This window comes from Streptomyces sp. H27-H5 (genome assembly GCF_026627505.1).
Lineage (GTDB): Bacteria > Actinomycetota > Actinomycetes > Streptomycetales > Streptomycetaceae > Streptomyces.
Map to the genome: position 1 here is coordinate 1 of NZ_JAPNLK010000037.1, position 56,415 is coordinate 56,415.

Genomic DNA, 56,415 nt, shown 5'->3' on the forward strand with positions numbered 1-56,415 from the left:
CGACCTGGAAGACCTTGGAGAACCCGCCACCGGCAGCGGCCAGCCGGAAACCCACCCTGCCCAAAACCGGAAACCCGCCCCGAAAACAATCACACCGCGTGACCAGAGATCACGCGGTGGATCGAGGCTGAGAACTCGAGCTTGGTGCGCGCCTGTTCGATTCCGTCCGTCGCGATCCTGCGGTGGTCGAAGGCCAGTTCCAATTCGCCGGAAAGGATGGCTTCCGCGGGAACCCATGCGGCGTCGGTGGCATCCGTTCCTGCGACCGGATCGGGGAGCCCCGGCGCGATCGCCAGGTGGGCCACGGAAACCACCCGGCCCCGTGGGTCGCGGCCTGAGTCTCCGTAGGTGGCCAGTTGCTCAAGGTGCACACGGTTGGCGGCCAAGGCGGTCTCCTCGCTCAGCTCGCGGTGGGCGGCGTCCAGGATCTCCTCGCCGTCGTGATTCAGGAATCCGCCGGGCAGGGCGGGCATGCCCCGAAAAGGATCTTCGCCCCGCTCCACGAGGAGAACGCACAGTCGCCCCTCGCGCAGCGTCAGGATCACGAGGTCGACGGTCAGCAGCACGGATGTTGGTGACCATGCGTCAGCTTGCATGTCCTGTAGGGTACTTCAGTTACTGTCATTTGCACAAGAAGGGGTGGAGGTAGCCTCTGTTGCTGCATCAACGTGTCGTTCGCTCTGCAACCGACATGGCTAGCTCGTGATCTGCTGCTCAATGTCGACCCGGAGTGGGACACCTGCGGCGCTGTGCGGGGCCTGTTGCCGGGCTGGTCCGGCCGGAATGAGGCAGACCGCGCGGGTCTTGCCGGAACCGGTCCGCCCGCAGGCGCGTCGTGTACGCCTGGACCGTCGTGCCGCATCCAGGGCCCGGGGCACTCGTGCGCAAGGATGGGCCCATGTCGAACCGCCTCGCGAACGAGACCTCGCCGTATCTGCTCCAGCACGCCGACAACCCCGTCGACTGGTGGCCCTGGTCGCCGGAGGCGTTCGCGGAGGCGCGCGAGCGCGGTGTGCCGGTGCTGCTCAGCGTGGGGTATTCGAGCTGTCACTGGTGTCACGTCATGGCGCATGAGTCCTTCGAGGACGAACTGACCGCCGCCTACATGAACGAGCACTTCGTGAACGTCAAGGTGGACCGCGAGGAGCGGCCCGACGTCGACGCCGTCTACATGGAGGCCGTGCAGGCCGCGACCGGGCAGGGCGGCTGGCCCATGACGGTGTTCCTCAACGACGAGGCCGAGCCGTTCTACTTCGGCACCTACTTCCCGCCCGAGCCCCGGCACGGCATGCCCTCCTTCACCCAGGTGCTCGAAGGCGTGCGCACCGCGTGGGTCGGCCGGCCGGAGGAGGTCGCCGAGGTCGCGCGGCGCATCACGCGGGACCTGTCCGAGCGGCAGTTGGACTACGGCAAGGCCGAGGCCCCCGGCCCCGAGGAGGCGGCGCGGGCCCTGCTCGCGCTGACGCGGGAGTACGACGCCACCCGCGGCGGCTTCGGCGGCGCGCCGAAGTTCCCGCCGTCCATGGTGCTGGAGTTCCTGCTGCGCCACCACGCCCGCACCGGGGCCGAGGGGGCCCTGCAGATGGCCGCCGACACCTGTGAGGCGATGGCACGCGGCGGCATCTACGACCAGCTGGGCGGCGGGTTCGCCCGGTACTCGGTCGACCGCGAGTGGGTCGTGCCGCACTTCGAGAAGATGCTCTATGACAACGCGCTGCTGTGCCGGGTCTACGCCCACCTCTGGCGCTCCACGGGGTCGGAGCTCGCCCGCCGCGTGGCGTTGGAGACCGCGGACTTCATGGTCCGGGAGCTGCGCACCCGCGAGGGCGGTTTCGCCTCCGCCCTCGACGCCGACAGCGAGGACCCGCTGACCGGCAAGCACGTGGAGGGCGCGTACTACGCCTGGACGCCCGCGCAGTTGCGCGAGGTGCTCGGCGAGGAGGACGGGGACGCGGCCGCCCTCTGCTTCGGGGTGACCGAGGAGGGGACCTTCGAGCACGGCACGTCCGTGCTGCAACTCCCGCAGGACGGGCCGACCCTGGACGCGGCGAAGGTCGCCGACATCAAGGCCCGGCTGCTCGCGGCGCGCTCGGGGCGGCCCGCGCCCGGTCGGGACGACAAGGTGGTGGCCGCCTGGAACGGGCTGGCGATCGCCGCGCTCGCCGAGTGCGGGGCGTACTTCGAGCGGCCCGACCTCGTCGAGCGCGCCACCGAGGCGGCCGACCTGCTGGTGCGGGTCCACTTCGACGCGACGGCCGCGCCCCGCCTGGCCCGCACCAGCAAGGACGGGAACGTCGGCCCCAACTCCGGGGTCCTGGAGGACTACGGCGATGTCGCCGAGGGCTTCCTGGCGCTGGCCTCGGTGACCGGCGAGGGGGTCTGGCTGGAGTTCGCGGGCTTCCTCGTGGACCTGGTGCTGGACCGGTTCACCGCCGAGGACGGTTCCTTGTACGACACCGCGCACGACGCCGAGAAGCTGATCCGGCGTCCGCAGGATCCCACGGACACGGCGGCGCCCTCGGGTTGGACCGCGGCCGCCGGCGCGCTGCTCTCGTACGCCGCGCAGTCGGGTTCCCAGGCGCACCGTACGGCCGCCGAGCGGGCGCTCGGGGTGGTCCAGGCGCTCGGGCCGCGGGTGCCGCGTTTCATTGGGCACGGGTTGGCGGTCGCGGAGGCGCTGATGGACGGGCCGCGCGAGGTGGCCGTGGTGGGCCATCCCGAGGATCCGGCGACGGCGGTGCTGCACCGGACGGCGCTGCTGGGGACGGCTCCCGGCGCGGTGGTGGCGGTCGGACTGCCCCGGGCGGCGGACGGCGGCGCGGCGGAGTTTCCCCTGCTGGCCGACCGCGCGTTGAAGGACGACCTCCCGACGGCGTACGTCTGCCGGCATTTCGTCTGCGCCCGTCCCACGACCGAACCGGCCGAACTGGCCGAGCAGGTGGCCGGCGCGCGCCCCTGAGCCTGCGGCCCGGCGACGTCAGTGCTGGTAGGCGGCCAGGGAGATGCCCACGTAGTGGGCGACGAAGGCCGCGAGCGTCAGCGAGTGGAACACCTCGTGGAACCCGAAGAAGCGGGGGGAGGGGTTGGGGCGCTTCATGCCGTAGATGACCCCTCCCACGCTGTAGAGCAGCCCGCCGACGATCACCAGCACGAGGACGGCGATGCCGCCGGTCCGCATGAAGTCGGGGAGGAAGAAGACGGCCGCCCACCCCATCGCGATGTAGCAGGGCGTGTAGAGCCAGCGCGGGGCGCCGACCCAGAACACGCGGAAGGCGATGCCGGCGCCGGCGGCGATCCACACCGCCCACAGCAGGGTCCGCCCCGTGGAGGGCGGGAGCAGCAGGACGGTCAACGGGGTGTAGGTGCCCGCGATGATCAGGAAGATGTTGGCGTGGTCGAGTCGCCGCAGGATCGCCTCGCCGCGGGGGCCCCACGTACCGCGGTGGTAGACCGCGCTGACGCCGAACAGCAGGCAGGCCGTGAGGATGTAGACCCCGCAGGCGACGCGCGCCTCGGTCGAGTCGGTGAAGGCCATCAGCGCCAGGCCGGCGACGATCACGGCGGGGAACATTCCCAGGTGGAGCCAGCCGCGCAGCAGCGGCTTGTGTTCCAGGGCGGACTCGACGGCCTCGACGGCCTCGACGATCGGGTGGGCCGGATCGGCCGGTGCGGCCTCGGAAGCCGGAGCGGCGGCGGCGTCAGAAGTCATGGCCCACATGTTACCTACGGGTCCGTAGGTTTCCGTCAGTGCTCTTTACGGAAGATTGACGCGAGTGGGAATGCTCACGTGAGAAGCCCTCTGGACATATGCGCACATGCACCGGATGATCAGATGAGTGCGGTCGGCACCGGATGAGCGGAGCGCGAAGCGTCCGGGTCGCAGCCCCCACGGGGCAAACACCAACAAACCCCTCAACAAGGAGCGATCGTGGCGCGCGACAACGCGGCTCCCACTTCCAACCCGACGCAGCACAAGGCGTTGATCTCCTGGGTCGACGAGATCGCCGCCCTCACCGAGCCGGACCGGATCGTCTGGTGTGACGGATCCGAGGCCGAGTACGAGCGCCTGTGCGAGGAGCTCGTCGCCCAGGGCACGTTCAGGAAGCTCGACCCGGCGAAGCGCCCGAACTCGTACTACGCCGCCTCCGACCCCTCCGACGTCGCGCGCGTCGAGGACCGGACCTTCATCTGCTCCGAGAAGGAGGAGGACGCGGGCCCGACCAACCACTGGAAGGCCCCGGCCGAGATGAAGGCGCTCTTCACCGGCACGGACGGTGGGCAGGGCATCTTCCGCGGCTCGATGAAGGGTCGGACGATGTACGTCGTCCCCTTCTGCATGGGTCCGCTCGGCTCCGAGCTCTCCGCGATCGGCGTCGAGATCACCGACTCCGCCTACGTCGCGGTCGCCATGCGCACCATGACCCGCATGGGACAGCCCGTCCTCGACGAGCTCGGCACCGACGGGTTCTTCGTCAAGGCCGTCCACACCCTCGGTGCTCCGCTCGCCGAGGGTCAGGCCGACGTGCCGTGGCCGTGCAACACCACCAAGTACATCTCGCACTTCCCGGAGACCCGCGAGATCTGGTCCTACGGTTCGGGCTACGGCGGCAACGCCCTGCTCGGCAAGAAGTGCTACGCCCTGCGCATCGCGTCCGTGATGGCCCGTGACGAGGGCTGGCTGGCCGAGCACATGCTGATCCTCAAGCTCACCCCGCCGCAGGGCGAGGCCAAGTACATCGCCGCCGCCTTCCCGTCCGCCTGCGGCAAGACGAACCTGGCCATGCTGGAGCCCACGATCCCCGGCTGGACCGTCGAGACCGTCGGCGACGACATCGCCTGGATGCGCTTCGGCGAGGACGGTCGCCTGTACGCGATCAACCCCGAGGCCGGCTTCTTCGGCGTCGCGCCCGGCACGGGCGAGCACACCAACGCCAACGCCATGAAGACGATGTACGCCAACACCGTCTTCACCAACGTCGCGCTCACCGACGACGGCGACGTCTGGTGGGAGGGCATGACCGAGACGTCGCCCGCCCACCTGATCGACTGGAAGGGCAACGACTGGACTCCGGACTCGCAGACGCCGGCGGCGCACCCCAACGCCCGGTTCGCCGTTCCAGCCTCCCAGTGCCCGACGATCGCCCCCGAGTGGGAGGACCCCAAGGGCGTCCCGATCTCCGCGATCCTCTTCGGTGGCCGCCGCGCCTCCGCGGTGCCGCTGGTCACCGAGTCCTTCGACTGGAACCACGGCGTCTTCATCGGTTCGAACATCGCCTCCGAGAAGACCGCCGCCGCCGAGGGCAAGGTCGGCGAACTGCGCCGCGACCCCTTCGCCATGCTGCCGTTCTGCGGCTACAACATGGGCGACTACATGGGCCACTGGGTCGACGTGGCCAAGGGCAAGGACCAGGCGAAGCTCCCGAAGATCTACTACGTGAACTGGTTCCGCAAGAACGACGCGGGCAAGTTCGTGTGGCCGGGCTTCGGCGAGAACAGCCGCGTCCTGAAGTGGATCGTCGAGCGCCTCGACGGCACCGCCGAGGGCGTCGAGACCCCGATCGGCGTCCTGCCGACCGTGGCCTCCCTCGACACCGACGGCCTGGACCTGCCGGCCGCCGACCTGGACTTCCTCCTGACGGTCGACAAGGAGATCTGGCGCGACGAGGCCGCGCTGGTCCCCGAGCACCTGAACACCTACGGCGACCACACGCCGAAGGAACTGTGGGACCAGTACCACGCGCTCGTCGAGCGCCTGGGCTGACCCGCCCGCCCCGACCGGGGCCCGAGAACGTGGGAGCCCCCGACCAAGCGGTTCCCACCGCAGCACGTGACCATCGTCAGGAGCGTTCGCGCTCCCCAAGGTATGTCGTGTGCGTCTGCTGACGGCGGACCTCCGTTTCACGGAGGTCCGCCGTCACGCGTTTCGCCTCGTCGCGCCACGCCCACGACTGCCGAGCCGGCGGGCCGTGTTCGAACGGGCGACGGTGACGGGGTCCCGCTTCGAAATGCTGTGTGGGCCCGTGGGTGCTGGTGGGAGGGGCGGGCTGCCGGGAGGATCGTGCCATGGGCGTGAGCGCGTTGAAGTGGCAGGGCTGGCTGGTCGGTCTGGTGGTGCTGGCCGGGCTGCTGGTGTTCGCTCCGCTGGGCCTGTACGTGTGGGCCAGCGGCGAGGGGCCGGGCGAGCCGGCGGAGGTCCCGCCGGGGGCGGCGGTGGACGACGTGCGGGTCACCTCGTGCCGCGTCGATCCGGTCGGCCGCCGGGTGGTGGCCGGGGTGGACGTGACGGGCCGGGTCCCGGGCGCGAGCGCGTACCTGGTCACGGTGGAGTTCCGCGAGAGCGCCGAGCCGGAGCCGGGCGGGCGCGCGGCCCAGGCGCTGGCCCGGATCCCCGGGGTGGCGCGCGGGGCGACGGAACACGCGGAGGTGGTGGGTCCGGTGTGGCCGGCCGCGAAGGTGCCGTGGTGCGGGGTGGCGGGGGCGGAGTTCAGCCCCACGCCCTCGGCGAGCACGCCCTGAGCGGTCCGCCGCCTGCCCCGGTGCTCTGATCGCGGGGGTGCATGGCGCCCGGTCCGGAGCCTCCGCGGCCCCGGACCGGGGCCGTCAGTGGGCGCCGGCCAGGTCCGCGTCGGCGGAGCGCAGGGCGGCGGCGTGCGCGTCCATCCGCTCGGCGGCGAGGATCGCGGCGGTGGTGTCGGCGCGGGACGCGGCGACGAGCAGGGCGCGGGCGGCGTGGTCGTGCGCCCGCTGGTGGAGCGCGGCGGTGTTCTCCGCCCGCGGCCCGCGCAGTCGGTCGGGTCGGGCGCCGCGCAGCCGGGTGATCTGTTCGGCGATCCGGTCGCCGGCCTCGTCGAGTCCGAGGTCGTCGGTGACGGCGAGCAGCGCCGAGAGGTGCCCGGCGAGCTGGATGTCCAGCGCCTCGCCGCGGCTGCTGTGCGGGTAGTCGGTGCGGCCGCCGTCCATGCGGTGGACGACCGACTTGCTGCGGATCGGCTCGTACATGCGGAGGCCTCCTGCGTGGGTCAGGAAGCCATCCTACATTGGATTCGTTCTAAAGTTGTGCTCGATCCGGTCGATCGGTGTGATCCGGCCGGCCGTCCCGCTCCTATGGCTGGCTGTAGCCGTCGAGGAAGGTGCCGATCCGCGTCACCGCGTCCGCCAGGTCCTTGGCGTTCGGCAGCGTCACGATGCGGAAGTGGTCGGGCTCCGGCCAGTTGAAGCCCGTACCGTGCACGACCATGATCTTCTCGGATCGCAGCAGGTCGAGGACCATCTGCCGGTCGTCCTTGATCTTGTAGACGGACGGGTCCAGTCGCGGGAAGAGGTACAGGGCGCCCTTCGGCTTCACGCAGGTGATGCCGGGGATCTGCGTCAGCAGGTCATACGCGGTGTCGCGCTGCTCCAGCAGCCGTCCGCCGGGCAGGACCAGATCCACGATCGACTGCCGGCCGCCGAGGGCCGTGGCGACGGCGTGCTGCGAGGGCATGTTGGCGCACAGCCGCATGTTCGCCAGGATCGTCAGGCCCTCGATGTACGACGAGGCGTGCTGCTTGGGCCCGCAGACCGCCATCCAGCCGGCCCGGAAGCCGGCGACGCGGTAGTTCTTGGAGAGCCCGTTGAACGTCAGGGTCAGCAGGTCCGGCGCGATCGCGGCCGTGTTCGTGTGGGTGGCGCCGTCGAACAGGATCCGGTCGTAGATCTCGTCCGAACAGACGACGAGGTTGTGGCGCCGCGCGATGTCCGTGAGTCCGCGCAGCATCTCGTCGTCGTAGACGGCGCCGGTCGGATTGTTCGGGTTGATGATCACGAGCGCGCGGGTGCGGTCGGTGATCTTCCGCTCGATGTCCGCGAGGTCCGGCATCCAGTCGGCCTGCTCGTCGCAGCGGTAGTGGACGGCGGTGCCGCCGGCCAGGCTGACCGAGGCGGTCCAGAGCGGGTAGTCCGGCGCGGGGACCAGTACCTCGTCACCGTCGTCGAGCAGGGCCTGCATCGACATCTGGATCAGTTCGGAGACGCCGTTGCCGAGGTAGATGTCCTCGACGTCCAGCTCGATGCCCTTGGTCTGGTAGTGCTGCACCACCGCGCGCCGCGCGGAGAGCAGCCCCTTCGCGTCCCCGTAACCGTGGGCGTTGCCCAGGTTGCGGAGCATGTCCTCAAGGATCTCCGGCGGGCAGTCGAAGCCGAAGGCTGCGGGGTTGCCGGTGTTGAGCTTGAGGATGCGATGACCTGCTGCTTCGAGCCGCATGGCCTCTTCGAGCACGGGCCCGCGGATCTCGTAGCAGACATTGGCGAGTTTCGTTGACTGGATCACCTGCATGACGGGAGCTTACGGGGCCCGCCGCGGACCCGCTTCGAATTGCGCACCACGAAGAGGGGGAGGATTTGCCCCATTTCGCGCGATCGGTGGGTGGCGGTGCGGTCCGTCCTTGGAAACGCGGGTCCGGCGCCCGTCCCGCCCTGCGGAACGGGTGTGTGCGTACGAGGGTGACGATCGTGTTGCGCTCGTCACCTCGGGGGACGGGCGGGGGCGGCGGCCCCGCCCGCGCGGGGTGCGTACCGTACCGCCCGCTGGCGCAGCTCCGCGACGTCGCGCACGCCGTACTCGGACAGGGCGAGCAGGAGCCCGCGCTTCGATCCGAAGCGCGGGGTGGGGGCGGGGACGCGGTGGTCCCCGACGTCGCATGACGCGGGCGCCGCCCGACGCGTCGCGAACGTGTCGGGCGGCGCCCGGTCGGGAGGCGCGCGCTACGGGAGGTAGCGTTCCAGCGCCGCCGGACCCTCCTTTTCGATCATCTGACGCGCTTTTTCGAGCCGCTCCGGAGTCGGCTCCTGGCCGCGCGCCATCACAAGGTCCTCAGGGTCGAACGGACGCTCCGCCCCGGTGTAGAGGTGGGCCGGTCGGCTGGGCCGCTGGTCCGATTCACTGTCCATCGCGTACCTCCTCCAGTGCCCCCTGGCCCCCATCCTCCGGCGCCATCCCCATGAACGCACGTCGGCCCGGCCGGGGCCCCGAAACCGGCCGCCCCGCCCTCGTCTCCCGACTAGCCGGCCAGCAGCGTCAGCAGCGCCCCGAAGGCGAAGAGCGTGCCGCAGACCGTCAGGTTGACGCCCTTGTGCTCCACGAACACGGCGACGAACTCGCGGATCGTGGCGCTCGGCCAGAAGTACGCGGCCGTCGGGGAACCCAGCACCTGGCCGTTGACCCCGACCTTGCGGGCCATCATGGCCGCGCGGAAGGCGTGGAAGTTGTTGGTGACCACCACGCAGCGGTAGTCCGCCTTCCCCTCTTCCATGATGGTCCTGCTGAAGGTGAGGTTCTCCTCCGTCGTGCGGGAGCGGTCCTCCAGCACGACGTGGTCCGCCGGCACGCCCTCCGCGATCAGCCAGTCGGCCATCGCCCGGGCCTCCGCGACCTCCTCGTTCGACCCCTTGCCCCCCGAGGGCAGCAGCAGCGGGGCGGTGCCGCCGCGGGCGCACTGGGCCACGTAGATCCGCAGGCCCTTGCGCAGCCGGGAGGCCAGCAGCGGGGGCACCCGGTCCCCGCAGACGAGGCCGGAGCCGAGCATCACCACGTAGTCGACGTCGCCGCGCACCCGGATCCGCCCGTAGAGGTAGGCGTAGGCGAGGAAACAGACGAAGAGGAACGAGACGTACACCGCGATCATGATGACCATGGCGGTCATCCCGGCCACCTTGGTCGAGCCGCTCGCCATCGCGACGGCCGCCAGCGCGAGCACCGCGAAGATCGCCAGACCGGCCAGCAAGGACAGCAGGTTGCCCGGGCTGCGGCCTTCCTTGCGCACCATCGTCACCCCGTTGGCGACGAGGAAACAGGCGAGGGCGACGACCCCGACGACCGGCACCAGGAACACCGCGACCGCGACGATCTTCGCGAGCGTGTCGGGGAGGTGCGTGAGTTGGAACAGCAGGGCCATCGCCAGGCTGATGAAGGTGAGCCCGAGGAGGACCGCGTTGCGAAATCGCCGCCGGTCCTCCCGCACACTCGCACAGAAGAAGACAAACAAGAGGGCTGCGGGGGCGAAGGCGAGCATGCCGCTCATCGTAAGCGGCTCAATTGAACCGTCAGCGGCCGGAATGCGGCGTCCGTCGTACCGAACGCCCGGCCAGGACGTCGGTCCTGCGACCGTCCCGCATCACGAAACGCCCGTCGATCAGGACGTGCGGGATCCCGGTCGGCAGCACCCGCGGACGTGCGTACGTGGACCCGGCCGCGACCGTGTCCGGATCGAAGAGGACCAGGTCCGCCCGGTACCCGACCCGCACCAGCCCCCGGTCGGGCAGGCGCAGCCGGGCCGCCGGCCGGCCCGCGAGGTGCGCCACGCACTCCTCCAGGGTGAGCACCCCCAGCTCGCGCACGTAGCGCCCCAGGTAGTGGGGGAAGGTGCCGTACGCCCGGGGGTGCGGCTTCGCGCCGCGCAGGATGCCGTCCGAGCCGCCGGTGTGGGCGGGGTGCCGCATGATCGCGCGGACGTTCTCCTCGTGCCCCACGTGCTGGAGGATCGTCGGCCGCAGCCGGTCTCCCCGCAACAGCCGCCGGGCGGCGTCCCAACCGGTGACGCGCGTGCCGACGTACGCGTCGAAGGCGGGATCGCCGACACCCGAGATCTCGATCGTCGCCCAGTCCACGGGAACCCCGTGGCAGCCGTCCGCGCCCTCCACCTCCAGCGCGTACCGGATTCGCTCGGCCTCGGCGTCGTCCGCGAGCCGGGCGAGGACCGCCTCGGGCCCGCCCGCGTTCGCCCAACTCGGGAGCAGGGCGACGAGGGTCGTACAGCCGGCGGTGTACGGATAGGTGTCGAGGGTGATGTCGCAGCCGTCGGCCAGCGCCGCGTCGAGGAGGTCCAGCAGCTCCCCGGCCCGGCCCTCGTTCTCGTCGAAGTTCATGGTGGCGTGCGCGAGGTGCAGGGCGCAGCCGGCCCCGCGGGCCAGCTCGACCATCTCGGCGTAGGCGGCGAGCGCCCCGTGCCCGTACGAGCGGTGGTGCGGGCAGTAGTAGCCGCCGTACGAGGCCACCACCGCGCACAGCTCGGCCAGTTCGGCGCCGGACGCGTACATGCCGGGGGTGTAGGTCAGCCCGGAGGACATCCCCACGGCGCCCTGCGCGAGGCCCTCGGCGACGAGCGCGCGCATCCGGTCGAGCTCGGCCGGGGTCGCGGGACGGTCGTCCCAGCCGAGCACCGTCGCGCGCACGGTGCCCTGGGGCACGAGGTAGGCGGCGTTGACCGCGATGCCCCGGTCGAGGCGGTCGAGGTAGCCGCCGACGTCGCGCCAGTCGAAGTCGACGTCGTCGCCCGGGCCGTTCCACCCGGCGATCGCGGCCCGCACCTCGCCGCGGGTGCGGTCGTCGACGGGTGCGTAGGACAGGCCGTCCTGGCCGAGCACCTCCAGGGTCACGCCCTGGGCGACCTTCGCGCCGTGGTCCGGGTCGCGGAGCAGCGCGAGGTCGCTGTGCGCGTGCATGTCGACGAACCCGGGGGCGAGGGCCAGGCCGTGCGCGTCGAGGGTCTCGCGGCCGGTGCCGAGCTTCCCGATCGCGGCGACGCGGCCCTCGTGCACGCCCACGTCCGCGAGGTACGAGGGCCCGCCCGTGCCGTCGACGACGCGGGCCCCCCGGATGACGAGGTCCACGACTAGAAGAAGGTGCGCACGTAGTCGGTGACCGTGCCGTCGGCCTCCACGACCGGGATCAACGGCCACTTCTCGAAGATGGTGCACGGGTGCGACATGCCGAGCGCCACCCAGTCGCCGACCCGGACGTCCTCGGCGGAGTCCGTCTCCAACCAGGCGTGCTGGTCGGACAGTTTGACGACCCGGACGCCGGTGGCCGGGCGCTCGGTCCCGTCGAGGGCGTCGCGCACCAGCTCCGCCTCGGGCAGCCCGAGGTCGTAGGCGACGTCGCGCTTGCCCGCGTTGACGAAGGCCTGGGTGGGGGAGGGCCGGGAGACCACCTGGGCCCACAGGCGGAACGCGGGACGCAGCCCGCCCTCCTCCGGGACCCGGTTGAAGGGGGTGAGGCGGGTGTACCAGCCGTGGTCGTGCGAGACGTACGCGCCGGAGCGCAGCAGCTTCAGGACGGGCCGCGACAGCTCCGGGATCGCGGCGAAGACGTCCGCGACGGCGTCGAACCAGGCGGAGCCGCCGGCGCTGACGACGATCTCCTCGACGTCCGGGGCGAACCGGCCCGCCTTGTCGAACGCGACCGCGAGGTCGGTGAGCCGGCGCAGGTAGGCGTGGACGCGGTCGGGGTCGGCGTCGGGGACCTCCGCCTCGTAGCCGGCGACGCCGACGAGGCGCAGCGTGTCGGTCTGGGCGACGGCGTCCGCGACGGCGTGGCAGTCCTCGTCGGTGCGGGCGCCGGTACGGGCCCCCTCGCCGGCGCCGAGCTCCACGACCACGTCGACGACGGCCGGCCGGCCGCGCAGGGCGCGGTCCATCAGCTGGACGCCGCGCACGGAGTCGACGTAGCAGACGAACCGGAAGTCGGGGTCGGCGGCGAGTTCGTCGGCCACCCAGGCCAGGGCCGCGGGGTCGACGAGTTCGTTGGCGAGGAAGATCCGCCCGATGCCGAAGGCGCGGTAGACGCGGGCCTGGTGCGGCACGGCGGCGGTGATGCCCCAGGCGCCGTGCTCCAACTGGCGGTGGAACAACTGGGGGGCCATGCAGGTCTTGCCGTGCGGGGCGAAGGACAGGTGGTGGCGCTCGGCGTAGGTCTCCAGCGCCGCCAGGTTGTGGGCGAGGGCGTCCGCGTCGAGGGTGAGGACGGGGGTGGTGAACCCGCCGGTGTGCAGGTTCCGGCGTTCGGCCGCGAGCTGCCCGACGGTGAGGGAGGCGCGTTCGGCGTCCGGGGGGAGACCCTTGAACCGGTGGTCGACCGGCTCGTCGGCCAGACGTCGGACTGCTTCGCTGCCCATACGGAATCCTCTCGCGTTGCGTGTGACGCAACGTGCGTTGCGGGTGGTGCCTGTGGCTGTCTAACATCCCGGATGACGACGGGTCAACGGTGTCGGTTCCGTTCCCCTCCGTTCCCCCCGCCGCGGGAGCCGCGTCGGAGGCCCGCTACGAGAGGACACGGCGTGAGCCAATCGGTGGAGCGGGCCCTGCGGATCCTCCCCGTCCTGGCCCGGGGCCCCGCCGGCCTCGGCGAGGTCGCCGAGGACCTCGGCGTGCACAAGAGCACCGCCCTGCGACTGCTGCGCACCCTGCACGAACAGGGCTTCGTGTACCGGCAGCAGGACGGCCGCTACCGCCTCGGCGCCCGCATCTTCGCGCTCGCCGCCGAGGCCATCGAGAACCTCGACATCCGCGGGATCGCCCACCCGCACCTGGTCGAGCTGAACCGGCTCACCGGCCACACCGTGCACCTCGCCCTCCACCAGGACGACGAGGTCGTGTACGTCGACAAGGTCGACAGCCGCTACCCGGTGCGCATGTACTCCCGCATCGGCAGGCCCGTCCCGCTCACCGTCGCCGCCGTCGCCAAACTCCTCCTCGCCGACCTGCCCGAGGCCGAACGGCGGGCGCTGGCCGACCGGATCGAGTACCCGGCGTACACCGCCCGCTCCACCCCCGACGCGCAGACCTTCCTGCGCGAGCTGGACCTCGTGCGGCAACAGGGCTGGGCCACCGACTTCGGCGGTCACGAGGAGTCCATCAACTGCGTCGGCGCGCCCGTGCGCGGACCGGACGGGCGGGTCGTCGCCGCCATGTCGGTCTCCGCCCCCACCGTGGTGGTCGGCGCCGACGCACTGCTCGAACTGCTGCCCCTGGTGCGCCGCAGCGCCGACGCGATCAGCCGCGAGTACTCGGGCTCCGCCCGGGACCCGGACCAGGACCTCGTACAGGAACCCGCACAGGAGGACACGCCGTGACCGACAAGATCGCCATCACCCCCGACACCCACACCACGCCGCCCGCCAGGTTCTCGCACGGCGTGCGCAAGGGGAACCTGCTCCAGGTCGCCGGCCAGGTCGGCTTCCTCCCGCACGTCGAGGGGCAGCCGCCGACCCCCGCCGGGCCCACCCTGCGCGCCCAGACCCTCCAGACGCTGGAGAACGTCCGCTCCGTGCTGGAGGCGGGCGGCGCGAGCTGGGACGACGTGATGATGATCCGCGTCTACCTGACCGACACGGACCACTTCGGCGAGATGAACGCGCTCTACAACGCCTACTTCGAGGAGCAGGGCCTGAAGCAGGCCCCGGCCGCCCGCACCACCGTGTACGTGGGGCTGCCCGCCGGGCTGCTGATCGAGATCGACGCGCTGGCCGTCCTCGGCTGACGCGGGCCGCGCAGGGCCGAGGCGCACGGCCCGCGGCCTCGGGGCCGACGCGCGGGAGGGGCGCCCCCCTGGCGGTGGGGCGCCCCCGTCGGGGTGGACCGGCGGTCACGTCACTGCGTGCAGTACTGCGCTTCCTTGCCGATCGAGCGGTACATGCAGTCCGCGTTCTCCAGGAGTTGCAGCACGGCGTCCTTGTTGCGCGCCGTCTCCCGGTCGATCACCTCGTCGGGCGGGTAGAAGCCGCCCCCGCCCCCGGACTCGGACGGGTACATCTCGAAGGTGTAGGAGAAGATGCGCTGGTTGCCCCACAGCCAGTCGTCGATCGTCCCGTCGGTGATGTACAGGTCGCTCGACTGCTCCGGCGTGTAGCCGTTGCTGTTGGCCATGCTCGTGCCGATCTTCTTGTACGCCGCCAGGTCGTCGGCGCTCAGACCGGGCGCGGTGTCGTTGTACGTCCACCCGAACGGCCACAGCACCAGCTCGCTGTAGGTGTGGAAGTCGATGGCGGCCTTGATCTGCTGCTTGCCGCCCACGATCCGGCTGCGGACGAAGTCGGACACCACCTTGACCTCGGGCGCGGAGGACGCGGCGGCCCCCCGGTAGGTCTCGGAGCTCTTGCTGCCGCTGGAACCGCCGCAGCAGCCCCACTTGTAGTCCCAGTTGCGGTTCAGGTCGGTGCCCACGTACGAGGAGCCGGAGTTCGGCTGCCGGTTCTTGCGCCAGGAGCGGTAGGAACCGGTGGCGATGTCGTACTCGCCGCCGTCCGGGTTGAGGTCGGGGATGATCCAGATCTCGCGGCCGTTGACGGCGTTGGTGACGCGGGAGTCGGTGCCGTACTTGGAGCCGAACTCCTTGAGCAGGTACAGGGCCATCTCGACCGTGAGGTGCTCACGGGCGTGCTGGTGGTGGGTGAAGAGCACCTCGGGTTCGGCCTCGTCGGTCGCGACGTTGTCACTGATCTTGATCGCGATCAGGTCCCGGCCCTGGTACGACTTCCCGATGACCTTCTTGCTCATGATCCCGGGGTACTGGGCGATGCGCTGGTCGATCTCCGCGTTCGCCTCGGCGTAGTTGTGGTACTTCGAGTCGGCGGACGGGAAGTCCATCGGGCTCGCCGCGACGCCGCGCTCGGAGCGGTCGGGCGGACCCGGCAGCGCGGTGAGCTTGTAGCCGAGGGCGCGCAGGCTCTTGGCCTGCATCGGGTCGGCGCTGACGACCACCGAGCGGGCGTCCACCTCGTCGATGGAGGCGCCCGTGCGGAGCAGGGCGGTGCGCTCGACGGCCGTGGCCGGCCCCTGGATCTCGTACTGGACGATCGCCTCGTCCTGGGTGGCGGTCGAGGGGGTGGGTGGGGTGGATGCCGTCGCGCTCAGGCCGTAGGCGGGTGCGCCGAGGGCGAGCGCCAGCAGGGCCGCCGTGACGGCGGCCCTCCGGCGGGTGTGGAGCCGCATGCGTTCTCCTGGGTGGGAGGTGGGGGTGCCGTGCGGACGCGCACAGCGTGCTCTCATGGCATGTCCGGGTCAAGAATTCGAACCGGCCAATGTGACCGGTATCCACGGCCACCCCCACCCCTACCGCCTACGGCAGGCCGTGGACCTTCGGACCCACCGCGTTCGACCAGGAGCCACCCGCCTTGGCGTCCCAGTTGGTCGACCAGGTCATCGCGCCGCGCAGCCCCGGGTAGGTCTTCGCCGGCTTGAACGCACCGCAGTTCGTGCCCCGGGCCAGGCAGTCCAGGGCGTTGTTCACGATGGTCGGGGAGACGTAGCCGCTGCCCGCGCCGCTCGGGGACGCCGGCACGCCGATGCCCACCTGGGAGGGGTCGAGGCCGCCTTCGAGCTGGATGCAGGCCAGCGCGGTCAGGAAGTCCACCGAGCCCTGGGAGTAGACCTTGCCGTCACAGCCGTTCATCGCGCCGCTGTTGTAGTACTGCATGTTGACGACGGTCAGGATGTCCTTGACGTTCAGCGCCGTCTTGAAATAGCCGCCCTGCGTGGACTGCATGTCGATCGTCTGCGGGGCCATGGTGAGGACGAGCGAGGGGCCCGCCTTCGCCGACAGCGCGCGCAGCGCCTGCGTCATGTAGGTCGGGTTGAGGCCGTTTTCCAGGTCGATGTCGATCCCGCTGAAGCCGTACTCCTGCATCAGCGCCCAGGCCGAGTTGGCGAGGTTGTTCGCCGAGGCGGAGTCGTTGACCGAGATGGTGCCCTTCTCGCCGCCGATGGACAGGATGACGGACTTGCCGGCCGCCTTCTTCGCGGCGATGTCCGCCTTGAACTGGGGCACGGTGTAGCCGCCGAGGCCCGCCGAGTCGAGGTTGAAGGAGATGCCGCCGGGCGTGGTCGTGGCGTCGGCGAAGGAGACGGCGATGATGTCGTACTGCGCCGAGACGTCCGAGAGCTTCTGGACGGTCGCCCCGTTGTTGAAGTTCTGCCAGTAGCCGGTCAGGGCGTGCTTGGGGACGCCCGGGTTCGGGTTGCCTCCGCCGCCCGTGGTGGTGCCCGTCACCGCGGCGGACCGGGGCCCCTCGCCGGCCGCGTTGTACGCGCTCACCTGGAAGGAGTACGAGGTCGAGGCGGCCAGGCCCGAGATCTGCGCGGAGGTCGAGGACACCGTCTGGACGCGGACGCCGTCCTGGTGGACGTGGTAGCCGGTGGCGCCGGCCACCGCGTTCCACGAAAGGGTGAGGGCGTTCGCGCTCTGGCCGGAAACGGCGGCTCCGGCGGGGGCGCCCGGGACGCTCGGGCCGGGGTCGGTGCCACCGCCCCCGTCCGGGCCGAAGACGCTGAACTCGTCGACGACGAAGCCCGGCTGGCCGTACCAGCCGTGCGTGTAGACGGTCACCTGGGTGGTGTTGGCGCCGGTGGAGAAGGTGGTCGACAGCTTCTGCCAGCCGCCGCCCGTGCCGGGGGTCCAGGTGGACACGTCCTGGGTGCCGGTCCCGGTCGCGCCGAGGTACACGTACGAGCCCTGCACCTGCGTGCTCAACGTGTACGTGGAATTCGGCTTGACCGTGACGGTCTGGCTGCACCGGGCGTTGTCCGAGCCCGCCGGGGTGGCCTTCAGGGCGCCCGCCCCGGCGAAGACGGGGGAGGACACGACGGCGCCGCTGCCGCCGGTGCAGGACCAGTTGGCCAGCCCGGACTCGAAGCCTCCGTTCCGGGCGACGTTGACGTCGGCGGCTTGCGCCGTACCGGCGGTGAGGGCGGTCAGGCCTCCGGCGGCGAGGGTGGCGGCGCCCAACAGGGCGAGGGAGCGTATGCGGTTCACGAAGGCTCCGGTGGGGGGAGAAGGGGATGTGAAAGGCATGGCAGGGGCAAGTGGGGTACCCCGGAGCCAAGTTGGTCCAGACCAATCCCCCTGTCAAGGGTCTTGGCGATGTGGCTTGAAACGACCGCTCCGCCCCCCGTGCGCCGATCCCCGATGTCCGGATTTCTCGCCACCTGCGCCCTCTGCCCCCGGGCACGGGAATCCGCAAGGCCCTGCCCTGTCAGGGAGGACGCGGATATGGTGCTGAGGCAAGGGGGAGCTGCGCGGATCGTTTGCGGTCGCGCAGTGCGTGCGCGTACGTGGGGACTGCGTGACGGGGGTGGGAACGCCCGTGGCGTACAGGGTGAACGGGGGGATTCGCGTGCCGACCGCCATTGCTGTCACCAGTGCCGATCTGGTGCTGCCGGCCCCCGACCGCCACACCCCGACCGCCGCCGTCCTGCGCCCGCCCGACCAGGTCGACCTCGACGGGGCCCTCGCCGAGACCGCCGCCCTCCTGGAGCGACACGGCCACCTCGTGGTCGTCGTACCGCCCTGGCTGCCGCTCGCCACCATCCGCCGGCTGCACACCGTACGGGCCATTCTGGAAACCGACCGGATCGCGCTCCTCGACATCGATCTGCCGCCCCTGGGAACGGCCCTGCTGGTGCGTCAGCTCCGCCAGCTCAGCGTCTGCGACTTCAGCCCCGGGATCCTGGCCTCCGCGGCCCGCCTGCTGCCGCACTACATCTACGCGGGCGCCCTGCTCGGCAGCGTCGCCAAACTGGACCGGGTACCGGTCGGCCTCAAGGCGCACGCCAGGTCCTGGTCACCGAGCGCCCAGTTCGCCGTACTCGCCCACCCCACCCCGCACCTCGCCAGGCTGGGCACCTCCGGCTCCTCGGGCGCCCACAGCGCGGGCGGCGCCGCCGCGGGGCTCCCCGCCGGCCCCGGCTTCGCGACCCACCTCACCTTCGCCCGCGGCCAACTCGCCTCCGACTGGGTGACCGCCGAACTCGCCCCCGCGTGGCAGGTGCAGGGCGTCATGGAGAACCCGCTGCCCGCCGACTCGCCCGTCTGGTGGGCCACGTCGAAGCTCGTCGAGTTCGCCGCCGCCATCCCGGACGTGTCCGTCCTCTATCAACTGGTCGCCTCCGTGCGGCGGGAGCAATGCCGATGGTGTGGCTTCGAACTCATCGGCGACCGCTGCGGCTTCTGCTCCGCCCCGCTGACGGCCCCACCGCCCGCGGCCGCGACATCCCGATCCAGACCCTGACCACCGGCCCGAACGAACGAAGAACGGCGAGGTAGTACGGCCCATGAACTCACGCCAGCGCCGCGGCGTCATCCTGCTCCTCCTGTCGATCCTGTGCGCCCTCGCGGCGTTCGCCGGGGTGCTCGTGGTGATCGGCGACGTCAACTCCAAGGTCGGGGCCGAGGTCGTCGCCTACCGCGTGAAGGGCGACATCGCGCCGTACAGCCCGCTCACGGCGGGCCAGTTCGAGCAGGTCACGGTCCCCCAACGGTGGCTGTCCGAAACGGCCGTCACCGACCTCGACGGACTCAGGAACAAGATCGCGCTCACCACGCTCAAGAAGGGCTCGCTGCTCCAGACGGACATGTACGTCGACAAACCGCAGCTCCAGCCCGGTGAGCAGGAGATCGCCATCATGATCGACGCCGCCACCGGCGTGGCCGGCAAGATCACCTCCGGCGCCAAGGTCAACATCATCGCCACCTTCAAGGGCGCCAAGGAGACCGACCCCTCGCGCTCCGTGATCATCGTCGCCAATGCCCGCGTCCTGGGCGTCGGCAAGCTCACCGCCCTCGACAAGGACAGCGACCGCAAGGGCCCCGCCGAGGCCGTCCCGATCACCTTCGCCCTGAACACCAAGGACACCCAGCGCGTCGCGTACGCCGAATCCTTCGCGGAGCACGTCCGGCTGGCCCTGGTGGCCCCCGGCACCGATTCGGCGCCCAGCCCGAGCGACCGCACGTACACCCTCGACGGGGACAAGTGAGGCCCGGATGACCACCCGAATCCTCCCCGCGTCCGGCGACCCGGACGCCGCCCGCGCCATCTCCACCCTCCTCAGCCAGCTCCCGGACGCCGAGCCGGCCGCCCCGGTCCCCGATTCCACCGCGCTGCTCGACACCCTCGCCCGGCTGGCCGCCGAATCCCTCGACGACCTGCCCGAGGTGGTCCTGGTCCACGAGCGGATCGGACCGCTGCCCGCGCTGGAACTCATCCGCGAAGTCGCCCTCCGCTTCCCCGCCGTGGGCGTGGTCCTGGTGTCCTCCGACGCCGCACCCGGGTTCTTCGCCGCCGCCATGGACTCCGGCGCCCGCGGCCTGATCGTGCTCCCCCTCGCCTACGAGGAACTCGCCGCGCGCGTCCAGGCCGCCGCCCAGTGGGCCGTCGGCGTACGCCGCCACCTGGGCCGCAGCCCGGACCTGCCCGCCGGACCCGGCGGCCGGGTGGTCACCGTCGCCGGCGCCAAGGGCGGGGTCGGGACCACCTTCACGGCCGTCCAATTCGCCCTCGCCGCAGCCGCCTCCGGACGACGTACCGCCCTGGTGGACATGGACCTTCAGGGCGGCGACGTGGGCTCGTACCTCGACGTGCAGTTCCGCCGCTCCATCGCCGACCTCGCCGGGATCCAGGACATCTCGCCCCGGGTCCTCCAGGACGCGGTGTACGACGACCGGACCGGACTCGCGCTGCTGCTGGCCCCCGCCGACGGGGAACGCGGCGAGGAGGTCGACGAACGCGCCGCCCGACACGTCGTGACCGCCCTGCGCGGCCGCTACGAACTCGTCGTCATCGACTGCGGCACCCAGGTGACCGGCGCCAACGCGGCAGCGGTGGAAATGGCCGACATCGCCGTGCTCGTCACCACCCCGGACGTGGTCTCCGTCCGCGCGGCGAAGCGGCTGGTCCGCATGTGGGAACGCCTCCAGGTCCGCAAGGCCGAGGACACCACCATGGTCGTCAACCGCTGGAGCAAGCACACCGAGATCCAACCCGCCCTCATCGAGAAGATCACCAAGACCCGTGCCACCCGTACCCCCGTCCCGGCCGCCTTCAAGGAACTCCAGGCGGTCGTCGACGCGGGCCGGGTCCAGGACCTCGACAACCGCTCCACCGTGAAACAGGCCCTGTGGACCCTGGCCGGCGAACTCGGCCTGCTCACCGCCCCCTCCACCGCCGCATCGGCCGACGGCGCCGTCCCGCCGCCGCGCTCCGCCGAACTGGCCGTCCGGCCGTCCGGGCCCATGGCCCGGCTGCGCCGCGGCCGGGAGGGCTGACGGATGCCCGCGCGGAGACGGGGACGGGGACGGGTGTGCGGAGCGGTGCGGGGACGGGCCCGGGGACGGGTGCGGGAGGCCCGCCGGGACCGGGGCCAGGTCGCCGTCGAGTTCGTGGGGATGGTCCCGCTGATCCTGCTGCTCGTGGCGGCGGTGTGGGAGTGCGTGCTGATCGGGTACGCGTTCTCGCTGGCCGGCAACGCGGCGGACGAGGCGGCCCGGGTCGGGGCGGTGCACGGCGACGGTCCGTGCCGAACGGCGGCCGGCAAGTACATCGGGGGCGCCTGGAACATGACCGCGAAATGCGGGAAGTCCGGTGACATCTACAAGGCCACCGTCAGCCTCAACGTCCCCGTGTTCTTCCCCGGCCTCGACATCGGCGTCCCCATCACGGGCGAGGGCGGCTCCGCGCTGGAGAAGGAGGACTGACGTGAACCGGCACCCTGATCCGCACCGTGACCCGCACCGCGACCGCGACCGCGACCGCGACCGTGACCGCGACCGTGACCGCGACCGCATCCGTGGCCGCATCCCTGGCCGTGACCGGGGGCAAGTGGCCCTGGAGTACATCGGGTTCATCCCGATCCTGCTCTTCGTCGCACTGTGCGGCATCCAGCTGGGCTGGGTCGCCTACGTCCACCAGCAGGCGGAGACCGCCGCCCGCACCGCCGCCCGCGTCGAGGCACGCAACCCGGGCGCCGGATCGGCCGCGGGCAAGTCGGCGGTGAAGGCGAGCCTGGGCGCCGAGGTGGCCGTGTCCACGACGTCCGACGCCGTCACCGCGACCGCGACCATCACGATCAACTCCATCGTGCCCGGCCTCGACATCGATCCCGCCACCGCCACCGCCACCATGCCCAACGACGACCCGAAGGTGACCGGACCATGAGCCTGCGTTCCCGGGTCAACACCCCCGACGACCGCCACAGCCACGGCGACGACGGCCGGCTGGTCTCCTCGTACCGCGCCAAGCTGCTGGAGGAGATCGACCTCGCCGAGATGTCCGCGCTCGCGCCCACCGAGCGCCGGGCCCGCCTGGAACGCGTACTCGGCCACATCATCAGCCGCGAGGGCCCCGTCCTCTCCACCGTCGAACGCGCCCAACTGATCCGCCGCGTCGTCGACGAAGCCCTCGGTCTCGGCGTCCTCGAACCGCTCCTCGAAGACCCCTCGATCTCCGAGATCATGGTCAACGGACCCGACCAGATCTTCGTCGAACGCGCCGGCCGGGTGGAGCAGCTGCCCCTGCGCTTCGCCTCGCACGAACAGCTGATGCAGACCATCGAGCGCATCGTCTCCACCGTCAACCGCCGCGTGGACGAGGCCAATCCGATGGTCGACGCCCGCCTCCCCAGCGGCGAGCGCGTCAACGTCATCATCCCGCCGCTGTCCCTCACCGGCGCCACCCTCACCATCCGCCGCTTCCCCCGCGCGTTCACCCTGCACGAGATGATCAGCCTGGGTTCGCTGGACGAACAGATGCTCATGCTGCTGTCGGGCCTCGTCCAGGCGAAGATGAACGTGATCGTCTCCGGCGCCACCGGCACCGGCAAGACCACCCTCCTCAACGCCCTCTCCGGCCTGATCCCGGAGGGCGAACGCATCATCACCATCGAGGACTCGGCCGAACTCCAACTCCAACAGGCCCACGTGATCCGCCTCGAATCCCGCCCCCCGAACGTCGAGGGCAGCGGCCGGATCACCATCCGTGACCTCGTACGCAACTCCCTGCGCATGCGCCCCGACCGCATCATCGTCGGCGAGGTCCGCGGCGGCGAGACCCTCGACATGCTCCAGGCCATGTCCACCGGCCACGACGGCTCCCTCGCCACCGTGCACGCCAACAGCTCCGAGGACGCCCTGATGCGCCTCCAGACCCTGGCGTCCATGTCGGAGGTGGAGATCCCCTTCGAGGCGCTCCAGGACCAGATCAACAGCGCCGTCAACGTCGTCGTCCAACTGACCCGCTTCGGCGACGGCTCGCGCCGCATCACGGAGATCTCCATCCTCGACTCGCACGGCCGCGAACCGTTCCGCATCACCACCGTGTGCCGGTTCGCGGCCCAGCCGATGGGCCCGGACGGCCGCGTCCACGGCCACTTCGAGTACTACCCGCTGCCACGCCGGATCGCGGACCGCCTCTACATGAACAACCAGCCGATTCCGCAGGCCTTCGGCGTCGCCCTGTCGGACGACCAGCCGGCCACCCGGACCGCACGGACCACTCGGACCCTCCTGTGAACACAACCGTCTCCCTCACCCTCGGCGCCACCCTCCTGGCCGGCCTCCTCGTGGTCTGGGGCGTCCACGCCTACTCCGCCGGCCGCGCCCAGCGCGCCGCCCTGATCGAACGCCTCTCCGCGAGCGGCGCCCCCGAGCCCCAGGGGCGCAGACGCCGCTTCCGGGAGATCGACCGTCGGCTGCGCCGCACCCGGCTGGGCCGGCGCATCGAGATCAAGCTGGCGACCACCGGCCTGGACCTCACCCCCGGCGAGTTCTTCGTCTACATGCTGCTGTCCGTGGCCGGGGTCTGGCTGGTCTTCGCGTCCTTCCTCGCCCCGTTCTTCGGACCGGTGGCCGGACTCATCGCGCTCTGGTCCGCCAACGCCTTCCTCAACTGGCAGCGGGCGCGCCGCACGGAGCGGTTCATCAACCAGCTCCCCGAACTGGCCCGCATCCTCGCCAACGCCACCCAGGCCGGCCTGGCCCTGCGTACCGCCATCGGCATCGCCGCCGAGGAACTGGAGGCCCCGGCCGGAGAGGAACTCGCCCGGGTCGCCGACCGGCTCGCCATCGGGCACTCCATCGAGGAGTCCCTGGGCGAACTCACCGAACGCCTGCCCTCGCGGGAACTGGTCGTCCTCGTCTCCACCCTGGTCCTGTCGGCCCGCGCCGGCGGCGCCATCGTGGGCAGCCTGCGCAACCTGACGGTGACCCTGGAACAGCGCAAGGAGACGCGACGGGAGATCCGCACCCAGCTGTCGCAGGTGACCGTGACCGCGTACCTGGTTCCGGCCATCGGACTGGGCTCCCTGCTGCTGGTGGACATGATGATGCCGGGCGCGCTGGACCGGATGACGGGAGCGTTCATCGGGCAGACGGCCGTCCTCGTCGCGCTGGGCCTCTTCGCCCTCGGCTTCGTCCTCATCCGGCGCCTGTCGAAGATCGACGTGTGAGGGGCCCCGACCGATGACCGCACTCCTTCTCGCCCTGGCCCTCGGCCTGTCCGTCTTCGGCGCCCTGTACGGGCTGCGCCTCTACCGCGCCGACGTCAAACTCCCCAGCGACCTCGCCCTGGCCTTGGAGGTCGGCGCCACCCGCACCACCGCCGTCGGCTCGCTCGTCGACCGCCTCGGCATCCGCTGGGCCCCGCTCGTCCTGCGCCTGATGGGCCGGGACCGCGTCGCCCGCAAGCGCCGCCAGATCGACATGGCCGGCAACCCGGCCGGCCTGACCATCGACCGCTACGCGGCCCGCCGGGCCGTGTACGCCCTCCTGGGCGGGCTCGGCGCCTTCTCCCTGCTGATCAACGGCCAGTTCGTACCGGCCCTGCTGATGGTCGCGTTCGGCCTGTTCTGGATCGAGGTCGGCCTGTGGTCCGCGATCCGCGTGCGGCGCGATCACATCGAACGCACCCTGCCCGACTTCCTGGACGTCCTCGCCGTCGTGGTGAGCGCCGGGCTGGGCTTCCGGCAGGCGCTGGAACGGGTGGCGGGCAAGTACGAAGGCCCGTGGTCCGACGAGATCCGCATCACCCTCCAACAGATGGACATGGGCGTCAGCCGCCGCCAGGCCTTCGACGAACTGCGCCGGCGCAACGACTCCGAACAGGTCGCCCAGTTCGTGACCGCCCTCCAACAGGGCGAGGAACTCGGCTCCCCGATCGTCGAGACCCTGATCGCGATCGCCGAGGACATGCGCCGCACGGACGCCCAGAACGCCCGCCGCCGAGCCGCCCGCGCCGTCCCGAAGGCCACCTTCTCCGTCACCATGTTCATGCTGCCCGGCACACTGATCCTGCTCGTCTGCGGATTCGTGTACGGGGCGAACATCGACTTCGGCGCGATGTTCGGAGGCGGCTGAGCCATGCCCCTTCCCTTGTACCGGGGCCTTGCCCTGAAGCGGGCCCTTCCCCTGAACCGGGGCCTTCCTCCGGGCAGGGGCCTTCCGCCGGACCCGTCGGGCGTGCCGGACCCGTCGGGCGTGCCGCGGGTGAACGCGCTGCGGGCCTCGGCCCGGCACGTCCTCGTGCTCCGGCTCGCCCTGATCGCCCTGGGCGCCCCGACGGCACTGCAACGGTCGGCGCCCGGCGGACCGACGTACCTGACCGCGGGCGCCCTCCTGGTCACCTTCACGCTGTCCTACGCCGTGTTCCGCGCGGGGGAGCGCCTCGGACCGCTCCTCCCGCGCCACCGGGCGCTGCTCGCCCTGGACATGGCGCTCATCACCCCGCTGCTCGTCATCGCCGGCCCCGCGCTCCCGCTCGGCCTCGTCTGCCTCTGCACCCCGCTGCTCGCCGGACTCCTCCACGACCGCCGCGCGGCGGCCGGGTACGCGGTCGCGCAGGCGGCGGTGGTCGCGGTCGTGACGGTGGTCGAGGCGGTGACCGGAGCGGGGGGCACGGGCATGTCGGGGGTCGGGGACGCGGGCGTGTCGGGAGCCGAGGGCGTGTCGGGGGGCGGGCCCCTGCTGTCCGCCCTCGCCCTGCCCGCCCTCTGCCTGCTCGCGGGGGCGGCGGGGGCCTGCCTGCGGGACCTCCTCACCCGCTTCGACGAGGCGAGCCGGACCTGCGCCGAGGCCGCCGCCCGCCGCGCCGCGACCCAGGCCGCCCGCGCCGAACGCGACCGACTGGCACGCGAGATGCACGACTCCGTCGCCAAGACCCTGCACGGCCTGGCCCTGGCGGCGGACGCCCTGTCCCGCACCGCCGACCCGGCCGCGGTCCACGCCCAGGCACGGGCGGTGGCCGAGGCCGCCCGCCGCGCCGCGGCCGAGTCCCGGCACCTCCTGACCGACCTCCGAAGCGACGAAGCCACCCCGACCACCCGACCCGCCCCCGCCACCCCCCTCCTCGCGCAACTGCTATCCCTCGCCGCCCACCACCCCGGCGCCGCCCTGCACACCACCGGAACCGTCCCACCCGTACCCCCCGAGGTCACTCGCGACCTGGTCGCGGTGGCCGCGGAAGCCCTGGAGAACGCCCGCCGGCACGCGTCCGCCTCCCGCGTCGACATCACCGCCGCGGCCTCACCCGCCGGCCTCCGCCTCACCATCACCGACGACGGCCCGGGCCTGCCGCCCGGCGGCCCCGACCCGGCCCACCTCCGCGCCACGGGCCACTTCGGGCTGCTCGGCATGACGGAACGCGCCGCGGCCATCGGCGCCCACCTCGCCATCGGCCCCCCGGCCACCGGCCCCGGCACCCAGGTCCGCCTCGACATCCCCCTCGGGAGCCCGTGATGCCGCCCTTGCGCGTCCTGATCGCCGACGACAACCCCGTCGTCCGCGCCGGCCTCTCGGCCCTCCTCGCGACCGCCCCCGACATCGAGGTCGTCGCCCAGGCCGCGGACGGCCGCGAGGCCCTTCAGCTCACCCGGACCCACACCCCCGACGTGATCCTCCTCGACGTCCGGATGCCGGGAGTCGACGGCATCTCGGCGCTGCCCCACCTGGCGCGCCTGGCACCCGTACTGATGCTGACGTACAGCCAGGAGTCTGAAATGGTCCGCGAAGCCCTCCTGCTGGGCGCCGGCGGCTACCTGGTCCACGGCGAATTCACCCCGGACCTCCTGCTCACGGCGGTCCGCGACACCCACGCCGGCCGCGCCCACTTCACCCCGACGGCGGCAACCGCGGTCCTCGCGGAGCTCCGGGCCTCTTCGCAACCGCAACGGATTGTGGCACAGTCTTCTCAGCGCCTTCCCAACCACATCGCGTTCGGGCTGAGTTCACGTGAGGAGGAGGTCATGGATCTGATCGCATCCGGGATGAACAACCAACAGATCGCGGCCACCTGCTTCATCAGCGAGAAGACGGTCAAGAACCACATCAACCGCATCTTCGCGAAGCTCCAGACCACCACCCGCAGCGAAGCCATAGCCCGCTGGCTGGGAACCGCCCGTCCAGGGGTGGCCGGCCATGGGTAGACAGTCTGCGCAGTGGGTCCGTAATTGGGCCCCGGGACCCTTGGTTATCACCGGTAACTCCCCGTACGGTCCGCAAATCGACAGCGGCACCGGCCCGGGAGGAAACCCTCATGTCACACAACACGCTGCTGAAGGCCACCGTGCAGACGAAGATCCGCCTGCGCGGCTGGACGGACACGGCGATGACGAGCATGCGCAAGCGCTACACGACCACGGACCGAGGCCAGACGGCCTTCGAGTACCTGGGCATCATCCTGGTCGTCGTGGTCATCATCGGAGCGATCATCGGCACGGGCATCGGGACCGAGATCACCACGAAGATCAAGCAAGCGATCACGGACATCAAAGCCGGCAAGTGACCTTGGGCAGACGGCTGGATGATCGCGGGCAGGCCTTTCCCGTTTATGTCGTGGCGGTGGTGGGTCTGCTCTTTGCTGCGCTCGCCTTCTTCGTCGTCGGAATGGCGGGAGCCACTCGCAGTGACGCTCAGGGCGCGGCGGACGCTGCGGCGCTTGCGGCGGCTCAAGAGGCGAGGGACAAGGTCTTCGTGGATCGAGATCTGCTCGTCCTCAAGACGGCTGACTGGGAGGCGATTCTCAGGGGTGATCGTCTCGATGGATCGGGCGCCTGCGCGAAGGCCGTCGAGTTCGCCGCTTTGAACGCCGCCACGGCGGAATGTGAAGCCGCCCTACCAGAGTTTACGGTCGCGGTGACCACCGACGGGACAGTCGGGAACTCGGTCATCCCGGGTACGGAGGCCATGCACGGCGAAGCCACGGCGAAGGCCGTGATCGAGCCTCGGTGCACTCTCGGGGCGGGTCCGATCGCAACGCCGAGCCCGACGGCCCCACCCGGTGATGGTGGCGTCGAGGCGCCCGCCACTGTCGCGTTGACATGCAAGGGCGGCGTATCGGTGGAGCTGGATCCTTCGAGCCCGGGCTCCCTGCTTCAACTGGCGAGGAAACTCTTCAGCGTGCGACTGGTTAACTGACAGCGAATGAGAGATGGGGAAGCGGCTACATGAGCACTCGGCACAGGACTGGTGTCCGTGGGGGAGCGGTCGTAGTGGTCGCGGCGGTCTTGGCGCTCGCACTCGCGGGATGCGGTGTCGGCGACGACTCCAAGGCCAAGGAGCCGCAGAAGCCCTCTTCCGCACAGTCTCAAGGCGGCGGATCCAAGACCCCCGTGCCCTCCGGGGGCCAGACATCCGCGCCAACCGAGGTCATCGCCACGGTGGAGGGGGCGAACGGCATGGTCCTCGTGATCAACTCTGCGAAGCGCGACGCCGGAGGGTTCCTCACGGTCAGCGGTCAGATCAAGAACAACGGAAGTCAATCGTTCGCAGGGACCTCGGCGTGGCGGGGCAACGAACTCAACCAGAGCGGTGAGTCCGTGGCCGGCGCGACATTGGTCGACAAGGCTGGCAAGAAGCGGTACTACGTGCTGCGCGACACCGATGGCAGGTGCCTCTGCACCACCGGTGTCTCCAGTGTGGGTGCGGGTCAGGTCGTGCCCATGTTCGTCCAGTTTCCAGCGCCTCCGGCAAGCACCGCAGAAATGGAATTCAGTCTCCCCACCTTCGCCACGGCGACCGTCAAAATCTCCGGGTGACCCCATGACCAAACGACACCGCGTCTCCGCGTCCACCGCCGTCGTCGGGCTCGTCATCGCCGGCGCGCACTTCATCGGGGCCACCAGTGCCCACGCCGACGACGTCAAGCCGTCGGTGCCGCCCGGTACCGAGCCTTCGGCTTCGGCTCCCGTGGCCATCGACTCGAACGCCCCCGGGCTCAAGATCCCGCAGGGTGGGACCCTCGCGCCCGTCAAGGTGCTCGACATCGCCGAGGTCGTCGAGGACCTCGGGGGTGAGGAGCGGCGGCAGGAGACCAATCAGACCGTCATGATGGCGCTGCAGTCCGAGGTCCTGTTCCCCGAGAACAGCGCGGTGTTCAACGCGCAGGCGGCGGCGCGGATACAGGCCATCGCCAATGAGATCAACCAGCAGAAGGCGACCCGCGTCCGCGTCTTCGGGTTCACCGATGACCAGGGCAGTTATGAGCACGGCAAGGAGCTGTCCAAGCAGCGCGCCGACGCCGTGCAGGCGGAGTTGGGCAAGACCGTGACGAACCCCGGCGTCATCTTCGATGTCCGCGGTTACAGCGAGGACTACCCGATCGCCGACAACGGCACCGAGGAAGGCCGGAAGAAGAACCGGCGCGTGGAGATCACGTTCCCCCGCGGCAGCGGTCAGTAGGCCTTCGGGCGGCGGGTGTTCGTCCGTCGGCTCTCACCGCATGACGGCACCGCCCCTCACCGCATGACGGCACCGCCCCTCACCGCATGAGGACGGCCGCCGCCTCGCGGGCCCGGTGGGCCGGCGCGGGGCCGGGGTCGAGGGCGGCCACGACGGTGGCGCCCTCGACCAGGAGCAGGAGTTGGTCCGCGAGCGGTTCCCGGTCGGGGCCGGCGAGGTCGGCCAGGAGGTTCCGCAGCTCCGCCTTGTGGCGGCGGATGACGTCCACCACGGCCTCGGGTCCGGTGCCGAGTTCGCCGTAGGCGTTGAGGAACGCGCAGCCCCGGAAGTCCGGCTCGCGGAACCAGTCCGCGAGCCAGTCGAAGACGCCGAGGATCGGGTCCGGCGCTTCGCTCACCGCCGTGCGCAGGCTTGCCGTCCAGCGTCGGTCGCGGCGTTCCAGGTAGGCGGTGACCAGGGATTCCTTGGCGGGGAAGACGCGGTACAGCCGTTTGAGCGGGACGCCCGATGCGGCGCGGATGCGGTCCATGCCGACGGCCTGGATCCCCTCGGCGTAGAACAGGGTCTCCGCCGCGTCGAGCAGTCGGGTCCGGGCCTCTTCGTCGTCCATGAGGGCAGCGTAGTCCAGAGGCGCTTGCCTGGAGAACGATCGTTCTCTATGGTGCGGAGCAGAGGGAGAACGATCGTTCTCTCCGTGTCGAGAGGGCTGATTCCATGACCGCCGCCGTACCCCGCCCGCCCCTGCCGCCCTTCACCGAGGAGAGCGCCCGCGCCAAGGTGCGAGCCGCCGAGGACGCGTGGAACAGTCGCGACCCCGACCGCGTCGCGCAGGCGTACACGCAGGACTCGGTCTGGCGCAATCGCGACCGCTTCCTGACCGGCCGCGCCGAGATCCGGGAGTTCCTCGCCGACAAATGGGAGCGCGAGCTGGACTATCGACTCCGCAAGGAACTCTGGGCGTACACCGGGAACCGGATCTCCGTCCGCTTCACGTACGAGTGGCACGACACCGCCGGCCAGTGGTGGCGCAGCCACGGCAACGAGCAGTGGGAGTTCGACGACGACGGCCTGATGCGCCGCCGGGAGGCGAGCATCAACGACGTCCCCATCGCCGAGGAGGATCGCCGACTGGTCCGACCGCGCCACGACACCTGACAGCCCCCGGCCCGGAGCCCCACCCGAACGCCGGCCCGGCGTCCTGCCCGAGCTCCCACCCGGCCCCCGGCTCGGCGTCCTGCCCGAATCCCCGCCCCGCGACCCGCCCGGTAACCCCGCGACCCGCCCCGTAACCCCCGCTACTGCCCGTGCGCCTGCGTGATGAGGTCCGTGGCGACCTCCAGGGCCGCCTGGCGGGTCTCCTCCGGGTTGCCCTCCACGTGCTGGAGGAACATCATCCCGGCGTGCAGCGTGAACAGGGCGCTCACGCAGCGCACCTGGTCCGTCAGCGGCCCGTCTTCCGTCCTCAGTAGTTCGACCAGGGTGAAGAGGCGCTTCTTCACGGTCTCCCCGATGCTCAGTTCCCGCATCGTCGCCTGGTTCTCCTGCATGAACCGGTACAGGGAGGCCCCGGCCGCCATCGCCTCGCTGTAACGCCGGAGCACTTCCCGCTTGGTCTCCAGCGTGCGCGGCTGCTCCTCCGCCCACGCGATCAGCTCGTCGATCGGACGCGTCACGTCCTCGAAGAGGCTGATGATGATGTCTTCCTTGGTCTTGAAGTGGTAGTACAGCGCGGCCTTCGTGACGTCCAGCCGCTCCGCGATCTCGCGCAGCGACGTCTTCTCGTACCCCTGCTCGGCGAAGAGCTCCACAGCCACGTCCTGGATGCGCTGACGCGTGTTGCCACGGCGCTGCTGCGGACTGCTGCTGGTCATGGCGCTCCCCAAAATTACTTACTTGACGCCCGGCTAGTGACGGGTTTACCTTCCCCAGTGTAGTGAACTAGCCGGGCGGCAAGTAAGCCCCGGGGGTCAGGGGAGTGGACGAGATGGCGGAAATGACGAAGAAGGCCGAAACCTCGGAGGAGGTGAAGCCGCGCAGCGTCCGCGTCGTACTGATGGCGCTCATGATCGCGATGCTGCTGGCCATGCTGGACAACATGATCATCGGCACCGCCATGCCGACGATCGTCGGCGAACTCGGTGGCCTGGAGCACCTCTCCTGGGTCGTCACCGCGTACACCCTGGCCACGGCCGCCTCCACCCCCATCTGGGGCAAGATCGGCGACATGTATGGCCGGAAGGGCTCCTTCCTCACCTCGATCGTGATCTTCCTGATCGGTTCCGCGCTCAGCGGCATGGCCCAGGACATGGGTCAGTTGATCGGGTTCCGTGCGATCCAGGGCCTCGGCGCCGGTGGTCTGATGGTCGGCGTCATGGCGATCATCGGCGACCTGATCCCGCCCCGTGAGCGCGGCAAGTACCAGGGCATGATGGCCGGCGTGATGGCCCTCGCCATGATCGGCGGCCCGCTGGTCGGCGGCACCATCACCGACCACATGGGCTGGCGCTGGTCCTTCTACATCAACCTTCCGCTCGGCGCCGTCGCCCTCGCGATGGTCACCGCGGTCCTGCACCTTCCCAAGAAGAAGGCCCAGGGGAAGATCGACTACCTCGGCGCGGCCCTGTTGACCATCGCCATCACCTCCACCGTGCTCGTCACCACCTGGGGTGGCACCGAGTACGCCTGGGGTTCCGGTGAGGTCATCGGCCTGATCATCGTCGGCATCGTGTCGATCGCCGCGTTCCTCTACGTCGAGACCAAGGCCGCCGAGCCGGTCATGCCGCTGCACATCTTCCGCAGCCGCAACTTCACGCTCATGTCGGTGATCGGGTTCCTCGTCGGCTTCGCGATGTTCGGCGGCGTGCTCTACCTCCCGCTGTTCCAGCAGTCGGTGCAGGGCGCCTCCGCCACCAACTCCGGCCTGCTGCTCCTGCCGATGCTGCTCTCGATGATGGTCGTCTCGCTGATCGCGGGCCGCATCACCACCAGCAGCGGCAAGTACAAGATGTTCCCGATCGTCGGCGGCGCGCTCATGGTCGTCGGGCTCTTCCTGCTCGCGACCATGGACACCGGCACCACCCGCCTGATGTCCGGCGTCTACATGGCGGTCCTCGGCGCGGGCCTCGGCTTCCTGATGCAGATCACCATGCTGGTCGCGCAGAACAGCGTCGACATGAAGGACATGGGCGTCGCGTCCTCCTCCGCCACCCTGTTCCGGACCCTCGGCGGTTCCTTCGGTGTCGCCCTGATGGGCTCGCTGTTCACCTCGCAGGTGACCGACACCATGACCGACCGACTGGGCCCCGAGGCCGCCGCGAAGGCGGGCTCGGCCCAACTGGACGCCGCGAGCCTGGCCAAGCTGCCCGAGGCCATGCGCGACGCCTACCAGCACGCGGTCGCGGCCGGCACGCACTCCGCGTTCCTGCTCGGCGCGGTGATCGCCGTACTGGGCTTCGTGGCCGCCTGGTTCGTCAAGGAGGTCCCGCTCCGGGGCGCGGGTCCCGCCCAGGCCGCCGGCGGCGAGGGCGGCGAGGGCGGCGAGGGCAAGACCGCCCAGGCTCCCCAGGAGTCCGTCGCGCACTGAGCGAGGCACGTGATGCGCGCGTGGCGTACGCGACGTGTGTGACGTATGCGACAACGTGGGAATCAAACGAGCCCGGCACCGGCGGATGCATCAATCCGCCGGTGCCGGGCTCTTTCCGCACCCGCACCCGCACCCGTACCCGGGCCGGCCCCGCCCACGACCGCCCGCCCATGCCCGCGTTCCCGCCCACGCGTGCCGTGACCGCGATCGCCGTGACACCTGGTGCGGGAGTCGCCCCACGCGGGGTCGAGTGAATCCCGTCCACGGGAGGGGAGGTTGAGCCGCGAGGTGATGGGTAGCAGGTTGGGGCGATTCGGCCCGGTTTCAACGGGCCCGAAAATACGGACGATCGGGGACGAATGTCCCATTACTTGGAATTTATGGGGGAATTCACTGGAACCCCTCCTCGTCACCCGGCGTCTGGAAGACGAGGGGGCACCACCGGCGGCGGTCGGAGGCGCCCACGAGGTGAAGGGGAGTGGACAGACTCATGGGGTTCTTGGCACGCAAGCGCAAGCAGGCCGCACAGTCCCGGTTGACCGTCGTGGCGGCCGCGGTGGCCGTCGCCGCGACGGTATGGGGAGCGACGGCGATCGTCGGACCGGACCACCCCATCGGACACGAGAACGCGGCCGGTCGCACGGACGACCCCGCCGGCGGCGCGCCGGGCTCGCCCGGGTCGCCGAACGTGCCCCGGCAGCGCATGCCCGAGGGGATAGCCCACGCCTCGGAGGGCGGCGGAGACACGGTCAACGTCACCATCGACGACGGCCCCGATCCCCGATGGACGCCGCAGATCCTCGCCGTCCTCGCGGAGCACGAAGTGAAGGCGACCTTCTGCATGGTCGGCCCCCGGGCCGCGGCCCACCCGGACCTGGTCAAGCAGGTCGTCGCGGCCGGGCACCGGCTCTGCGACCACACCATGTCCCACGACACGGCGATGGACAAGAAGCCCGTCGCCTACCAGAAGGCGCAGATACTCGACGCGCAACGACAGATAGAGCAAGCCGCGGGCGGCGGCGCCAAGGTGGAGTACTACCGGGCTCCGGGCGGCGCGTTCACGCCCGACAGCCGGCGCATCGCCGCCGAGGCCGGCATGCGTCCGCTCGGTTGGAACGTGGACAGCAAGGACTTCAGCAAGCCGGGCGTCGCCGCGATCGTCAACACGGTCAAGGGCGAACTGAAGAACGGTCCGACCGTGCTCTTCCACGACGGCGGAGGCAACCGCGCGCAGACCGTCGAGGCCCTCGACCGGGTCCTGGCCTGGCTCGACGAGCAGGGCCGCCCCACCGGCTTCCCGGTCCGCACGGCCCCCTGACACGCCGTCCGGCGGCGAACGGGTGAGGGTCGTCCCGCCGGCCCCGCCCCCGGTGTTCCCTGGCCGTACGCGGCCGTACGCGGCCGTACGCGGCCGTACGCGGCCGTACGCGGCCGTACGCGCGGCTGTACGCAGTCGTACGCAGCAGCCGTACGCGGGGCCCGCACGCAGCCGCGTACCCGTCACCGCGCACGAGAGAACCCCGCGCGGACCGAATCCCGCGCACGACCCGCCGGAGGACCGACCCGTGATCGCACCCGAGCACCTCACCGACCCAGCCGTCCGCGCCTTCGTCACCGCCGTGAACGCGGGCGACCGGGCGGCGTTCGACGCCGCCCTCGCCCCGGGCGCGACCATGTCGGACGACGGATCCGACCGGGACCTCGGCGAGTGGACCGAGAAGGAGGTCTTCTCCTCGGGCGGCCACATGGCCGTCGCCTCGCAGTCCGAGGACGGTCGCGCCCTCGTCGTCGACTACCGCAACGACACCTGGGGCGAGATGCGGACCGCCTGGCGGTTCGACGTCACCGACGGCCGCGTCGGCCGCTTCGAGACCGGCCAGGCCTGACCCGTGCCCCGGCCGGGCCCGGCCCCCTGGTTCGACCGGCCGGGCTCACCTCGGCGTCCGGCCGGCCCGCCGCCGCAACTGGCGTTCATCGGTTGGTATTCCGGGCGAATCGCGGAATCCGTCATCCTCGGGTCCGTCCCCCCCTGCCCGTACGGGTGAACGCGCGCCCGGTGTCGTTCCGGCCCGCCGGAAGGCCCCGTTGGGTCGGGCATGAAGCGCACCCGCACCGCCGCTCTCGCCCTCGCCGCCGCCGTGGCCGCCCTCGCCCCCGCCGTCGGCCAGTCCGCGGCCACCGCCGCGCCGGCCACGGCGTACCTCCAGGACCCGGGCGGCGAGGAGAAGGCGATGAAGTCGATGTGGACCAAGGACGACATGCACAAGGTGGAGGCACAGTTCCGCTTCCACCCGTCGGTCCAGTACAAGACCGTCACCAAGCCCGGCCCCGACGGTGCCCGGGAGTACGAGCGGAAGGTCGCCGACCCCAAGACGCTGGCGTGGTCGCCCTCGTACGAGTTCGCGTGGGCGGTTTCCGACTCCAAGCTGGTCAAGCGGGCGGTGACCACGAAGGACGGCAGGCACCCGCTCGTCGTGCACGCCGTGCTGCGCGACGCCAGGCGGGCCAAGGCGGGCGAGGTGCGGCAGGAGCTGACGGACCAGCCGGCGACGGGCCGCACGAAGGTCCCCGGCGGGAAGCGGATCGCCTGCGACACCGGGACCTACACGGTGGAGTGGTCGGTCACCCGGACCGGCTACGGGACGCTCACGGGCACGTTGAACTGGGATTCCGACTGCGGGCAGTACCGCACGGCGTTCTCGCAGGACAACGGCCGACAGAAGTAGCGCGACGGGCTCGAAGGCCCGAAAAGGCCCGACGGACGGGACGGGCCGGGCAGGGGAACAGAGAAGGCAGGGGGAGGGGCCGGCCGCCCCGCGCACCTTGTGGGTGCTCGTCGGGCGGCAGGGCCGGCTGGATCAAGTGCCGTGACTGCCATGGTGCCGCACGGGGTGGGATGCGGCAGGGGGCGAAAGTCCCCATTCCCAGGGGCTTTCCGTACGTCTCGTCGGTCAGCTCGTCCGGCCGGCCTCGGTCGCCTTCGCGGCGATGCCCTCCAGGACGGCCTTGGGGTCGCCGGACGGTTCCACGGCGCGACCGATGTTGCGCTTGATGGTGTCGCTGACGGTCACCCAGGACGGGTCGTTGACCGGGTAGAGCTGGGCGCCGCGCAAGGCGGTCAGGAACTGCACGTCGTTCTGGTCGAGGCCGCCGCCGGCCGGAGTGCGGGTGGCCGACACCGTCGAGGGCAGCAGGTGGTAACGCCCGGCGAAGTCGGTCAGGTTCTTGTCCTGGTAGACGAAGTCCAGGAACTTTCCGATCTCCTCGCGCTTGCCGTTCTGGTTGAACGCCATCATCCAGTCGGCGACACCGACCGTCGGCGGCGTCTCCCCGGAGCCCAGGGTGTCCGACACCGGCATCGAGACGGCGCGGACGGAGATGCCCTTGGCGCGCGCCTCGTGGGCGAGCGAGGGATAGCCGTTGAGCATGCCGACGTCTCCGCGCAGGAAGGCGGCGAACGCGTCGGCGCGGTTGAGCTGCGACGGCGGGACCGGCCCGGTCAGGCCCGGGGCGACCAGGGACTCCTTGATCCACTTGAAGGTCTGGATGTTCTGGTCGGAGGCCAGGCTGTAGTTGCCGCTGTTGTCGGAGTAGCCGCCTCCGTTGCTCAACTCCCAGATCAGCGCCTCGGCGTGCGCCTCTTCCGGGCCGAGCGGCATGGCGTACGGGAACTTCACGCCGTTGTCCTTGAGCGCTTTGGCAGCCGTCTTCAGGTCGTTCCACGTCTTGGGTTCGCTCGTGACGCCGGCCTTGTCGAACAGCGCCTTGTTGTAGAAGAGCAGGCGGCTGCTCGCGACGAACGGCAGGCCGTACAGGGTGCTGCCGACCGTACCGGCCTCCGCGAGCGGTTGCAGGAAGTTCGCCTCGGCGGTGACCGAGAGCAGTTCGTCCGCGGAATAGAGCTTCCCCTGCGCGGCGAAGTCCGAGTAGGAGCCCATCAGGGCCATGTCCGGGGCCTTGCCGTCCCGGACCATGCGCGTGACCGCGCTGTCGATGTCCTCCCACGGAAGGAGCTGGACCTCGACCTTGAGGCCGGGGTTGGCCTTGGTGAAATCGGTCGTCACCTTCTCCCAGAAGGCCTTGGAACTGTTGCCGGGACCGTCGCCGTATTCGGCGGCGACGAGCCGCAGTGTGCCGGCGTCACCGGCGTCCTCGCCGGAACTACCGCAGCCGGCAAGCGGGATGAGCAGGCCCAGAACGGCCGCCCCGGTCGTCGCGGTGAACGTTGTTCGTCGCACGGGTGGGTTCCCCTGATTTTCTTTTGATTCCCGTTGTTACTTATGAGTCACTCCGGGCCGGGGTGTCCCTCCGTGGCCCGTTGGCCGGAATTCTCTCCTGAGGGTGGGGCGGTTGATTCCATTGGGGTGGCGGTTGTGGTCAATGCTCCAACCGAGGCCATTCCGCATGGTGTTTTCCGATATGTGATCCACAATTCCCACGCGCGTAGACATACCGAAAAGCCCGTTTCCGGCCGGGAAACGGCCTGTCGGGGCGTCGGGCGGTCAGGCCGGCCGGACGCCGGTCCTCGGAACGGTCAGTCGGCGAAATCGCCCGCGTAGGGGTCCGGCTCGCCCGTCTCCGGGTTGCGGCCCTCCTGCCAACGACGCTGGGCCTTGCGCCAGTGGACGAAGCTCAGGTGGCCGCCGTCCCAGAAGGTGATGCTGACGGGACTCACGTCGAACTCGTCCGAGCACAGCCGGAGCAGGAATTCGGCCATGCCGTACGGATACACCGCGAAGGACTCGGCGGTGTGCCGCCCGACCACCAGAACCGGCCAGCGGTCGGGGTCGGGATCGGTCGTCAGCCAGCACAGGATGTCCGAGCCGCCCGTGACCCCCCACGCGATGATGGACTCCGGGTCCACGTCGAAGACGGCCCGGCCGCCCTCGGTCTTCCAGACCTGACGGGCGTTGGCGGTCTCCTCGGCCATCTCGGCCGGATCCCACTGGAGTCCGGGCTTGGGCAGCGGCAGCAGGATGCCGGCCTCGCCGTTGATGGACCCGGAGCCGAAGCGCCCCATGAACGCGATGAAGTCGGCCGGGAACCTCGTCCCCCAGGCCGCCTCGGCGGCCCGCCAGTCGATGTCCTCGTCGGCGCCGTGCGTCGCCGGCATGATCTGCTCCAGCGCCTTGATCCGCGCGTTCTCCGTCATGCCGCTCCCCTGACACCCCAGCTCAACCGCCCCAACCTACCCCCGAGGCGGTTCACCGCCTAGCGAGAGATGAGACGGACGTCAGGTTCCGCCTCCGACCGGACGCGGTTCCACCTCCACCCGGGCCCCGACCCGCAGGCCCCAGCCCGCCATCGCGCCCGCCTCGGCCTCCAGGACGTGCCGGGAGCGCGGCCGGGGCCACCCCAGCCGGCCGGGGACCATCATGGCCAGGGCGATCACGTCGAGGTTCCGGTCGAGGTACGCGACGTCGATCGCGAACCGCATCCGGAACGTGTGCACGCTGCCCGCCGGCGTCAACAACAGCGCCCCCGCGATCCCGCCGCGCCCGAGCAGGCCGCGGGTGCGGGCCCGGTAGGAGGCGGCGATCTCCAACGGCACCGGCGCCCCGTCCGTCCCGACGACGCGCAGGACGGCTCCGCCGTCACGCCAACGCCCCATGTCCCGGCCCCTTTCCGCCCGCCCCGCCCGCCCCGCCCGACTGTCGGACGCGTCCGACCGTCCGTCCCGTCCGGGTGGCCAGGGTAGGGGCAATGGGTCCCCGGGCCCATGCCCCCACGAGGGGCCGGGCCTACGGTCGGCGGATGGGCCTGGTCGTGATCATCCTCGCCGCCGCGTACGGAGCGGGCGCGGGTCTGCTGCTGCCGCGCGCGGCGTACCGGCTGTCCGTGGAGCCGGGGGAGCCCTGGCGGGACTCCTGCCCCGACGGGCATCCGCTCCCGGGCTGGGTGGGGCGCGCCCGCTGCCGCCTCCCCGGAGCGCCGGCCGTGTCCCCGCCGGCGCCCGCGCCCACCAGCCCCGGCCCCGGGGCGGGAGCGCCGCCGGCGGGGCCCGTCCCGGCGGCTCCCGGCGCCCCGACCACCGGCGGGCGCCCCGACCCGCCGTACCACCGCTACGGGGTCCGCCCCGCGGGGGTCGTGTGCCTGGTCGCCGGGGTCTGCGCGCTGCTCGCGTGGGCCGTCGGGGTGCGGCCCGAGGCGGTGGCGTTCGTGGGGCTCGCGCCCGGGTTCGTCCTGCTCGGCCTGGTCGACGTCGCCGTGCACCGGCTGCCGGACCCGCTGACCCTGCCGCTCGCCGCGGCCGCGGTCGTGCTGCTGGGATGCGCCGGGGCCCTGCCGGGCGCCGCCGGGTCCTGGCGGTCGGCGCTGCTCGGCGCGGCCGCGCTCGCGGGGGCGTACCTGGTGCTGTTCCTGATCCACCCCGCCGGCATGGGCTTCGGGGACGTCAAGCTGGCGCTGTCCCTCGGGGTCGCTCTTGGGTGGTACGGCAGGGGGGTATGGGTGGCCGGGGCGTTCCTGGGCTTCCTCTACGGGGCCGTGTACGGCCTGGGCCTGCTGCTGCGCGGCCGTGCGGGGCGCCGGACGGCCTTCCCGTTCGGCCCCTTCATGGCGGCCGGCGCGCTCACCGGAGTGCTGCTGGGCGGATTCGGAGCGTAATCGTTTTGCGTCAATGCACGCATCACGCTTTACGAAGGGTTATGGTGGAACCCCCCCCTCGGGCCGGTCCGTATCCCCCCCACGGACCGGCCCGTTTTTTGTTTTCCCGCGCCTGTTCCTGACGGCGCGGCATCAGCGCAGGTCAGCCGCGCTGGGCCCAGATGTTGGCGCCGGGGGTGGAGACGGCGAGGGAATCGATCTCCTTCAACTCCTGCTCCGTGAGCGGCGCACCGGCCAGCGCGGCCACGTTCTCCTCCAACTGCTTCACGCTCGACGCGCCGATCAGAGCCGACGTCATGCGCTCGTCGCGCAGCACCCAGTTCAGCGCCAACTGCGCCAACGACTGCCCGCGCCGCCCCGCGATCTCGTTCAGTCCCTTGAGCCGGCGCAGGACGTCGTCCGAGAGCAGGTCCGGGTTGAGGGACTTGCCCTGGCTGGCCCGCGAGCCCTCCGGGATGCCCTTCAGGTACTTGGCCGTCAGGAGGCCCTGGGCGAGCGGCGCGAAGGAGATGCAGCCCATGCCGGCCTCCTCCAGGGTGTCCAGCAGCCCGTCCTCCTCCGTCCAGCGGTTGATCATGGAGTACGAGGGCTGGTGGATGAGCGGGCGCACGCCCATGTCGCGCAGGATCCGCGCGGCCTCGGCCGTCTGCTCGGCCGTGTACGAGGACACGCCCACGTAGAGGGCCTTGCCCTGCCGGACCGCGGACGCCAGGGCGCCCATGGTCTCCTCCAGCGGGGTCTCCGGGTCGAAGCGGTGCGAGTAGAAGATGTCGACGTAATCGACGCCCATCCGCTTCAGCGAGGCGTCCAGCGAGCCGAGCAGGTACTTGCGGCTGCCCCACTCGCCGTACGGGCCGGCGTGCATCAGGTAGCCGGCCTTGGTGGAGAGCACCAGCTCCTCGCGGTGGGACGCGAAGTCCTGCGCGAAGATCTTGCCGAAGTTGAGCTCGGCGGACCCGGGCGGCGGTCCGTAGTTGTTGGCCAGGTCGAAATGGGTGACACCCAGGTCGAAGGCCCGGCGCAGGATCGCCCGCTGGGGCGCCAGGGACGTGTCGTCGCCGAAGTTGTGCCAGAGGCCGAGGGAGATGGCGGGGAGCTTGAGGCCGCTGTGGCCGGTGCGCCGGTACTCCATGGAGTCGTAGCGCGAGGGCTCTGCCCGATAGGGATTGGTATCAGTCACGTTGTCCTCCCTATCACGGACTTGTGACCGACCGAGTTGGGTACCCCATGCCACATCCCAGTAATGTGGCGGACTCGGGGGACCGCAATTCGCACGGGGGCATTGCACGGAGGGGCTGGAAGATCGTGAAGCTGCGCGACCTGGTGTACAGGCTCTACGCACGCCGGGTGGAAGGCCGACTCGACCATGACGAGGCGCCCAAGCACATCGGCGTCATCCTGGACGGGAACCGGCGCTGGGCGAAGGCGTCCGGAGGAACCACGGAGCAGGGCCACCAGGCCGGAGCCGACAAGATCTCCGAGATGCTGGGCTGGTGCACCGAGACGGACGTCGAGGTCGTCACCCTCTGGATGCTCTCCACGGACAATCTGGACCGCCCCGAGGTCGAGCTGCGCCCGCTGCTCAACATCATCGAGAACACCGTGCGGGGCCTCGCGGCGGACGGCCGCTGGCGCGTCCACCACGTCGGCAACCTCGACATCCTCCCCGAGCGGACCCAGTCCGTGCTGAAGGAGGCCGAGCAGGCCACGCACGACGTCGACGGGATACTGGTCAACGTCGCGGTCGGCTACGGCGGCCGCCAGGAGATCGCCGACGCGGTCCGCTCGCTGTTGCTGGAGCACGCCTCGAAGGGCACCTCCTTCGAGGAGCTGGCCGAGGTCCTCGACATCGACCACATCGCGGAGCACCTCTACACCCGGGGTCAGCCCGACCCGGACCTCGTCATCCGCACCAGCGGCGAACAGCGGCTGTCCGGGTTCATGCTCTGGCAGAGCGCGCATTCGGAGTACTACTTCTGCGACGTGTTCTGGCCGGCCTTCCGCAAGGTCGACTTCCTCCGGGCGCTGCGCGACTACGCCGCCCGCCACCGGCGGTACGGGAGCTGATCCCCGGACGGCGGGATCCTCCCGGGGAGTTCGCCGCGACCGCGCTCCCTCCGGCCCGACACCTCCCCGCGCGTTCCGTCGTCCCCCTCTCAAGCCTTCACCAGGGGTTCACCGAGCGTCCGTCATATGCCATGGCATGGCCTTGCCCGTTCGAGGGCATAACCCTGGCAGGTCGACGTCCGATCCACGGGTGTCGAGTCTCAGCGGACGGCATGGGGTCGTCCGCCCGGGAGGCCCTTTGCACCAGGACGCACGTGCGGTTCGCACGGACGGAGTGGAGGGCCGGGAATCGGCCCGCGCATGGGTGCCGATGACCGGTCCGGTCTTCATGGCCCGACCTCTTCCGAGGGGGTACGTCCTTCCGTGGTGACCAGCACAAAGCGCCGCCTGCCCGACAGGCGGACCTACGTCCTCGACACCAGCGTCCTGCTGGCAGACCCCAACGCGATCTCCCGCTTCGACGAGCACGAGGTCGTGCTCCCGATCGTGGTGATCACCGAGCTGGAGGCAAAGAGGCACCATCCCGAACTCGGCTACTTCGCGCGCCAGGCCCTCCGCCTGCTCGACGACTTCCGGGTCCGGTACGGACGTCTCGACGCCCCCATCCCGCTGGGCGATCTGGGTGGCACCCTGCGTGTCGAGCTCAACCACTCCGACCCGGGTGTCCTGCCCGCCGGCTTCAGACTGGGGGACAACGACTCGCGGATCCTCGCCGTCGCCCGCAATCTCCAGGCCGAGGGCTACGACGTCACGGTGGTCTCGAAGGATCTCCCGCTGCGCATCAAGGCCTCCTCCGTGGGGCTGCTCGCCGAGGAGTACCGGGCGGAGCTCGCCATCACCGATGCCGGATGGACCGGCATGAGCGAGCTGGCCCTCTCCGGCGAACAGGTGGACCTGCTCTTCTCGGAGGAGCGGCTCTACGTGCCGGAGGTCGCCGAGTTGCCCGTCCACACCGGACTGGTCCTCCAGTCCGAACGGGGCAAGGCGCTGGGCCGGGTCACGGCCGACGGCAACGTGAAGCTCGTACGGGGCGACCGCGAGGCCTTCGGGCTGCACGGCCGCAGCGCCGAGCAGCGCATCGCCCTCGACCTGTTGCTCGACCCGGAGATCGGCATCCTCTCGATGGGCGGCCGGGCCGGCACCGGAAAGTCGGCGCTCGCGCTGTGCGCGGGCCTGGAGGCCGTGCTGGAGCGGAGGCAGCATCAGAAGGTGATGGTCTTCCGGCCGCTGTACGCGGTGGGCGGCCAGGACCTCGGCTACCTGCCCGGGGACGCCTCCGAGAAGATGAGCCCGTGGGCGCAGGCGGTGTTCGACACGCTCTCGGCGGTCGCCGGACGCGAGGTCATCGAGGAGGTGCTGAACCGCGGGATGCTCGAAGTCCTGCCGCTCACCCACATCCGCGGTCGTTCCCTGCACGACGCCTTCGTGATCGTGGACGAGGCGCAGTCGCTGGAACGGAACGTGCTGCTGACGATGCTGTCCCGGATCGGCGCCAACTCGCGGGTCGTGCTGACCCACGACGTGGCGCAGCGGGACAACCTGAGGGTGGGCCGGTACGACGGAGTGGTCGCCGTCGTTGAGAAGCTGAAGGGCCATCCGCTCTTCGCGCACATCACGCTGACTCGTTCCGAGCGTTCGCCGATCGCCGCGCTCGTCACGGAGATGCTGGAGACCCTGTAACCGCAAAGGGGACAGAACCCCCATAGTGGGAAGTAGAGTTGGCGCCGCCCGGCAAAGGCCCAGAAGCCTAGCCGGGCGGCGTTGTGCTGCACAGGCCTTTGTCGAAAACAGCGGCCTCCCCGCAGGTGTGACCTTTCCCACGCAACGCGGAATTGCCCTGCGGCGTCGAGGTCCGGCAGAGTCTGATTTCCGTCAGGCCCCACATACGGCACACCTGTATCTCTCGTGAGATACGCGCAGCACCACAACTCCACAGTCGTTTGCCGTATGTCGCCCGAGTTTCACGCGGCAGCTCCCGCAGGGGAGTTGCCCACGGGCCCGAGCCTCCAGTGACCGCGGATTCATGGAGGCCAGTGTCCAGGGGCACTTTTGCGCCCGCCAGGTCACTGCGGACGCTGCTGGAAGGACACCGTGTGAGCCGGATCTCGGTTCGAGGGTTCGCAGTGGCTTCGGCCACCGCTGTCACCACCGTCGGCGCAGTCGTGGGCGTTGCCACCGGCGACGCCACCACGAACGACCTCGAGACCACCGCGTCGGGTGCGACTCTCCTCACTGAAATCCCGGTCGGCGAGCAGGCCCAGGTCCAGAGCGGCTCCCTGACGCAGCAGGCCGACACGATCGCCCACGCCGCCGACGCCGACGCCAAGCGCTCGGCCGAGGAAGCCGCGCGCATCGAGGCCGCCGAGACCGCCAAGGCGAAGAAGTCCGACGCCCAGGCCGCGGCGGACGCGGAGGCCAAGAAGAAGTCCGAGGCCGAGGCCGCCGCGAAGCTGAAGAAGGAGCGCGAGGAGGCCGGCGAGGTCGCCAGCCGTTCCTCGACGCGCGACGCCGGCGACTTCGACGTCCAGGGCTCCTACACGATCTCCGAGATCAAGTCGATCGCCCGGCAGATCGTCCCGGCGGGCCAGTTCCAGTGCTTCTCGGAGATCGTGAACCGGGAATCCACCTGGAACTACAAGGCCGTCAACTCGTCCTCGGGCGCCTACGGTCTGGTCCAGGCGCTGCCCGGTTCGAAGATGTCCTCGGCCGGCGCCGACTGGCGCACCAACCCCGCCACCCAGATCAAGTGGGGCCTGGGCTACATGAACGAGCGCTACGGCAGCCCGTGCGCGGCCCTGAGCTTCCACGACGCCAACGACTGGTACTAGGCACGCGCCACCGCACAACCTCCGGGAGCCCCGCACCGTCCTACGGTGCGGGGCTCCTCGCGTGTACGGTCTTCGAGGTGTGTTCACGGGCGGGGGGAAAGGAAAGACATGTCGAAGAGGGCAGGCTGGCTCGGCAGGATCGGGAGAAAGCTCAGCCAGGTGGAGGCTCGCCTCGACGAACGGCGGGCCGAGGTCGAGGCGGAGACCTCCGACGACCGACCGGTCTCCGCGACCGCCCCGTCGCCGCTCCCGCCCCCGGGAAACACCGGCCCCGTCCCCGACACGTCCGGCCGGCGGGTGCGCCCCGACCCGGTGACCGTGATCCCCTGGGGCATGCGCGTGGCCGCGGAGGCCAGTTGGCGGCTGCTGCTGCTCGCCGGGATGCTCTGGGTCCTGATGAAGGTGATCAGTGAGGTCCGCCTGGTCGTCCTCGCCTTCGCCGCGGCCCTGCTGGTCACCGCCCTGCTCCAACCCTTCGTCGTGCGGCTGCGCCGGCTCGGGCTGCCGCGGGGGCTCGCCACGGCCGTGACGGCGATCCTCGGATTCGTGGTCATCGGGCTGGTCGGCTGGTTCGTGGTCTGGCAGGTCATGGAGAACCTCGACGACCTCTCCGACCGGGTCCGCGACGGCATCAACGAACTCAAGGTCTGGGCACTGGACAGTCCGTTCCACGTGACCGAGAAGCAGATCAACGACATCGCGAAGAACCTCACCGACACCATCGGCACCAACACCGAGGAGATCACCTCCGCCGGACTGCAGGGCGTGACGGTGCTCGTCGAGGTGCTGACGGGCATGCTGCTCGCGATGTTCTCGACGCTCTTCCTGCTCTACGACGGCAAGCGGATCTGGACCTGGGTGCTCGGCCTGGTACCGGCCGCCGCCCGTCCCGGCATGGCCGGCGCCGGTCCGCGCGCCTGGCGCACGCTGACCGCGTACGTACGGGGAACCGTCCTCGTGGCGCTCATCGACGCCGTCTTCATCGGCCTCGGCCTGTACTTCCTCGACGTCACGATGGCCGTCCCGCTGGCCGTGTTCATCTTCCTGTTCGCCTTCATCCCGCTCGTCGGAGCCGTCATCTCCGGCGCGCTCGCGGTGGTCGTGGCCCTGGTGACCCAGGGGCCGTTCATCGCGCTCATGGTGCTGGCCGTGGTGCTCGCCGTACAGCAGATCGAGGGCCACGTGCTCCAGCCCTTCATCCTGGGCCGGGCGGTACGGGTGCACCCGCTCGCGGTGGTGCTGTCGGTGGCCGCCGGCGGGATGATCGCGGGCATCGGCGGAGCGGTGGTCGCCGTACCGCTGGTCGCCGTCACCAACACGGTGGTCGGCTTCCTCAAGGCGTACTCGCGCGAGCAGCTCCACCCCGGCATGGCCGAGGTGGGCCCCGCCCCGCACGGGGCCACCGCGCTGGACGCGTCGCTGCGTACGCCGGGGGAGACGAGCCAGGGTGAGCAGCGGGTCTGAGGGCGCCACGACGGCGGTCGGGGGCGGGGAGGGGGGCGACGGGTGATCGGCGAGCCGGAACTGGACGGCGAGTGGCGCACGGACCGGGCCTTCGATCCGGCGGAATCCGCGCCGGAGCCCGGGTCTGCGCGCGGGGCGGCGCGGGGCCCGCGTGCGCGGTGGGTGTGGGCGCTGGGCGGGGCGGTGCTGGCCTCGGCGGTGTGGGGCGCGACCCTGGTCGCGCAGAATCGTTCCGACACGGCTCCGCGCATCGCCTACCGGCACGTCGACGACCTCTGCCCGGAGGCGCCCCTGAAGGCGCTGGGCACGATCAACGGCACGGCCTTCGACATGACGTGGCCGGGCAACGAGAAGAGTCCCGCACTCGACTGGTCCTACTGCCGCGCGACGGGCGGGTACACCGAGGGCCGGCCCTGGTACGGGGTCGAGATCATGGTCGAGCGGCACAAGAAGAGCGATCCCCGGCCGGAGTTCGACGCCGGGCCCGGACTGGACCCCCGCCGCACCGGCGCCTCGGACGTGGAGGAGGTGCCCGGACTCGGCGAACGGGCGCTGCTCAGGCGGCAGCCGGGCACGGACGCCCAACTGGCGGTGCTGGACGGCGGTGTGGTGTTCACGCTCCGCGTGGAGTGGAACATGGACAGGGACCTCGTGGACGAGGACGCGGTCCACACGGCGATGATCGAGGACATGCGGGCGCTGACGACCCGGCTGCGCGAGTGAGCGGGTGAACGACGGGGCCCCCGCGGCCGGTGACGGCTGCGGGGGCCCGTTCCGCGCGGACGCGGAGCGCTACTCGGCGGCGAGGGCCGCTTCGGCATCGAGGGTGACCGCGACGGCCTGGATCACCGAGGCGATCTTGAAGGCCTCCTGGATCGTGTCACGGTCGACACCGGCCTTGCGCAGCACCTGCTCGTGCGAGTCGAGGCACTGGCCGCAGCCGTTGATCGCGGAGACCGCGAGCGACCACAGCTCGAAGTCGACCTTCTCCACACCCGGGTTGCCGATGACGTTCATCCGCAGGCCGGCGCGCAGGGTGCCGTACTCCGGGTCCGACAGCAGGTGACGGGTGCGGTAGAAGACGTTGTTCATCGCCATGATCGCGGCGGCGGACTTGGCGGCGGTGTACGCCTCCGGCGACAGGACCGCCTTCGCCTCGGGCTCCAGCTCGCGCAGGACGCGCGGGGAGCGGGCGGCGATCGCGCAGGACAGGACCGTGCCCCACAGCTGCTGCTGCGGGAGGTCGCTGTTGCCGATGACCGAACCGAGGTTCAGCTTCAGGTCCTTGGCGAAGTCCGGTATGGCGGACTTCAGGGAGTCGAGGGACATCCGTCACTCACCGGCCAGCAGCGCCGGGGCGTCCAGGGTGCCCTCGCCCTTGTTCCAGTTGCACGGGCACAGCTCGTCGGTCTGCAGGGCGTCGAGGACCCGCAGGACCTCCTTGGGGTTACGGCCCACGGAACCGGCGGTCACCATCGTGAACTGGATCTCGTTGTTCTGGTCGACGATGAAGACGGCACGCTGCGCGAAGCCGTCCTCGCCCTGCACGCCACAGGCCTGCATGAGCTCGTGCTTGGAGTCGGCCAGCATCGGGAAGGGCAGGTCACGCAGGTCGGCGTGGTCCTTGCGCCAGGCGTGGTGGACGAACTCGGAGTCGCCGGAGACGCCGAGGACCTGCGCGTCGCGGTCCTGGAACTCCTCGTTCAGCTTGCCGAAGGCGGCGATCTCGGTCGGGCAGACGAAGGTGAAGTCCTTCGGCCAGAAGAACACCACGCGCCACTTGCCCTCGTAGGACTTGTGGTCGATCTGGGCGAACTCGCTGCCGGCTTCGAGCGAGACGCAAGCGGTCAGATCGTAGCTGGGGAACTTGTCACCGACAGTGAGCACGTGCTCTCCTTGCAAACGGGAAAGTGACCCCTATGGGGGCTTTCCGAAGGGGTTGGACGGATCTCACATGCTGGCACAGCTGCATTGATTACGGAAATAGCTACTCTTGTGGCTGGTGATCGGAGGTGCCTATCAGTGGCTGTCGGTAATAGGGGACTCAAGCAGGCGACGCTCGCGCAACTGCGCGCGTTCGTGGCCGTGGCGGAGCATCTGCACTTCCGGGACGCGGCCGCCGCCATCGGCATGAGCCAGCCCGCCCTGTCCGGGGCCGTCTCCGCGCTGGAGGAGGCGCTCGGGGTGCAACTGCTGGAGCGCACCACCCGCAAGGTGCTGCTCTCCCCGGCGGGGGAGCGGATCGCGGTGCGCGCCCGGGGCGTGCTCGACGCCATGGGCGGGCTGCTGGAGGAGGCCGAGGCCGTACGGGCCCCGTTCACCGGAGTCCTGCGACTCGGGGTGATCCCGACGGTGGCCCCGTACCTGCTGCCGACCGTGCTCGGGCTCTTCCACCGGCGCTACCCCCGCATGGACCTCCAGGTGCACGAGGAGCAGACGGCGTCGCTGCTGGAGGGGCTGGCCGGGGGGCGGCTGGACCTGCTGCTGCTCGCGGTGCCGCTGGGGGTGCCCGGGGTGAGCGAACTTCCGCTCTTCGACGAGGACTTCGTACTCCTCGCCCCCCGCGAGCACCCGCTCGCCGGGCGCCGGGACATCCCGCGCGAGGAACTGCGCGGCCTGCAACTGCTGTTGCTCGACGAGGGGCACTGCCTGCGCGACCAGGCCCTCGACATCTGCCGGGAGGCGGGCCGCACGGCGGGCGCGGACGTCACCACCACCGCCGCCGGACTGTCCACGCTCGTACAGCTGGTCGCCGGGGGACTGGGGGTGACGCTGTTGCCGCGCACCGCGCTGCGGTTGGAGACCACGCGCAACGAGTACCTCGCCACCGGGTACTTCGCCGAGCCGGCGCCCTCCCGGCGGATCGCGCTGGCCATGCGGACCGGCACCGCCCGCCAGGAGGAGTTCAAGGCGATCGCCGCCGCGCTGCGCGAGGCCGTACGCCCGCTCCCGGTCTGGCCGACCGACTGATCCGGTCGGTCGCGGGGGCGGGCGTACGGCCTCGCGCAGCGCGGCGGCTCGCGTGCGTCACTCCGTGCGCAGGCCGTCCGGGCGCATCATCCGCAGCAGCGGCGGCAGGCTGAGCAGGGTCACCACCGCGACCACGCCCGCCCCCACGCCCGCCATCCCGAGCACCGGACCCCAGTCGATCCCGACGGGCCGGCCGGCCATCCGGATCAGTACCGAGCCCAGCCCGATGCCCACCGCGATCGCCAGCGCCATGCCCACCCCGACGGGCAGGGCCGTCTGCCAGAGCACCGACAGGCTCAGCGTGGAGCGCTTGGTGCCGAAGGCCACGAGCGAGGACAGCAGCTTCCTCCGTTCGCGCAGCTGCTCCAGTTGGGAGACGAGCATGCTCGCCCCGATCAGGATCAGGACGCCGGTCGCGCCGAAGAAGAGCCCGGTGCGGATCGAGGAGTAACCGGCGGCGGTGGAGGTCGACTTCAAGGTCATGGCCGTGGCGAACGGGTCGGCCTTGAAGGCGGCCGTGCGGGCCCGCTCCAACCCGTCCGGCACCGATTCGTCCAGTTGGAGGAAGATCTGCGCGGACTGGTCGAAGCCCAGGTCCTCGGGCGCCGCCGACGGGGTCGCCAGCAGGCCGGTGCGCCGGGTCCCGTTGGGGTCCTCACGGGAGAGGACGGTGCGCGCGTCGGCCGGGAAGGCCCACTCGACGGCCTTCTTGTGGTCGAACGGGCCGCCGGTGAACCCGTTGACGTTGCCGGCGAAGAGCCGGTCACCCGCCTTGGCGGCCCCCTCGGCGACGGGGCCGTCGAGCACGAAGGTGTCGCCGTCCTTGCACGCGCCGAGTTCCGCCACCTCCCTGAGCGCCTCGCAGGTGCCGACGGTCACCGCGATGGTGTCGTCCGCCGGGACCCGGTGCGCGGCGGTGAACGAGGCCAGCGGCACGGTGCGGGCGATGCCTTCGGTACCGGCGACCTCGGCGGCGAGGGCGTCCAGCCGGTGCTCGCCGCCGCTGGGCAGCAGGATGGACACGGCGGCCCGGGTCGGGTCCTGGCCGGTCTCGTTGCGGTACTCGCCCTCGACGCCGGAGAAGAGCATCTGCAGGGCGATGGCCCCGGCGACCGCCACGGCGATGCCGTTGACGAGGCGGGCGGCCGTACCGCTGCCGATCTGGAGCCGGCGCACGGCGAGTTGCCAGGAGACCGGGCCGCCGGGCGTTCCGCCGACGACGCGTTCCAGTACCCAGGGCAGGAGCGCGGTGATCCCGACGAGCAGCAGCACCACACCGCCGCTGACCTGCCACTGGTTGAACTGCCCGTGCTCGGAGCCGCGTCCCGTCAGCGAGGTGAGCAGGCCGAGTCCGCCGAGCGGCAGCAGCAGCCGCCACCAGACGTGCCGTTTGGTCGGCTTGGCCGTACGGACGACGCCGAGCGGTTCGATCACCACACCGCGCAGGGCGAACAGGGTCACGGCGACGGCCGCCGCCGGCACCGCGACGGCGACGAGGGTGGCCAACCACGGTGTCGGGTCGAGGTCGGCGGGGAAGACGCTGCGCTGCTGGAGGGTCAGGTTGCCGACCAGGCGCCGGCCGATCAGGAAGAAGCCGACACCGAAGCCCAGCCCGAGCACGGATCCGGCGAGCGCCTCGCCGGCGGCGATCCGCCGCACCGCGCGGCTGTCGGCGCCGACCAGGCGGAGCGCGGCGAGCCGGCGGTCGCGTCGCTCGCCGCCGAAGCGGACGGCGGCGGCGATGAGGACGGCGACCGGCGTCAGCAGGGCGACGAAGGTGAGCACGACCATCAGCATCAGCACGGGGTCGAGCTCGCGCGCGTCCGCGTCGTTCGCGAAGCCGGTGACGCGCTCGACGCGGTAGGCGTGTTCGCCGTCGGTCCGGAGCTGGTCGCTGCCCAGGTAGAAGAGGAGTTCGCCGGGCCCGGTCAGGCCCGCGTCGCCGACGATCTGGCCGATCCGGCCGTCCAGGCGTTCCTTGAGGAGGGCGCCGTCGGCGGACTTCATCAGCTTGTCCAGCGCGGGGGAGACGGCCAGTTCGCCCGGGGCGGGGATCTTCTCCAGGCCCGGCGGGACGGGCGCGTCCGGGCCCTCGGCCCGGAGCAGGCTGCCTTCGATGTCCTGCCCGTGGTAGGTCTGTCGGGCGGCCGCGGTGAGGAGGGTGTCGCGGCCGGGAGCGGCGGCCGTCGGCGCGGTCGTCGTGGACCGGGCGTCGGCCCGCTCGTTGCGGGCGGTGAGCGCGCCGGGGACGGCGGTGCTGATCAGCAGCAGCGCGACGCCCAGGCCCACGCCCACGCCGGTGAGCAGGGTCCGGGTCCAGCCCTCGCGGCCGCCGCCGAGGGCGAACCGCACGCCCATGGCCAGGTCGCGGTACCAGGTGCGGAGCGTGTTCATACGATGCGCTCCATGTCGCGGGACCTGCCGTCGCGGACGACGATCTCCCGGTCGGAGTAGGCGGCCACCCGGGTCTCGTGCGTGACGAGGACGACGGCCGCGTTGGCGGAGCGGGCGGCCTCGGTGAGCAGCTGCATGACCAGTTCGCCGTTGAGGGAGTCCAGGGCGCCGGTCGGCTCGTCCGCGAAGATGACGCGGGGCCGGGTGACCAGGGCGCGGGCCACGGCCACGCGCTGGCCCTGGCCGCCGGAGATCTCGCCGGGACGCTTGGCGCCCAGGTCGTCGACCTGGAGCCGCTCCATCCAGCCGAGGGCGGTCCGTTCGGCCTCCTTGCGCTTCACACCGGCCAGCCGCAGCGGCAGGGCGACGTTCTCCACGCAGGTGAGCTCCGGTACGAGCTGTCCGAACTGGAAGACGAAGCCGAACTCGCCCCGGCGCAGGGCGCTGCGCTCGGAGTCGTTCATCGCGGACAGCTCGCGGCCGGCGTAGGTGACGGTGCCGGAGTCGGGCGCCACGATGCCCGCGAGGCAGTGCAGCAACGTCGACTTGCCGGAGCCGGAGGGCCCCATGACGGCGACGACCTCGCCGGGGTGGATCGAGAACTCCGCGCCGTCGAGGGCCTTGGCGGACCCGTAGGTCTTGCGCAGGTCCGTGGCGCACAGCAGGGTGCCGGCCGGGGTCATCGGCGTATCTCCTGACCGAGCTGGTCGAGCCGGGCGGCGGTGAGTTCGAGCCACCGCAGGTCCGCTTCGAGGTGGAAGAGGGCGTGGTCGCAGACGAGTTGGTCGGCGAGGTCGCCCTTGCGCTTGCGGGTGGTCAGCAGGCGCATGAGCCGCAGGTGCTCGGAGCGCTGGGCGTCCAGCAGGTCCTGCGCGCCGCGGCCCGTGAGCAGGGCCAGTACGACCTTGGTGTACAGGGTGGACTGGAGGTACGGCTCGGGCTTCTCGGGCTGGGCGAGCCAGGTCTCGACGTCGGTGATCCCGGCGTCGGTGATGGCGTACCGCTTGCGGTCGGGACCGCCGCCGCTCTCTATCCCGTCGACCTCGACGAGGCCGTTCTTCAGGAGCCGGGACATGGTCGAGTAGACCTGCCCGTAGGCGAGGGGGCGGTCGTGGCCGAACTTCTCGTCGAAGGCGCGTTTGAGGTCGTAGCCGTGCCGGGGGCCGGCTTCCAGTAGACCCAGAAGGGTGTGACCGATGGACATGACGGCGACTATACACGGGAGGTATACACGCGGTGTATACCCCCGGTGCATAGCTCGCCGGACGGGTGTTTTGCCTGGTCAGGTTGTGTTTCGGTGCGGAGAGGTCCCGTCCGGTGTCAGGAGTCGGAGGAGGTGCGGGGGCGGCCGCGCTGCGGGATCGGCGCCGCGCCGCCCGGCAGCCGGCCGGAGTCGGCCAGGGCCCGTCGCAGGAGGAACTCGATCTGCGCGTTGGCGCTGCGCAGCTCCTCGCCGGCCCAGCGCGCGAGCGCGTCGTACACCTGCGGGTCCAGCCGCAGCAGGACCTGCTTGCGGGCCTGGCGCGCGGCCCGCGCCGTGCGCTCGGGACCCCGCGTCGACGGGGCGTCGGGCGCCCCGTCGGACCCGCCGGCGGAGCCCCCGGCCGCCGCCCCGCCGGACGGCGGGACGGGCTGCGGGGCGGCGCCGGACGGGGTGCCGGGCTGTGCGCCGGACCGGGTGCCGGGTCGGCGGCCGGGCTCCCCGCCGGGCCCGGTGCCGGGGTCGGGGTGCGTGCCGCGGACGGGGCTCACTGATAGAGGGTGCCCGTGTTGATGACGGGCTGCGCCGCGCGATCGCCGCACAGGACGACCATCAGGTTGGAGACCATGGAGGCCTTGCGTTCCGGGTCCAGGTCCACGATGTCCTCCTCGGCCAGGCGGGTCAGGGCGAGTTCCACCATGCCCACCGCGCCCTCGACGATCTGCTTGCGGGCCGCCACGACGGCGCCCGCCTGCTGGCGCTGGAGCATCGCGGAGGCGATCTCCGGAGCGTACGCGAGATGCGTGAACCGGGACTCGATGATGTGCACGCCCGCCGCCTCGACCCGGGTCGCCAGCTCCACCGCGAGTTCCTCGGTGATCTCCTCGGCGTTGCCGCGCAGCGACAGCCCGCCCTCGTCGTGCGAGTCGTAGGGGTACTCGATCGCGATGTGCCGGACCGCGGCCTCGGTCTGCGTCTCCACGAACTCCGTGAAGTCCTCGACCTCGAAGACCGCGCGCGCGGTGTCCTCCACCCGCCACACCACGACCGCCGCCAGCTCGATCGGGTTGCCGTACGCGTCGTTGACCTTCAGGACGGCCGTCTCGTGGTTGCGGACCCGGGTGGAGATCTTCCTGCGGGAGGTCAGCGGGTTGACCCAGCGCAGCCCGTCGGTCCGGAGGGTCCCCCGGTAGCGGCCGAAGAGCTGGACCACCCGGGCCTCGCCCGGGGCCACCGTGTTCAGCCCGCACATGGCGAAGATCGAGGCGGGGATCAGCAGCACGCCGAGCGTGATCAGGACGGCCTTGGCCGCCGTCGCGGTGACGATCGCGCCGCCCACGATGAGGCCTGCCCCGACGAGCAACCCGGCCAGTCCGAGCAGCAGGGCCGCTCCGCCGCCGACGCTGCGCGCCGCGAACTCCCTTGCGGGGCCTGCGGATGCGGTCGTCGAACGGGTGGTGTCGGTGGTGTTCCCGGTGTCGGGAGACGCCGCAGTGCTGCTCATGTAATGCCCCCGTTTGCCATGCCGTGTCCGGACCTGTTCGACCGGAACGCCTAGCAAAGTGATAACACTTTTTGCGTACACCACAACCCTTGCGGTCTTATGTGCGTCGGTTCCATTGGCGTGGGTGCTGATTGTCACGTCCGAATTGACCGGTATTGATCAGGGTTAGTCGACCTTTGTCACAGCCTGCGGTGTTAGTTTTCTGAGCTGACGTCGGGGGGGTAATCGAGCGGAGCGGGAGCGATGGGCCGAGCAGAAGCGCGACGGGCGCAGCAGCAGCGCGGAGCGCGGAAAGCACCGAGCGGGCGCTCCAACGGGCGCGCGGGCAAGTCGGGCGGTAAGCCGGCGGGCAAGCCCTCCGGCATACGGCGCTTCTTCACCTGGAAGAAGATCCTCGGGTTCTTCTTCGGGCTGATCCTGCTCATGATGGGCGGCCTGGTCGTCCTCTACTTCATGGTGGAACCGCCGGACAAGGCCAACGAGCAGGCCGAACTCCAGAGCAACACCTACGAGTACTCCGACGGCTCGATCATGACCCGCACGGGCAAGACGAACCGCGAGATCGTCGGGATCGACAAGATCCCGGAGCAGGTGCGCACCGCCTTCATCGCCATCGAGAACAAGTCCTTCTACGAGGACCAGGGCGTCGACGTGATGGGTGTCGCCCGAGGCCTGTTCAACACGGTCACCGGCAAGGGCAAGGCCGGCGGTTCGACGATCACCCAGCAGTACGTCAAGAACTACTACCTCACCCAGGACCAGTCGGCGACGCGCAAGGCCCGAGAGCTGATCATCGCTCTGAAGGTCGACCAGCGCATGAAGAAGGACGAGATCCTCGCCGGCTACCTGAACACCAACTTCTACGGCCGCAACGCCTACGGCATCCAGGCCGCGGCACAGGCCTACTACGGCGTCGACACCGAGAAGCTGACGCTGGAGCAGGGCGCCTACCTCGCCGCCGTCATCCAGGCCCCCAGCCAGTACGACTGGGCGACCGCCGGACCCAACGGCAAGCGGCTGGTCATGATCCGCTTCAACGCCGTCCTCGACAACATGGTCGAGATGGGCAAGCTGGACGCGGCCAAGCGCAAGACCATGAAGTTCCAGGAGCCCATCAAGCCCAAGCCCGCCCCGGGCATGGACGGCCAGAAGGGCTACTTCGTCGAGGCGGCCAAGAAGGAACTCGACCGCCAGGGCATCGACGAGGGGGCCATCGCGGCGGGCGGCTGGACGATCCGGCTGAACATCGACAAGAAGAAGCAGGCCGCGATGGAGAAGGCGGTCGCCGACGAGCTGGAGTCCAAGCTCGACCGCAAGGACACCAAGGGCCGCCCCCAGGACCAGAGCGTCCAGGCCGGCGCCACCTCGGTGGACGCCAAGACCGGCGCGATCGTGGCGATGTACGGCGGCACGGGCCTGTCCGAGAAGTACGAGAGCAACGCCCTGCGCACCGACTTCCAGCCCGGCTCCACCTTCAAGCCGATCGTGCTCGCGACGGCCCTGGAGACCGGCGCGCGGACGCAGGAGGGCAAGGAGATCACTCCGAACGCCCTCTACGACGGAACCAGCAAGCGCCCCGTCGTCGGCAGCGACATCCCGTTCGCCCCGCAGAACCAGGACGATCGCAACTACGGCGACCCGCTGCTCACGGTCCAGAAGGCCACCAACGCCTCCGTCAACTCCGTCTACGCCCAGATGATCGTGGACACCAAGCCGGAGAAGGTGAAGAAGCAGGCGCTGGCCCTCGGCATGGTCGACCGCGACGGCTGGCCCGCCGACAAGCCCGCCATGTCGCTCGGCACCATGAGCGCCAACACCGTCGAGATGGCCGGCGTCTACGCCACCCTCGGCAACCACGGCAAGAAGATCACCCCGACCATCGTGAAGTCGGCCGAGCACAAGGACTCCGACTTCAAGCCGGCCGGCGCGGTCGGCAGCCAGGTCCTCACCCGCAAGACCGCCGACACCGTCACCAAGGTGCTCACCGGCGTGGTCAACGACGGCTCCGGCGAAGTGGTCAAGAGCTCCGCCTACGAGGCCGCAGGCAAGACCGGCACCACCGAGTCCAACGTCGCCGCCTGGTTCACCGGGTACACCCCGGAGCTGGTCACGGTCGTCGCGATGTTCGGCGAGGAGCCCGGCAGCCACAAGCAGGTCACCCTGACCGGCACCGCCGGCAAGGGCCGCGCGGGCGGCTCCAGCTTCCCGGCCGAGATCTGGCGCGCCTACACGCTGGCCGCGCTCAAGGGGCAGAGCACCGAGGAGTTCAGCCTGCCGGACGCCGAGATGGGCACGGTGGAAGCACCGCCGCGCCCCAGCTCCCCGCCCATCACGCCGAGCCAGTCGTCCAGCTCCCCGAGCTCCACCCCCAGCAAGAGCTCCACACCGCCGAAGCCGTCGACGAGCTCGCACAAGCCGGATCCGACCAAGAGCACCACGAAGCCGTCGAACACTCCCGATCCGACGAAGTCGAACCCGACCAAGACCCCGGACCCGACCAGGACCCCGCTCTTCCCCCCGGCTCCCGACCCGCAGGAGTAGGGACCG

General features: G+C 70.8%; 54 protein-coding genes and 1 pseudogene. 32 read left to right on the forward strand and 23 right to left on the reverse strand.

Going from position 1 to position 56,415, the window contains the following annotated elements:
- Window positions 1-125 precede the first annotated feature (125 nt).
- Window positions 126-596: pseudogene (locus OTB19_RS19405) on the reverse strand (NUDIX domain-containing protein); the annotation flags it as partial.
- A 302-nt stretch (window positions 597-898) separates the two neighbouring features.
- On the opposite strand from OTB19_RS19405, the gene OTB19_RS19410 reads away from it, so the two are divergent.
- Window positions 899-2,959, forward strand: a complete 2,061-nt coding sequence (locus OTB19_RS19410) for a thioredoxin domain-containing protein (protein WP_267799547.1) — start codon at window positions 899-901, stop codon at window positions 2,957-2,959.
- 18 nt (window positions 2,960-2,977) lie between these two features.
- On the opposite strand, the gene trhA is transcribed toward OTB19_RS19410, so the two are convergent.
- Window positions 2,978-3,718, reverse strand: coding sequence for a PAQR family membrane homeostasis protein TrhA (gene trhA / locus OTB19_RS19415; protein WP_420716864.1), 741 nt, complete (start codon window positions 3,716-3,718; stop codon window positions 2,978-2,980).
- A gap of 210 nt (window positions 3,719-3,928) precedes the next feature.
- Here trhA and OTB19_RS19420 point away from each other — a divergent pair, with 210 nt between their 5' ends.
- Window positions 3,929-5,761: a phosphoenolpyruvate carboxykinase (GTP) gene (locus OTB19_RS19420; protein ID WP_267799549.1), complete on the forward strand. Its 1,833-nt coding sequence runs from the start codon at window positions 3,929-3,931 to the stop codon at window positions 5,759-5,761.
- 308 nt (window positions 5,762-6,069) lie between these two features.
- Window positions 6,070-6,516: a hypothetical protein gene (locus OTB19_RS19425; RefSeq protein WP_267799550.1), complete on the forward strand. Its 447-nt coding sequence runs from the start codon at window positions 6,070-6,072 to the stop codon at window positions 6,514-6,516.
- Between the two features lie 84 nt (window positions 6,517-6,600).
- On the opposite strand, the gene OTB19_RS19430 is transcribed toward OTB19_RS19425, so the two are convergent.
- The 6 genes from OTB19_RS19430 to OTB19_RS19455 all read right to left on the reverse strand — a co-directional run bounded on the left by OTB19_RS19430 (window position 6,601) and on the right by OTB19_RS19455 (window position 12,929).
- The gene (locus tag OTB19_RS19430) at window positions 6,601-6,999 is read right to left on the reverse strand and encodes a hypothetical protein (protein WP_267799551.1); all 399 of its coding nucleotides are present in this window, start codon (window positions 6,997-6,999) and stop codon (window positions 6,601-6,603) included.
- Between the two features lie 103 nt (window positions 7,000-7,102).
- On the reverse strand, window positions 7,103-8,314 hold the full coding sequence (locus OTB19_RS19435; RefSeq protein ID WP_267799552.1) for a pyridoxal phosphate-dependent aminotransferase: 1,212 nt from the start codon (window positions 8,312-8,314) through the stop codon (window positions 7,103-7,105).
- A 428-nt stretch (window positions 8,315-8,742) separates the two neighbouring features.
- Entirely contained in the window at window positions 8,743-8,928 is a 186-nt protein-coding gene (locus tag OTB19_RS19440) for a hypothetical protein (protein WP_053682191.1), read from the reverse strand.
- Between the two features lie 110 nt (window positions 8,929-9,038).
- On the reverse strand, window positions 9,039-10,049 hold the full coding sequence (locus OTB19_RS19445) for a YdcF family protein (protein WP_267799553.1): 1,011 nt from the start codon (window positions 10,047-10,049) through the stop codon (window positions 9,039-9,041).
- 31 nt (window positions 10,050-10,080) lie between these two features.
- Window positions 10,081-11,646, reverse strand: a complete 1,566-nt coding sequence (locus OTB19_RS19450; RefSeq protein ID WP_267799554.1) for an N-acyl-D-amino-acid deacylase family protein — start codon at window positions 11,644-11,646, stop codon at window positions 10,081-10,083.
- 2 nt (window positions 11,647-11,648) lie between these two features.
- The gene (locus OTB19_RS19455) at window positions 11,649-12,929 is read right to left on the reverse strand and encodes an amino acid deaminase (protein ID WP_267799555.1); all 1,281 of its coding nucleotides are present in this window, start codon (window positions 12,927-12,929) and stop codon (window positions 11,649-11,651) included.
- A 162-nt stretch (window positions 12,930-13,091) separates the two neighbouring features.
- On the opposite strand from OTB19_RS19455, the gene OTB19_RS19460 reads away from it, so the two are divergent.
- Window positions 13,092-13,886 carry an IclR family transcriptional regulator gene (locus OTB19_RS19460; RefSeq protein WP_267799556.1) on the forward strand — a complete coding sequence of 265 codons (795 nt, stop codon included), beginning with the start codon at window positions 13,092-13,094 and terminating at the stop codon, window positions 13,884-13,886.
- On the forward strand, window positions 13,883-14,293 hold the full coding sequence (locus OTB19_RS19465) for a RidA family protein (RefSeq protein WP_267799558.1): 411 nt from the start codon (window positions 13,883-13,885) through the stop codon (window positions 14,291-14,293). Before OTB19_RS19460 ends, OTB19_RS19465 begins: the two co-directional genes overlap by 4 nt.
- Window positions 14,294-14,403: 110 nt before the next feature.
- On the opposite strand, the gene OTB19_RS19470 is transcribed toward OTB19_RS19465, so the two are convergent.
- Both OTB19_RS19470 and OTB19_RS19475 read right to left on the reverse strand, forming a co-directional pair.
- Window positions 14,404-15,744 (reverse strand): M14 family metallopeptidase, encoded by a 1,341-nt coding sequence (locus OTB19_RS19470; protein WP_267799560.1) that lies wholly within the window; start codon window positions 15,742-15,744, stop codon window positions 14,404-14,406.
- A gap of 127 nt (window positions 15,745-15,871) precedes the next feature.
- The gene (locus tag OTB19_RS19475; protein WP_329442798.1) at window positions 15,872-17,602 is read right to left on the reverse strand and encodes a chitinase; all 1,731 of its coding nucleotides are present in this window, start codon (window positions 17,600-17,602) and stop codon (window positions 15,872-15,874) included.
- Between the two features lie 322 nt (window positions 17,603-17,924).
- Between OTB19_RS19475 and OTB19_RS19480 the strand changes: the two genes are divergently transcribed.
- The 14 genes from OTB19_RS19480 (at window position 17,925) to OTB19_RS19545 (ending at window position 29,251) form a co-directional block, all read left to right on the forward strand.
- The gene (locus tag OTB19_RS19480) at window positions 17,925-18,818 is read left to right on the forward strand and encodes a hypothetical protein (RefSeq protein ID WP_267799562.1); all 894 of its coding nucleotides are present in this window, start codon (window positions 17,925-17,927) and stop codon (window positions 18,816-18,818) included.
- 43 nt (window positions 18,819-18,861) lie between these two features.
- A complete protein-coding gene (cpaB, locus tag OTB19_RS19485) occupies window positions 18,862-19,563 on the forward strand; it encodes a Flp pilus assembly protein CpaB (RefSeq protein ID WP_267799563.1) in 702 nt (233 codons plus the stop codon).
- Window positions 19,564-19,570: 7 nt separating this feature from the next.
- Window positions 19,571-20,851, forward strand: coding sequence for an AAA family ATPase (locus tag OTB19_RS19490; protein ID WP_267799564.1), 1,281 nt, complete (start codon window positions 19,571-19,573; stop codon window positions 20,849-20,851).
- Between the two features lie 69 nt (window positions 20,852-20,920).
- Entirely contained in the window at window positions 20,921-21,280 is a 360-nt protein-coding gene (locus OTB19_RS19495) for a TadE/TadG family type IV pilus assembly protein (RefSeq protein WP_267799565.1), read from the forward strand.
- 1 nt (window position 21,281) lies between these two features.
- On the forward strand, window positions 21,282-21,740 hold the full coding sequence (locus OTB19_RS19500; RefSeq protein ID WP_267799566.1) for a TadE/TadG family type IV pilus assembly protein: 459 nt from the start codon (window positions 21,282-21,284) through the stop codon (window positions 21,738-21,740).
- On the forward strand, window positions 21,737-23,092 hold the full coding sequence (locus tag OTB19_RS19505; RefSeq protein ID WP_267799567.1) for a CpaF family protein: 1,356 nt from the start codon (window positions 21,737-21,739) through the stop codon (window positions 23,090-23,092). Before OTB19_RS19500 ends, OTB19_RS19505 begins: the two co-directional genes overlap by 4 nt.
- Complete coding sequence (locus tag OTB19_RS19510) at window positions 23,089-24,027, forward strand: type II secretion system F family protein (protein WP_267799568.1); 939 nt, start codon at window positions 23,089-23,091, stop codon at window positions 24,025-24,027. Before OTB19_RS19505 ends, OTB19_RS19510 begins: the two co-directional genes overlap by 4 nt.
- Window positions 24,028-24,040: 13 nt before the next feature.
- Window positions 24,041-24,934 (forward strand): DUF5936 domain-containing protein, encoded by an 894-nt coding sequence (locus OTB19_RS19515; protein ID WP_267799569.1) that lies wholly within the window; start codon window positions 24,041-24,043, stop codon window positions 24,932-24,934.
- A gap of 102 nt (window positions 24,935-25,036) precedes the next feature.
- The gene (locus OTB19_RS19520; RefSeq protein WP_267799571.1) at window positions 25,037-26,311 is read left to right on the forward strand and encodes a sensor histidine kinase; all 1,275 of its coding nucleotides are present in this window, start codon (window positions 25,037-25,039) and stop codon (window positions 26,309-26,311) included.
- On the forward strand, window positions 26,311-26,997 hold the full coding sequence (locus tag OTB19_RS19525) for a response regulator (protein ID WP_267799572.1): 687 nt from the start codon (window positions 26,311-26,313) through the stop codon (window positions 26,995-26,997). Before OTB19_RS19520 ends, OTB19_RS19525 begins: the two co-directional genes overlap by 1 nt.
- Before the next feature lie 110 nt (window positions 26,998-27,107).
- Window positions 27,108-27,356 (forward strand): hypothetical protein, encoded by a 249-nt coding sequence (locus tag OTB19_RS19530; RefSeq protein WP_267799574.1) that lies wholly within the window; start codon window positions 27,108-27,110, stop codon window positions 27,354-27,356.
- Entirely contained in the window at window positions 27,353-27,988 is a 636-nt protein-coding gene (locus OTB19_RS19535) for a pilus assembly protein TadG-related protein (RefSeq protein ID WP_267799576.1), read from the forward strand. Before OTB19_RS19530 ends, OTB19_RS19535 begins: the two co-directional genes overlap by 4 nt.
- A gap of 74 nt (window positions 27,989-28,062) precedes the next feature.
- On the forward strand, window positions 28,063-28,608 hold the full coding sequence (locus OTB19_RS19540; protein ID WP_420716865.1) for a hypothetical protein: 546 nt from the start codon (window positions 28,063-28,065) through the stop codon (window positions 28,606-28,608).
- 4 nt (window positions 28,609-28,612) lie between these two features.
- The gene (locus OTB19_RS19545) at window positions 28,613-29,251 is read left to right on the forward strand and encodes an OmpA family protein (protein WP_267799580.1); all 639 of its coding nucleotides are present in this window, start codon (window positions 28,613-28,615) and stop codon (window positions 29,249-29,251) included.
- Between the two features lie 79 nt (window positions 29,252-29,330).
- On the opposite strand, the gene OTB19_RS19550 is transcribed toward OTB19_RS19545, so the two are convergent.
- Window positions 29,331-29,861 carry a TetR/AcrR family transcriptional regulator gene (locus OTB19_RS19550; RefSeq protein ID WP_267799581.1) on the reverse strand — a complete coding sequence of 177 codons (531 nt, stop codon included), beginning with the start codon at window positions 29,859-29,861 and terminating at the stop codon, window positions 29,331-29,333.
- A gap of 104 nt (window positions 29,862-29,965) precedes the next feature.
- On the opposite strand from OTB19_RS19550, the gene OTB19_RS19555 reads away from it, so the two are divergent.
- Window positions 29,966-30,406, forward strand: coding sequence for a nuclear transport factor 2 family protein (locus OTB19_RS19555; protein ID WP_267799582.1), 441 nt, complete (start codon window positions 29,966-29,968; stop codon window positions 30,404-30,406).
- Between the two features lie 140 nt (window positions 30,407-30,546).
- On the opposite strand, the gene OTB19_RS19560 is transcribed toward OTB19_RS19555, so the two are convergent.
- Window positions 30,547-31,122, reverse strand: a complete 576-nt coding sequence (locus tag OTB19_RS19560; protein ID WP_267799583.1) for a TetR/AcrR family transcriptional regulator — start codon at window positions 31,120-31,122, stop codon at window positions 30,547-30,549.
- 113 nt (window positions 31,123-31,235) lie between these two features.
- Between OTB19_RS19560 and OTB19_RS19565 the strand changes: the two genes are divergently transcribed.
- The 4 genes from OTB19_RS19565 to OTB19_RS19580 all read left to right on the forward strand — a co-directional run bounded on the left by OTB19_RS19565 (window position 31,236) and on the right by OTB19_RS19580 (window position 35,560).
- Entirely contained in the window at window positions 31,236-32,834 is a 1,599-nt protein-coding gene (locus OTB19_RS19565) for an MDR family MFS transporter (RefSeq protein ID WP_267799584.1), read from the forward strand.
- A 490-nt stretch (window positions 32,835-33,324) separates the two neighbouring features.
- Complete coding sequence (locus OTB19_RS19570) at window positions 33,325-34,152, forward strand: polysaccharide deacetylase family protein (protein ID WP_267799585.1); 828 nt, start codon at window positions 33,325-33,327, stop codon at window positions 34,150-34,152.
- Between the two features lie 247 nt (window positions 34,153-34,399).
- Window positions 34,400-34,720 (forward strand): nuclear transport factor 2 family protein, encoded by a 321-nt coding sequence (locus OTB19_RS19575; RefSeq protein WP_267799586.1) that lies wholly within the window; start codon window positions 34,400-34,402, stop codon window positions 34,718-34,720.
- A gap of 210 nt (window positions 34,721-34,930) precedes the next feature.
- Entirely contained in the window at window positions 34,931-35,560 is a 630-nt protein-coding gene (locus OTB19_RS19580) for a hypothetical protein (protein ID WP_267799587.1), read from the forward strand.
- Window positions 35,561-35,785: 225 nt separating this feature from the next.
- Here the strand turns inward: OTB19_RS19580 and OTB19_RS19585 are convergent, their stop codons facing one another.
- The 3 genes from OTB19_RS19585 to OTB19_RS19595 form a co-directional block, all read right to left on the reverse strand.
- Complete coding sequence (locus OTB19_RS19585) at window positions 35,786-37,072, reverse strand: extracellular solute-binding protein (protein WP_267799589.1); 1,287 nt, start codon at window positions 37,070-37,072, stop codon at window positions 35,786-35,788.
- A 296-nt stretch (window positions 37,073-37,368) separates the two neighbouring features.
- Window positions 37,369-37,986, reverse strand: coding sequence for an SMI1/KNR4 family protein (locus OTB19_RS19590; protein ID WP_267799591.1), 618 nt, complete (start codon window positions 37,984-37,986; stop codon window positions 37,369-37,371).
- 81 nt (window positions 37,987-38,067) lie between these two features.
- Window positions 38,068-38,445 carry a DUF192 domain-containing protein gene (locus OTB19_RS19595; RefSeq protein ID WP_267799593.1) on the reverse strand — a complete coding sequence of 126 codons (378 nt, stop codon included), beginning with the start codon at window positions 38,443-38,445 and terminating at the stop codon, window positions 38,068-38,070.
- 143 nt (window positions 38,446-38,588) lie between these two features.
- Here OTB19_RS19595 and OTB19_RS19600 point away from each other — a divergent pair, with 143 nt between their 5' ends.
- Window positions 38,589-39,440, forward strand: coding sequence for a prepilin peptidase (locus tag OTB19_RS19600; protein WP_267799594.1), 852 nt, complete (start codon window positions 38,589-38,591; stop codon window positions 39,438-39,440).
- Between the two features lie 142 nt (window positions 39,441-39,582).
- Here OTB19_RS19600 and mgrA read toward each other — a convergent pair whose 3' ends face one another.
- A complete protein-coding gene (gene mgrA, locus OTB19_RS19605; protein ID WP_267799595.1) occupies window positions 39,583-40,620 on the reverse strand; it encodes an L-glyceraldehyde 3-phosphate reductase in 1,038 nt (345 codons plus the stop codon).
- 125 nt (window positions 40,621-40,745) lie between these two features.
- Here mgrA and OTB19_RS19610 point away from each other — a divergent pair, with 125 nt between their 5' ends.
- The 5 genes from OTB19_RS19610 (at window position 40,746) to OTB19_RS19630 (ending at window position 46,522) form a co-directional block, all read left to right on the forward strand.
- A complete protein-coding gene (locus tag OTB19_RS19610) occupies window positions 40,746-41,507 on the forward strand; it encodes an isoprenyl transferase (RefSeq protein ID WP_267799597.1) in 762 nt (253 codons plus the stop codon).
- A gap of 363 nt (window positions 41,508-41,870) precedes the next feature.
- The gene (locus tag OTB19_RS19615; RefSeq protein WP_267799598.1) at window positions 41,871-43,187 is read left to right on the forward strand and encodes a PhoH family protein; all 1,317 of its coding nucleotides are present in this window, start codon (window positions 41,871-41,873) and stop codon (window positions 43,185-43,187) included.
- Window positions 43,188-43,582: 395 nt separating this feature from the next.
- Window positions 43,583-44,335 (forward strand): transglycosylase SLT domain-containing protein, encoded by a 753-nt coding sequence (locus tag OTB19_RS19620; protein ID WP_420716870.1) that lies wholly within the window; start codon window positions 43,583-43,585, stop codon window positions 44,333-44,335.
- Window positions 44,336-44,443: 108 nt separating this feature from the next.
- The gene (locus tag OTB19_RS19625) at window positions 44,444-45,799 is read left to right on the forward strand and encodes an AI-2E family transporter (RefSeq protein ID WP_267799601.1); all 1,356 of its coding nucleotides are present in this window, start codon (window positions 44,444-44,446) and stop codon (window positions 45,797-45,799) included.
- 42 nt (window positions 45,800-45,841) lie between these two features.
- Window positions 45,842-46,522, forward strand: coding sequence for a hypothetical protein (locus OTB19_RS19630; protein ID WP_267799602.1), 681 nt, complete (start codon window positions 45,842-45,844; stop codon window positions 46,520-46,522).
- A 69-nt stretch (window positions 46,523-46,591) separates the two neighbouring features.
- On the opposite strand, the gene OTB19_RS19635 is transcribed toward OTB19_RS19630, so the two are convergent.
- The gene (locus tag OTB19_RS19635) at window positions 46,592-47,128 is read right to left on the reverse strand and encodes an alkyl hydroperoxide reductase (protein WP_267799603.1); all 537 of its coding nucleotides are present in this window, start codon (window positions 47,126-47,128) and stop codon (window positions 46,592-46,594) included.
- Between the two features lie 3 nt (window positions 47,129-47,131).
- Window positions 47,132-47,686 carry a peroxiredoxin gene (locus OTB19_RS19640; protein ID WP_053677038.1) on the reverse strand — a complete coding sequence of 185 codons (555 nt, stop codon included), beginning with the start codon at window positions 47,684-47,686 and terminating at the stop codon, window positions 47,132-47,134.
- Between the two features lie 135 nt (window positions 47,687-47,821).
- Between OTB19_RS19640 and OTB19_RS19645 the strand changes: the two genes are divergently transcribed.
- Window positions 47,822-48,769: a hydrogen peroxide-inducible genes activator gene (locus tag OTB19_RS19645; protein WP_267799604.1), complete on the forward strand. Its 948-nt coding sequence runs from the start codon at window positions 47,822-47,824 to the stop codon at window positions 48,767-48,769.
- A 57-nt stretch (window positions 48,770-48,826) separates the two neighbouring features.
- Here OTB19_RS19645 and OTB19_RS19650 read toward each other — a convergent pair whose 3' ends face one another.
- The 5 genes from OTB19_RS19650 to OTB19_RS19670 form a co-directional block, all read right to left on the reverse strand.
- Window positions 48,827-51,163 carry an ABC transporter permease gene (locus OTB19_RS19650; protein ID WP_267799605.1) on the reverse strand — a complete coding sequence of 779 codons (2,337 nt, stop codon included), beginning with the start codon at window positions 51,161-51,163 and terminating at the stop codon, window positions 48,827-48,829.
- The gene (locus tag OTB19_RS19655; RefSeq protein WP_267799606.1) at window positions 51,160-51,846 is read right to left on the reverse strand and encodes an ABC transporter ATP-binding protein; all 687 of its coding nucleotides are present in this window, start codon (window positions 51,844-51,846) and stop codon (window positions 51,160-51,162) included. The genes OTB19_RS19650 and OTB19_RS19655 overlap by 4 nt, the downstream gene beginning before the upstream one ends.
- Window positions 51,843-52,367, reverse strand: a complete 525-nt coding sequence (locus OTB19_RS19660) for a PadR family transcriptional regulator (protein WP_267799607.1) — start codon at window positions 52,365-52,367, stop codon at window positions 51,843-51,845. The genes OTB19_RS19655 and OTB19_RS19660 overlap by 4 nt, the downstream gene beginning before the upstream one ends.
- Window positions 52,368-52,483: 116 nt before the next feature.
- On the reverse strand, window positions 52,484-52,666 hold the full coding sequence (locus OTB19_RS19665; RefSeq protein ID WP_267799635.1) for a hypothetical protein: 183 nt from the start codon (window positions 52,664-52,666) through the stop codon (window positions 52,484-52,486).
- Window positions 52,667-52,911: 245 nt separating this feature from the next.
- Window positions 52,912-53,868 carry an SPFH domain-containing protein gene (locus tag OTB19_RS19670; RefSeq protein WP_267799608.1) on the reverse strand — a complete coding sequence of 319 codons (957 nt, stop codon included), beginning with the start codon at window positions 53,866-53,868 and terminating at the stop codon, window positions 52,912-52,914.
- A 243-nt stretch (window positions 53,869-54,111) separates the two neighbouring features.
- Between OTB19_RS19670 and OTB19_RS19675 the strand changes: the two genes are divergently transcribed.
- Window positions 54,112-56,409: a transglycosylase domain-containing protein gene (locus OTB19_RS19675; RefSeq protein ID WP_267799610.1), complete on the forward strand. Its 2,298-nt coding sequence runs from the start codon at window positions 54,112-54,114 to the stop codon at window positions 56,407-56,409.
- Window positions 56,410-56,415 lie beyond the last annotated feature (6 nt).

Coding starts and splice junctions, on each gene's coding strand:
- OTB19_RS19410 (WP_267799547.1), top strand. CDS start 899: ATGTCGAACCGCCTCGCGAACGAGACCTCGCCGTATCTGCTCCAGCAC.
- trhA (WP_420716864.1), bottom strand. CDS start 3,718: ATGTGGGCCATGACTTCTGACGCCGCCGCCGCTCCGGCTTCCGAGGCC.
- OTB19_RS19430 (WP_267799551.1), bottom strand. CDS start 6,999: ATGTACGAGCCGATCCGCAGCAAGTCGGTCGTCCACCGCATGGACGGC.
- OTB19_RS19435 (WP_267799552.1), bottom strand. CDS start 8,314: ATGCAGGTGATCCAGTCAACGAAACTCGCCAATGTCTGCTACGAGATC.
- OTB19_RS19440 (WP_053682191.1), bottom strand. CDS start 8,928: ATGGACAGTGAATCGGACCAGCGGCCCAGCCGACCGGCCCACCTCTAC.
- OTB19_RS19445 (WP_267799553.1), bottom strand. CDS start 10,049: ATGCTCGCCTTCGCCCCCGCAGCCCTCTTGTTTGTCTTCTTCTGTGCG.
- OTB19_RS19455 (WP_267799555.1), bottom strand. CDS start 12,929: ATGGGCAGCGAAGCAGTCCGACGTCTGGCCGACGAGCCGGTCGACCAC.
- OTB19_RS19470 (WP_267799560.1), bottom strand. CDS start 15,744: ATGCGGCTCCACACCCGCCGGAGGGCCGCCGTCACGGCGGCCCTGCTG.
- OTB19_RS19475 (WP_329442798.1), bottom strand. CDS start 17,602: ATGCCTTTCACATCCCCTTCTCCCCCCACCGGAGCCTTCGTGAACCGC.
- cpaB (WP_267799563.1), top strand. CDS start 18,862: ATGAACTCACGCCAGCGCCGCGGCGTCATCCTGCTCCTCCTGTCGATC.
- OTB19_RS19490 (WP_267799564.1), top strand. CDS start 19,571: ATGACCACCCGAATCCTCCCCGCGTCCGGCGACCCGGACGCCGCCCGC.
- OTB19_RS19505 (WP_267799567.1), top strand. CDS start 21,737: ATGAGCCTGCGTTCCCGGGTCAACACCCCCGACGACCGCCACAGCCAC.
- OTB19_RS19515 (WP_267799569.1), top strand. CDS start 24,041: ATGACCGCACTCCTTCTCGCCCTGGCCCTCGGCCTGTCCGTCTTCGGC.
- OTB19_RS19525 (WP_267799572.1), top strand. CDS start 26,311: ATGCCGCCCTTGCGCGTCCTGATCGCCGACGACAACCCCGTCGTCCGC.
- OTB19_RS19530 (WP_267799574.1), top strand. CDS start 27,108: ATGTCACACAACACGCTGCTGAAGGCCACCGTGCAGACGAAGATCCGC.
- OTB19_RS19545 (WP_267799580.1), top strand. CDS start 28,613: ATGACCAAACGACACCGCGTCTCCGCGTCCACCGCCGTCGTCGGGCTC.
- OTB19_RS19550 (WP_267799581.1), bottom strand. CDS start 29,861: ATGGACGACGAAGAGGCCCGGACCCGACTGCTCGACGCGGCGGAGACC.
- OTB19_RS19555 (WP_267799582.1), top strand. CDS start 29,966: ATGACCGCCGCCGTACCCCGCCCGCCCCTGCCGCCCTTCACCGAGGAG.
- OTB19_RS19560 (WP_267799583.1), bottom strand. CDS start 31,122: ATGACCAGCAGCAGTCCGCAGCAGCGCCGTGGCAACACGCGTCAGCGC.
- OTB19_RS19565 (WP_267799584.1), top strand. CDS start 31,236: ATGGCGGAAATGACGAAGAAGGCCGAAACCTCGGAGGAGGTGAAGCCG.
- OTB19_RS19570 (WP_267799585.1), top strand. CDS start 33,325: ATGGGGTTCTTGGCACGCAAGCGCAAGCAGGCCGCACAGTCCCGGTTG.
- OTB19_RS19580 (WP_267799587.1), top strand. CDS start 34,931: ATGAAGCGCACCCGCACCGCCGCTCTCGCCCTCGCCGCCGCCGTGGCC.
- OTB19_RS19590 (WP_267799591.1), bottom strand. CDS start 37,986: ATGACGGAGAACGCGCGGATCAAGGCGCTGGAGCAGATCATGCCGGCG.
- OTB19_RS19595 (WP_267799593.1), bottom strand. CDS start 38,445: ATGGGGCGTTGGCGTGACGGCGGAGCCGTCCTGCGCGTCGTCGGGACG.
- OTB19_RS19600 (WP_267799594.1), top strand. CDS start 38,589: ATGGGCCTGGTCGTGATCATCCTCGCCGCCGCGTACGGAGCGGGCGCG.
- OTB19_RS19625 (WP_267799601.1), top strand. CDS start 44,444: ATGTCGAAGAGGGCAGGCTGGCTCGGCAGGATCGGGAGAAAGCTCAGC.
- OTB19_RS19635 (WP_267799603.1), bottom strand. CDS start 47,128: ATGTCCCTCGACTCCCTGAAGTCCGCCATACCGGACTTCGCCAAGGAC.
- OTB19_RS19650 (WP_267799605.1), bottom strand. CDS start 51,163: ATGAACACGCTCCGCACCTGGTACCGCGACCTGGCCATGGGCGTGCGG.
- OTB19_RS19655 (WP_267799606.1), bottom strand. CDS start 51,846: ATGACCCCGGCCGGCACCCTGCTGTGCGCCACGGACCTGCGCAAGACC.
- OTB19_RS19660 (WP_267799607.1), bottom strand. CDS start 52,367: ATGTCCATCGGTCACACCCTTCTGGGTCTACTGGAAGCCGGCCCCCGG.
- OTB19_RS19670 (WP_267799608.1), bottom strand. CDS start 53,868: ATGAGCAGCACTGCGGCGTCTCCCGACACCGGGAACACCACCGACACC.
- OTB19_RS19675 (WP_267799610.1), top strand. CDS start 54,112: ATGGGCCGAGCAGAAGCGCGACGGGCGCAGCAGCAGCGCGGAGCGCGG.